46 protein-coding genes, 16 tRNA genes, 1 rRNA gene and 1 other annotated feature (2 of these 64 cut by a window edge) are annotated in these 57671 nt (G+C 34.5%); of the genes, 6 read left to right on the plus strand and 57 right to left on the minus strand.

Features of this window, described 5'->3' with window-relative positions:
• Both OCV48_RS05390 and OCV48_RS05395 read right to left on the minus strand, forming a co-directional pair.
• A protein-coding gene (locus OCV48_RS05390; protein WP_147591341.1) for a hypothetical protein crosses the window boundary here: on the minus strand, nt 1–179 show its 5' end (the start). Its footprint begins 703 nt before the window's first position; only the first 179 of its 882 coding nucleotides appear in the window; it begins with the start codon at nt 177–179; its stop codon lies off the left edge, out of view.
• A gap of 34 nt (nt 180–213) precedes the next feature.
• Entirely contained in the window at nt 214–756 is a 543-nt protein-coding gene (locus OCV48_RS05395) for a DJ-1 family glyoxalase III (protein WP_021983863.1), read from the minus strand.
• A 179-nt stretch (nt 757–935) separates the two neighbouring features.
• Here OCV48_RS05395 and OCV48_RS05400 point away from each other — a divergent pair, with 179 nt between their 5' ends.
• Both OCV48_RS05400 and OCV48_RS05405 read left to right on the plus strand, forming a co-directional pair.
• Nucleotides 936–1400 carry a CYTH domain-containing protein gene (locus OCV48_RS05400; protein ID WP_147591342.1) on the plus strand — a complete coding sequence of 155 codons (465 nt, stop codon included), beginning with the start codon at nt 936–938 and terminating at the stop codon, nt 1398–1400.
• A gap of 159 nt (nt 1401–1559) precedes the next feature.
• Nucleotides 1560–3332 (plus strand): glycoside hydrolase family 13 protein, encoded by a 1773-nt coding sequence (locus tag OCV48_RS05405; RefSeq protein WP_147591343.1) that lies wholly within the window; start codon nt 1560–1562, stop codon nt 3330–3332.
• Here the strand turns inward: OCV48_RS05405 and OCV48_RS05410 are convergent.
• The 10 genes from OCV48_RS05410 to OCV48_RS05455 all read right to left on the minus strand — a co-directional run bounded on the left by OCV48_RS05410 (nt 3325) and on the right by OCV48_RS05455 (nt 15846).
• Nucleotides 3325–4425, minus strand: coding sequence for an HD-GYP domain-containing protein (locus tag OCV48_RS05410; protein WP_021983866.1), 1101 nt, complete (start codon nt 4423–4425; stop codon nt 3325–3327). The two genes, OCV48_RS05405 and OCV48_RS05410, sit on opposite strands and share 8 nt — an antisense overlap.
• A 1-nt stretch (nt 4426) precedes the next feature.
• Complete coding sequence (locus OCV48_RS05415; RefSeq protein WP_262559140.1) at nt 4427–6664, minus strand: bifunctional diguanylate cyclase/phosphodiesterase; 2238 nt, start codon at nt 6662–6664, stop codon at nt 4427–4429.
• A gap of 86 nt (nt 6665–6750) precedes the next feature.
• Nucleotides 6751–7359, minus strand: a complete 609-nt coding sequence (locus tag OCV48_RS05420; protein ID WP_147591345.1) for a pseudouridine synthase — start codon at nt 7357–7359, stop codon at nt 6751–6753.
• A gap of 117 nt (nt 7360–7476) precedes the next feature.
• The gene (locus OCV48_RS05425; protein WP_021983869.1) at nt 7477–8505 is read right to left on the minus strand and encodes a lysylphosphatidylglycerol synthase transmembrane domain-containing protein; all 1029 of its coding nucleotides are present in this window, start codon (nt 8503–8505) and stop codon (nt 7477–7479) included.
• A 31-nt stretch (nt 8506–8536) separates the two neighbouring features.
• Complete coding sequence (locus OCV48_RS05430; RefSeq protein WP_262559144.1) at nt 8537–11173, minus strand: heavy metal translocating P-type ATPase; 2637 nt, start codon at nt 11171–11173, stop codon at nt 8537–8539.
• 174 nt (nt 11174–11347) lie between these two features.
• Nucleotides 11348–11611: a metal-sensing transcriptional repressor gene (locus tag OCV48_RS05435; protein ID WP_021983871.1), complete on the minus strand. Its 264-nt coding sequence runs from the start codon at nt 11609–11611 to the stop codon at nt 11348–11350.
• A 223-nt stretch (nt 11612–11834) separates the two neighbouring features.
• Nucleotides 11835–13268 (minus strand): proline--tRNA ligase, encoded by a 1434-nt coding sequence (proS, locus tag OCV48_RS05440; RefSeq protein ID WP_147591347.1) that lies wholly within the window; start codon nt 13266–13268, stop codon nt 11835–11837.
• Nucleotides 13269–13458: 190 nt separating this feature from the next.
• Nucleotides 13459–13680 (minus strand) — a binding site (T-box leader).
• Between the two features lie 86 nt (nt 13681–13766).
• Nucleotides 13767–14702, minus strand: a complete 936-nt coding sequence (locus OCV48_RS05445; protein ID WP_147591348.1) for a M14 family metallopeptidase — start codon at nt 14700–14702, stop codon at nt 13767–13769.
• A gap of 10 nt (nt 14703–14712) precedes the next feature.
• A complete protein-coding gene (locus OCV48_RS05450) occupies nt 14713–15675 on the minus strand; it encodes a M14 family metallopeptidase (protein WP_021983874.1) in 963 nt (320 codons plus the stop codon).
• A 91-nt stretch (nt 15676–15766) separates the two neighbouring features.
• Nucleotides 15767–15846 (minus strand) — tRNA-Leu (locus OCV48_RS05455).
• A gap of 189 nt (nt 15847–16035) precedes the next feature.
• Between OCV48_RS05455 and OCV48_RS05460 the strand changes: the two genes are divergently transcribed.
• Both OCV48_RS05460 and OCV48_RS05465 read left to right on the plus strand, forming a co-directional pair.
• The gene (locus OCV48_RS05460) at nt 16036–17418 is read left to right on the plus strand and encodes a TrkH family potassium uptake protein (RefSeq protein ID WP_147591350.1); all 1383 of its coding nucleotides are present in this window, start codon (nt 16036–16038) and stop codon (nt 17416–17418) included.
• 39 nt (nt 17419–17457) lie between these two features.
• Entirely contained in the window at nt 17458–18111 is a 654-nt protein-coding gene (locus tag OCV48_RS05465) for a potassium channel family protein (RefSeq protein ID WP_021983876.1), read from the plus strand.
• 131 nt (nt 18112–18242) lie between these two features.
• Here OCV48_RS05465 and OCV48_RS05470 read toward each other — a convergent pair whose 3' ends face one another.
• From OCV48_RS05470 to OCV48_RS05555, 18 genes are all read right to left on the minus strand, one after another.
• Nucleotides 18243–18746, minus strand: a complete 504-nt coding sequence (locus OCV48_RS05470; RefSeq protein WP_147591351.1) for a phosphatase PAP2 family protein — start codon at nt 18744–18746, stop codon at nt 18243–18245.
• A 90-nt stretch (nt 18747–18836) separates the two neighbouring features.
• Nucleotides 18837–19520 carry a PAQR family membrane homeostasis protein TrhA gene (gene trhA, locus OCV48_RS05475; RefSeq protein WP_021983878.1) on the minus strand — a complete coding sequence of 228 codons (684 nt, stop codon included), beginning with the start codon at nt 19518–19520 and terminating at the stop codon, nt 18837–18839.
• A 102-nt stretch (nt 19521–19622) separates the two neighbouring features.
• Nucleotides 19623–21278, minus strand: coding sequence for an HAD-IA family hydrolase (locus tag OCV48_RS05480; RefSeq protein WP_021983879.1), 1656 nt, complete (start codon nt 21276–21278; stop codon nt 19623–19625).
• Nucleotides 21279–21315: 37 nt separating this feature from the next.
• Nucleotides 21316–22695: an efflux RND transporter periplasmic adaptor subunit gene (locus OCV48_RS05485; protein WP_147591352.1), complete on the minus strand. Its 1380-nt coding sequence runs from the start codon at nt 22693–22695 to the stop codon at nt 21316–21318.
• Between the two features lie 77 nt (nt 22696–22772).
• Nucleotides 22773–23666: a carbohydrate ABC transporter permease gene (locus OCV48_RS05490; RefSeq protein ID WP_021983881.1), complete on the minus strand. Its 894-nt coding sequence runs from the start codon at nt 23664–23666 to the stop codon at nt 22773–22775.
• Nucleotides 23666–24571, minus strand: a complete 906-nt coding sequence (locus tag OCV48_RS05495) for a carbohydrate ABC transporter permease (RefSeq protein WP_147591353.1) — start codon at nt 24569–24571, stop codon at nt 23666–23668. Before OCV48_RS05495 ends, OCV48_RS05490 begins: the two co-directional genes overlap by 1 nt.
• A gap of 20 nt (nt 24572–24591) precedes the next feature.
• On the minus strand, nt 24592–26910 hold the full coding sequence (locus OCV48_RS05500) for an ABC transporter substrate-binding protein (RefSeq protein ID WP_147591354.1): 2319 nt from the start codon (nt 26908–26910) through the stop codon (nt 24592–24594).
• 223 nt (nt 26911–27133) lie between these two features.
• Complete coding sequence (locus OCV48_RS05505) at nt 27134–28639, minus strand: aminoacyl-histidine dipeptidase (RefSeq protein ID WP_147591355.1); 1506 nt, start codon at nt 28637–28639, stop codon at nt 27134–27136.
• A 127-nt stretch (nt 28640–28766) separates the two neighbouring features.
• On the minus strand, nt 28767–29069 hold the full coding sequence (locus OCV48_RS05510) for a Dabb family protein (protein WP_021983885.1): 303 nt from the start codon (nt 29067–29069) through the stop codon (nt 28767–28769).
• Nucleotides 29070–29311: 242 nt separating this feature from the next.
• The gene (locus tag OCV48_RS05515; RefSeq protein ID WP_147591356.1) at nt 29312–30730 is read right to left on the minus strand and encodes an ATP-binding protein; all 1419 of its coding nucleotides are present in this window, start codon (nt 30728–30730) and stop codon (nt 29312–29314) included.
• Between the two features lie 258 nt (nt 30731–30988).
• The gene (locus OCV48_RS05520) at nt 30989–31384 is read right to left on the minus strand and encodes a 4Fe-4S dicluster domain-containing protein (protein WP_262559150.1); all 396 of its coding nucleotides are present in this window, start codon (nt 31382–31384) and stop codon (nt 30989–30991) included.
• A gap of 34 nt (nt 31385–31418) precedes the next feature.
• Complete coding sequence (locus tag OCV48_RS05525) at nt 31419–32066, minus strand: sugar O-acetyltransferase (RefSeq protein ID WP_147591357.1); 648 nt, start codon at nt 32064–32066, stop codon at nt 31419–31421.
• 202 nt (nt 32067–32268) lie between these two features.
• Nucleotides 32269–33060 carry a hypothetical protein gene (locus OCV48_RS05530; RefSeq protein WP_147591358.1) on the minus strand — a complete coding sequence of 264 codons (792 nt, stop codon included), beginning with the start codon at nt 33058–33060 and terminating at the stop codon, nt 32269–32271.
• Between the two features lie 93 nt (nt 33061–33153).
• The gene (locus OCV48_RS05535; RefSeq protein ID WP_147591359.1) at nt 33154–40458 is read right to left on the minus strand and encodes a DUF6273 domain-containing protein; all 7305 of its coding nucleotides are present in this window, start codon (nt 40456–40458) and stop codon (nt 33154–33156) included.
• A gap of 77 nt (nt 40459–40535) precedes the next feature.
• Nucleotides 40536–41186: a TetR/AcrR family transcriptional regulator gene (locus tag OCV48_RS05540; RefSeq protein ID WP_021983893.1), complete on the minus strand. Its 651-nt coding sequence runs from the start codon at nt 41184–41186 to the stop codon at nt 40536–40538.
• A 172-nt stretch (nt 41187–41358) separates the two neighbouring features.
• A complete protein-coding gene (rbr, locus tag OCV48_RS05545; RefSeq protein WP_147591361.1) occupies nt 41359–41901 on the minus strand; it encodes a rubrerythrin in 543 nt (180 codons plus the stop codon).
• 23 nt (nt 41902–41924) lie between these two features.
• Nucleotides 41925–42551 carry a flavin reductase gene (locus OCV48_RS05550; protein WP_021983401.1) on the minus strand — a complete coding sequence of 209 codons (627 nt, stop codon included), beginning with the start codon at nt 42549–42551 and terminating at the stop codon, nt 41925–41927.
• On the minus strand, nt 42544–42951 hold the full coding sequence (locus OCV48_RS05555) for a Fur family transcriptional regulator (RefSeq protein WP_147591362.1): 408 nt from the start codon (nt 42949–42951) through the stop codon (nt 42544–42546). The genes OCV48_RS05550 and OCV48_RS05555 overlap by 8 nt, the downstream gene beginning before the upstream one ends.
• A gap of 228 nt (nt 42952–43179) precedes the next feature.
• On the opposite strand from OCV48_RS05555, the gene OCV48_RS05560 reads away from it, so the two are divergent.
• Nucleotides 43180–43252: transfer RNA gene (locus tag OCV48_RS05560), tRNA-Lys, on the plus strand.
• Nucleotides 43253–43469: 217 nt separating this feature from the next.
• On the opposite strand, the gene OCV48_RS05565 is transcribed toward OCV48_RS05560, so the two are convergent.
• The 14 genes from OCV48_RS05565 to OCV48_RS05630 form a co-directional block, all read right to left on the minus strand.
• Nucleotides 43470–43542: transfer RNA gene (locus OCV48_RS05565), tRNA-Gln, on the minus strand.
• Nucleotides 43543–43609: 67 nt separating this feature from the next.
• A tRNA-His gene (locus OCV48_RS05570) sits at nt 43610–43683 on the minus strand.
• 33 nt (nt 43684–43716) lie between these two features.
• Nucleotides 43717–43790: transfer RNA gene (locus OCV48_RS05575), tRNA-Arg, on the minus strand.
• A 39-nt stretch (nt 43791–43829) separates the two neighbouring features.
• Nucleotides 43830–43900 (minus strand) — tRNA-Gly (locus OCV48_RS05580).
• A 7-nt stretch (nt 43901–43907) separates the two neighbouring features.
• Nucleotides 43908–43982 (minus strand) — tRNA-Pro (locus OCV48_RS05585).
• A gap of 107 nt (nt 43983–44089) precedes the next feature.
• On the minus strand, nt 44090–44284 hold the full coding sequence (locus OCV48_RS05590) for a hypothetical protein (protein ID WP_147591363.1): 195 nt from the start codon (nt 44282–44284) through the stop codon (nt 44090–44092).
• 81 nt (nt 44285–44365) lie between these two features.
• On the minus strand, nt 44366–44845 hold the full coding sequence (locus tag OCV48_RS05595; RefSeq protein ID WP_021983403.1) for a metallophosphoesterase family protein: 480 nt from the start codon (nt 44843–44845) through the stop codon (nt 44366–44368).
• A gap of 15 nt (nt 44846–44860) precedes the next feature.
• Nucleotides 44861–45460: an RdgB/HAM1 family non-canonical purine NTP pyrophosphatase gene (gene rdgB / locus OCV48_RS05600; protein ID WP_021983404.1), complete on the minus strand. Its 600-nt coding sequence runs from the start codon at nt 45458–45460 to the stop codon at nt 44861–44863.
• Between the two features lie 106 nt (nt 45461–45566).
• Nucleotides 45567–46625, minus strand: coding sequence for an N-acetylmuramoyl-L-alanine amidase family protein (locus OCV48_RS05605; protein ID WP_147591364.1), 1059 nt, complete (start codon nt 46623–46625; stop codon nt 45567–45569).
• A gap of 114 nt (nt 46626–46739) precedes the next feature.
• Complete coding sequence (locus tag OCV48_RS05610; protein ID WP_262559159.1) at nt 46740–48461, minus strand: lectin like domain-containing protein; 1722 nt, start codon at nt 48459–48461, stop codon at nt 46740–46742.
• A 20-nt stretch (nt 48462–48481) separates the two neighbouring features.
• A complete protein-coding gene (locus tag OCV48_RS05615; protein WP_021983407.1) occupies nt 48482–49636 on the minus strand; it encodes a THUMP domain-containing class I SAM-dependent RNA methyltransferase in 1155 nt (384 codons plus the stop codon).
• Between the two features lie 148 nt (nt 49637–49784).
• A complete protein-coding gene (locus tag OCV48_RS05620; protein ID WP_262559161.1) occupies nt 49785–50111 on the minus strand; it encodes a rhodanese-like domain-containing protein in 327 nt (108 codons plus the stop codon).
• Between the two features lie 267 nt (nt 50112–50378).
• Nucleotides 50379–50771, minus strand: a complete 393-nt coding sequence (locus OCV48_RS05625) for a hypothetical protein (protein WP_021983409.1) — start codon at nt 50769–50771, stop codon at nt 50379–50381.
• 388 nt (nt 50772–51159) lie between these two features.
• Nucleotides 51160–52098: a zinc dependent phospholipase C family protein gene (locus tag OCV48_RS05630; RefSeq protein ID WP_021983410.1), complete on the minus strand. Its 939-nt coding sequence runs from the start codon at nt 52096–52098 to the stop codon at nt 51160–51162.
• Between the two features lie 156 nt (nt 52099–52254).
• Between OCV48_RS05630 and OCV48_RS05635 the strand changes: the two genes are divergently transcribed.
• The gene (locus tag OCV48_RS05635) at nt 52255–52869 is read left to right on the plus strand and encodes a superoxide dismutase (RefSeq protein ID WP_147591366.1); all 615 of its coding nucleotides are present in this window, start codon (nt 52255–52257) and stop codon (nt 52867–52869) included.
• 283 nt (nt 52870–53152) lie between these two features.
• On the opposite strand, the gene OCV48_RS05640 is transcribed toward OCV48_RS05635, so the two are convergent.
• The 13 genes from OCV48_RS05640 to OCV48_RS05700 all read right to left on the minus strand — a co-directional run.
• On the minus strand, nt 53153–53914 hold the full coding sequence (locus OCV48_RS05640) for a zinc ribbon domain-containing protein (protein ID WP_147591367.1): 762 nt from the start codon (nt 53912–53914) through the stop codon (nt 53153–53155).
• A gap of 1 nt (nt 53915) precedes the next feature.
• Nucleotides 53916–54731: a zinc ribbon domain-containing protein gene (locus OCV48_RS05645; RefSeq protein ID WP_262559163.1), complete on the minus strand. Its 816-nt coding sequence runs from the start codon at nt 54729–54731 to the stop codon at nt 53916–53918.
• Between the two features lies 1 nt (nt 54732).
• Nucleotides 54733–55365, minus strand: a complete 633-nt coding sequence (locus OCV48_RS05650; RefSeq protein ID WP_021983414.1) for a zinc ribbon domain-containing protein — start codon at nt 55363–55365, stop codon at nt 54733–54735.
• Nucleotides 55366–55751: 386 nt separating this feature from the next.
• Nucleotides 55752–55822 (minus strand) — tRNA-Trp (locus OCV48_RS05655).
• 36 nt (nt 55823–55858) lie between these two features.
• A tRNA-Arg gene (locus OCV48_RS05660) sits at nt 55859–55932 on the minus strand.
• A 57-nt stretch (nt 55933–55989) separates the two neighbouring features.
• Nucleotides 55990–56075: transfer RNA gene (locus OCV48_RS05665), tRNA-Leu, on the minus strand.
• An 18-nt stretch (nt 56076–56093) separates the two neighbouring features.
• Nucleotides 56094–56166: transfer RNA gene (locus tag OCV48_RS05670), tRNA-Val, on the minus strand.
• 39 nt (nt 56167–56205) lie between these two features.
• Nucleotides 56206–56279, minus strand: a tRNA-Asp gene (locus tag OCV48_RS05675).
• Between the two features lie 27 nt (nt 56280–56306).
• A tRNA-Ile gene (locus tag OCV48_RS05680) sits at nt 56307–56380 on the minus strand.
• Nucleotides 56381–56394: 14 nt separating this feature from the next.
• Nucleotides 56395–56467 (minus strand) — tRNA-Thr (locus OCV48_RS05685).
• 42 nt (nt 56468–56509) lie between these two features.
• Nucleotides 56510–56581, minus strand: a tRNA-Glu gene (locus tag OCV48_RS05690).
• Between the two features lie 3 nt (nt 56582–56584).
• Nucleotides 56585–56656, minus strand: a tRNA-Asn gene (locus OCV48_RS05695).
• Nucleotides 56657–56736: 80 nt separating this feature from the next.
• Nucleotides 56737–57671: ribosomal RNA gene (locus OCV48_RS05700) — 23S ribosomal RNA — on the minus strand; it runs 1953 nt beyond the window's last position.

Genomic DNA, 57671 nt, shown 5'->3' on the forward strand with positions numbered 1-57671 from the left:
TTATCAAGATTAAATTTCACACCACTATCATTAATATCTAACGAGCCAGTAACAACGCCCTCTGTATCTCCGTATGAAATCTTTTTCTTCTTACCACAGGCAGTCATACTTCCGATTACTAATACTAATGCACCGGCAACACATATTATCTTCGTTAATCTTATATTTAATTTCTTCAATATTAATTCGCACCTTTCTAACACGATATATGCATTATACTAACTGTATCTTCTCTGCTATTGAATCAGCCTCATCTTTACTCTTTAATATCGCAACTAATTCAAGTCCCATATCAATAGCAGCACCTAATCCTCTTGCTGTTGTTACATTTCCATCTGTTATGACTTTCTCACGTTTATAGGTTGCACCTTTTAACGAATCTTCATATCCCGGGTAGCAGCTTACTAACTTACCTTCTAAGATTCCGAGTTCTCCTAAGATACTAGGAGCTGCACATATTGCCGCAAGTCTTTTGCCTTTATTATTAAAATCTTTAATATTAGCCACTAATGTCTTGCATGCTGCAAGATTAGGTGTTCCAGGTATTCCTCCTGGCAGGAATATTAATTCTGCTTTATCAAAATCTACATCTTTAATTAAAGCATCTGCCTTAATTACAATGTTATGCGAACTTTTAACTTCATAATTATCTGAGACCGATACAGTAACTGTCTCAATACCAGCTCTTCTTAATATATCAACTACCATTAATGCTTCTACTTCTTCAAAACCATCTGCTAAAAATGCGTATACCATAATTTTTTCTCCTTTTCCATAGACTTAGCCTTATAACACTGACAGTATAACATATTCCTGATATTTTTTCATCATTTTAGATTTTTTTTATTATTTAAATATACATTTTTCAAGGCTTATATGTTAAAATATTCTATATAAAAAATCGTAATACCAAACGGAGGTTGGTGTAAAAAATAATGGAAATAGAAAGAAAGTTTCTAATTACAAGTTTACCTGACAATTTAGAATTATGCAGATTTCATCTTATAGAACAGGCATATCTGTGTACAGAGCCGGTAGTCCGTATCCGTAAAGAAGATGACACCTATTATCTTACTTACAAATCAAAAGGCTTACTATCCCGAGAAGAATATAATCTTCCGCTTACTGCAGATAGTTATTCCCATCTGCTTAAGAAAGCTGATGGGAATATAATTACTAAGAAACGTTACCTGATTCCTTATAATAATTACACAATCGAATTAGATATATTTGAAGGAATATTTAAGGGACTTATAATCGCAGAAGTCGAATTCAGCTCTGAGGATGAGGCTAATTCTTTTAGTGGTCCTGAATGGTTTGGCGAAGATGTAACATTTTCGAGCAAATTCCATAACAGTACCCTTAGTAAATTACAAAATCAAAGTGAACTTGAATTTTAAGAAATGAGGTTAGTGTGAAAAAATAATATTGATACACTTATTTTTCACACTGTTATTTGCTTCAGAGCAAAAGCAAATAGCTTTTATGGCAGAAGAGAAATCGCCTGTGCAAATTTCTCTTCGTCTCTTCACAGCAAGTCGCTCAGAAAAGAGGTAAATATGAATTTAGCAGCTATATATCATCGTTGTACTGATAACTACTGTTATTGTCTCGATGATGACAATATTATTATTTCAATTAAGACAGGATATGACGTTGACAAAATAACACTTTGTTATTGTGATCCTTTTTCTACAGGTATTATGGGTTCTAACAGTCGCTATAAAATTGAAACAATCGAGATGACGGATGTAAAATATCTTGAGCATCACATCTTCTGGAGTATTAAGATTGCACCTAAGTATAAACGTCTTGCATATCATTTTATTATTGAAAATGAAAACGAGAAGTATCATATGTATGAGGACCGTTTCTATACTCCTGCCGAACTTAAGAATTTCAAAGGTCGTGAACAGGTATTTATGTTCCCATGGATGAATCCTTCTGATATTATAAGAACTCCTGACTGGGTAAATGACACTGTCTGGTATCAGATTTTCATTGACCGGTTCTGCAATGGCAATCCTGACATCAATCCTAAAAATGTTAAACCATGGGGTTCTGCCGATAAACCTGTTAAATATAATGACTATTATGGTGGAGATATCAAGGGAATCACAAGCAAACTTGACTATCTTGCCGACCTTGGAATTACAGGTCTTTACTTAACTCCTGTATGTAAGGCTAAAAGTAATCATAAATATGACACTATGAGTTTTACAAAGATTGATCCACACTTTGGTACTGATGAGGATATGATTGAACTCGTTTCTGATGCCCACAACCACGGTATTCGTGTAATGATGGACGGTGTATTTAATCATACTGGTATATTTTTTAAACCTTGGCAGGACATTTTGCAAAATGGTCCTGAGTCTAAATATTATGACTGGTTTATGATTAATTCATGGCCTTTTAAGAATACTGGAAGGTCCTCTGATTCGAAGTCAGGCAACTACTATACTTTCAGCTTCTATGATGGTATGCCTAAGTTAAACACTAATAATCCGCGAGTAATCAGATATATTATCAAGGTTCTTAAAAGCTGGATATTAAAATATGATATTGATGGTATACGTCTTGATGTGGCAGGTGAAATTTCCCATACATTATGCAAAGAGATTCATAGGGAATTAAAGGCTCTCAAATCTGATTTCTATATACTTGGCGAGTTATGGCACGACAGTATGCCTTGGCTTCGTGGTGATGAATACGATTCTGTAATGAATTATCCTTTCGGAGACAGTATTGATGCTTTCTGGCAGGATTCTAAGAAATCTTCTACTGATTTATTATATGCCATAAACAGATGCTTCACTATGTATCCTGAGCAGGTTAACCGCGTATTATTCAACCTTTTAGACTCTCACGATACTATTCGTCTCGCAACTAAATTAAATAATATTCATATATTCTATCAGCAATTAGCAGTATTATTTACAATGCCCGGAACTGTATGTATATATTATGGTACAGAAATAGCTATGGAGGGTAGTTACGACCCTGACTGTCGTCGTTGTATGCCTTGGAATAAAATTAACCGCGGTGAATATCATGACAGAATTTCTCTTATGAAATCACTTATTGCACTTCGTAACGATAATCCTGCGTTTAGAAGTAATCTGTATAAATTTATTAATATACCTGATAATCCGAGAATAATCTGTTATGAAAGATTTACCGATGATGGCAAAAATAAAATAACCGTCGTACTGAATTGCAGTACAAACGATTATTCTATTACATTTCCTAAGAAATCTGTTCTGTTCTCAATAAATTACAAAAATGAACTTCTTCTTCCGAACGGAATATTAGTCTACACAACTAAATAAGTTTAGCAATTTTAATAGATTTGTCCTTGGACAAATCTATTGCTTTGTTATTAGTCGATAATACAACAGGTCTGCCTAGCGAAGTACTATTAATCATTATTATCTTTCCCTCTGTTCCATCAGTAAGAAGAACTGTACTCCCCACATATAACAATGCTATTTTCTGAAGAAATATCATAAGATATCCCGGTTCAAATATATCGATACACATTTCAAAATATTCGATAACATCAAACGGTGACATTCCCTCTCTGTATACACGATTCGCCGTCATTGCATCATATACATCTGCAATCGCCACAATTTTTGCCACATCATCTATCTGGTTTCTCTTTAATCCCTGTGGATATCCCGAACCATCGCATTTCTCATGGTGCATTAATGCAGCATTTCTTATCCTGTTATCAACCGGCTGACTCTTAAGTATCTCATAGCCTAATATCGGATGCATTTTTATAATTCTATATTCCTCATCAGTAAGTCGTGATGGTTTCGCAATAATCTCTTTAGGTATCTTAATTTTACCAATATCGTGCAGAAGTCCTGCTGCCGTTAATAATTCAACATCTTTCGCACCATATCCCAGCCATCCAGCAAATACATTGCATATCAGCGAAACACTCATAGAATGTGCGAATGTTAAATCATCATAACCTCTCATACAGCTCAAGATATCCATAAGATTATATCTGGAACTATTAGAATTAATGACTTTCTTAACGGATTCTAACAATCCATTTATATCGATTTCTTCATTCTTGTATACAACTTCATTTAACTTATTACTAAGTTCGTCAACGGATTCTTCAAAACTATATCTGAATGTCTTAAAATCTTCTGATTGTTTTATCTTCTCGAAATATCCTGATTCCTCACTTCTCTCATAAGCACTGCTTTCCATAAATATATCATCTATATCAGATTTCACAATAATTTTAAGTACAACTACATCATAATTCTCAAGTTTCCTTATTATCTCTTTATCAAGCACTGTACCAAAAGGCGCAATGAGTCTGCCTTTAGTATCATAGACATCCCCCGCAAGTTCCATGCCTTCTTTCGCTTCCGAAATAAGTATTCTCTTAACTGCCATACTACAATGCCCCTTTCGTCATCTTTTTAATATATTCTTCCGATGAAATTGGTCTTGAGAAATAATATCCCTGTATCTCATCACAGAAAATATCTCTTAAGAACTCATACTGTTCTTTAGTCTCAACACCTTCTGCAACTATCTTCATATCAAGTAACTGACCTAATGATACGATAGTTGATACAACTATGTCACCTTTCGAATCACCAATGTCATCTACAAAACTCTTATCTAATTTCAGAATATCTACCGGAATGCTTTTAAGCATATTAAGTGACGAATAACCTGTTCCGAAATCATCCATTAGAATCTTGAATCCTGCTTTATGTAACTTATCAATTGTATCTATTAAAGCATCCGTTTCAGAGAATAATGTTGTTTCTGTCATCTCCAATTGGATATATTCAGCCGGCACATCATATTTCTTAAGTATTGCTGTATATTCTTCTATAAATCTTGAATTATATAACTGTAACTGAGACATATTAACTGATACAGGCACTACATTATAACCTGAATCTAACCATTTTCTTATATCCATACATACATGTTCAAACATATATTCATCTAATTCAACTATGAAACCATTGTTCTCAAATACCGGTATGAATTCATTTGGAAAAAGCATACCACATTCTTCATTATACCATCTTACAAGCGCCTCTGAACCTGTTAATTCACTATTTGATGAATTATATTTTGGTTGATAATACACTTTGAATTCTTCATCTTTAATGGCTTTTTCCATCATATTTTCAATTTCCTGGTCTCTAAGCTCTTTCTGTCTCAATGTATCATCATATATGGCATATACTTTACTATGCTTACCTTTAATAGATTTCTTAGTAAGGTCTGCCCTGTCTATCGCCGTATCAATATTAAAGAATTTTCTATCTACCGGATATATACCAATCGATAGAATTATCTCATAGTTCTTCTCTTTCTGGACTCCACGTTTCTGTACAGTTAACGATAACATTTCCATTCTCTTTATGACATGATCCATATCATTTGCCTTCAGGAACAATACGAACTGGTCCGCTCTGTAATGTGCAAATACTTCTCCCGTCTCCATAATGTTATTAATCTCTCCCCATATAAATCTTATAACATTATTACCTTCTTCATATCCAAAAATGTCGTTAATATATTTGAATTTATCAACATCTAAATCTACTAATGCATACTCATCTGATGCACTCTTAATAAGTTTGTCTACCTCATCTTTAAATTTTGTAAATGATTTGCCACCTGTTACCTCATCTACATATGCAATATGTTCAATCTTCTTTCTATTCTTGTTCTGAATAACTAATACCACAAGCAGGGTTGCACCGTAGATAACTGCAAATATATATACTAACTGATTAAACCTGTCTAATGACTGAGCCATATATTTATTAAACTTATCATGCGATATAATAGTAATTATCTTCCAGTCGTTCACATCCATAGGTTTAACATATGCTATCTTCGCCTTATGATATTTTATCCTTATAAATGCTGGTTCATTAGAACTTACTGCCTTAGATAACTTATCAGTTGTACGTGTTGAATTATCTAATTCTTCTAACTTATCTATAAAATTATGAGTTCTTACCTTCTTATTCTCATTCTCAGGCATCTCCTCGCCTGTTGTATCAAAAATTATAGTTCCATCATGATCTACAACCCATATATCTTTCTCTATCTCCATATCATCTTCATTAATTCCATATTCAATTTCGTCTGTGTATTTTTTGGCATAAAGAACCCCAACCACGTCTTCTTCATGTTTGATTGGTATACTATAAATATTATACTTCTTATTTTCATCAATTATTGTATTAGTAATAACGTATTCATTGTTCATCGAATTAACAAAATATTCTTCTGATGAAATATCATATTTATCCCCATTAATATCACACGCATTACCGTCTTTGTCTGCAATACCAATTAAATAAAATTTTTCACCTGTCCTAACAGACTTGATTTTGTTAACTTCTAAATCACACTTTAATTCAGATGTATCCGAAATATTTTTTGAAAAGTATTTTAGATAATAGAAATTATCAGCAATCTGTTTCTTTATGTTCTTAACTACCTGATCAGTTTCATAATTAATTTCCTTTTTCTGTATGGTGTCATATCGACCTTCCATATAACTTATATATATGCTTCCGATACTTATAACAATCGTCATCATAATAATTACTACAATAATCGAAGAAGATATTCTATTCTTGCCAATTTTCAAAGTACTTCTCTCCTTCTTGCCAAACCACATTTTATATATAAATTATACCTTATCTGGGTTAATTTATCAACAACTTAGTGTAGTATTTATTTGTTTAACAAATGAATTTCTTCTTCTGTAAACTCCCTATATTCACCTGTTTTCAAATTCTCATCAATTGACACTTCTCCTATCTGTGTCCTCTTTAGATATATCACATAACAACCTACTGCCTTCAGCATTCTCTTTACCTGATGCTTCTTACCCTCAGTTATTGTTATTTTACCTGATATAGTCTGTCCGTTTCTCGGGTTTCTTGCTGCTTTTTCAAACTTTGTACCTGCTATAAGGTTTGAAATTTCTTTAATATTGCCCGTTCCGTCAACTTCAATGCTTTCAGCCTTGAATAAATCTTTTTCCCCTATAAGTTCTACACCGCTTTGTAACTTTCTTATCTTCTCATCATCAAGAATTCCCAACGCATGAAAATAATATGTCTTTGGCACATGAAATTCCGGATGCATAAGCCTCTGATTAAATATTCCGTCATTCGTTATGATAAGAAACCCCTCCGTATCCTTATCAAGCCTGCCAACCGGATGCAGAATATGTCTCATATCTTCCGGAAAATAATCCATTACTGTTTTATGTTTCTCATCTGTCCTTGCTGTTATACAACCTTTAGGTTTGTTAAACATATAATACATTTTATCCATTGCCTCTCTTCTGATATAATATAAAAGCTTTCTTTACAAAAGCTTTTACTGTGCAATAAGTGCAATAAAATGAATTGACATAGCAATTCACTTTATCGAATCAGACTAATTTTCTGACTATTTTATCTGCATATCTAATATTTTTTTATATCTTCTTTTATCCATTATCCTTTTGACCAAAATCACAATTCCACCAATCATAAACGGAAATATATATGTAAAACAACGATACATAAGCATTACGGCTACTGCCTCTGCCTTATCTGTTACTGCTAAGAATAACACATAAAACATTGCCTCTGTTGAACCACTTGCCCCGGGTGATGGTATAACCCCTATGAGTGCTGAAGCTAAAGCAGATATACATAAACCTCTTATTATATTACTTATATCCGTATAGCCTAATACAACGCACGGAATCATATACCAACCCAGATATTTAATCATATTAAGCAGGAGAAGTTTTAACATTGTTCCCTTTTCTTTAAGCATTATCCTGCTTTCTTCCCTTAATGACTCTAATTTATTTTCTAGTAATTTTATACGTTCCTTTAGTTCAATATTCTTAATTACTTTTTCAGCTAAAAACAACAAAAAATCATGGATTTTCTTCCAGAGTACCACAGTAAGAAGTGCTATTGCTACAAGTACCGTTACAATTACGCCAAGTAATACATACTCAAAATACTCACTATAGTATTCTTTCATAATTCCATAATTTCCTATAAAGAAGATTAAACACATTAATACAATGGCAATCTTCTGGACTATATAATTAATCGTAATCATTCCAAAACTATTCTGCATCGGAACATTATATTTATGAAGATAATACATTCCGGAAGCAGCCGTACCGCTTCCGAATGTAGTCAGCCTGAAAAATGCACAATAATAAGAACATCCAACTCCCTGATACCATTTGAAATTATCATTATATCTTTTAGCCATTACATAATAGGCAAGTCCATCTGCTGCATTAAAAAATGCACTGCATAAAATTATAATAAATAATGTTGCAAATGTCATTTTACTAATCTGCTCAATTATTTCTTCTGACTGTCCGCCAAATACTTTGCAGATAACGCCTATTATTATCGCTATAAATACAATATTTATTAAAATCTTAGCTCGGTTATTCTTCTTCAATTATATGTTCACCTTTCATCTTTGGTCAGAATTATTTTTCTAATACGGCATCATATCCGGCTTCTTTAACTGCTGCAATCATAGCATCTGCTGAAACATTTTCAGGATTGTCAACTGTTACAAGTTTACTTTCTAAGTCTGCTCTAGCTGATACTCCATTTAATGAATTCAATGCTTTCTCTACGTGTGCCACGCAATTTTTACACATCATACCGTCTACTCTTAATACTATCATATTTTCTTTCTCCTTTTCAACTGTTGTTTTTTTATTTGATATATTGTTTATATTAACTTTATTATCTTTATCATTATTTTCTGAAGTTTTTATTACTTCTATGCCAATAGCATTTTTACTGTCTGTTTCCGGCTCATCTCTATCTTTCTTAAAGAATCTCAGTCTCAAAGCATTTGTAACTACAAATACACTGCTAAGGCTCATTGCTGCTGCACCGAACATCGGGTTTAGCTTCCATCCAAATGTATTATAGTACACACCTGCTGCCAATGGTATTCCTAATATGTTATAGAAAAATGCCCAGAATAAATTCTCTTTTATATTTCTGATTACACTTTTACTTAATCTGATAGCGGTTACAACATCTAATAAATCATTCTTCATCAGAATAATATCAGCGCTTTCAATCGCTACATCCGTTCCATTTGAAATCGCAATTCCGACATCCGCTCTCACAAGTGCAGGTGCATCATTTATTCCATCACCGACCATCGCAACTTTTCTTCCTGTTTTCTTAAGCTCAGAGATAACTGACTCCTTATCCTGTGGTAATACTTCAGCAATAATATCATCTAATTCAAGTGATTTTCCTATTCCATTTGCAGTAACTTTATTATCACCGGTCAGCATTATAACTTTTATTCCCATAGATTTTAGTTTTCTTATTGCTAATGGACTGCTTCCCTTAATAACATCTGCTACTGCTATAATTCCGATTAATTTACTGTCTCTTGCAAATAATAATGGTGTCTTACCCTCATTTGCCAGATTATCTATTGTATTTTTCTCATTTTCACTTAACTTAATACCATTTTCATTAATGAACTTCTCATTTCCTGTGATAAATCTGCTATTCCCTGCAAATGCTTCAACGCCTTTTCCAGATATTGCATTAAATCTTTCAAGCTTATATCTGCCCATATGTTCTTTAGAATATTCAACGATTGCATTTGCTAATGGATGTTCACTCTTCTCTTCTATTGCATATGCGATATCTAAGAGTTCATCTTCGCTCATACCAATTGCACTTATATCTGTTACGACAGGTTTACCAATTGTTATAGTTCCTGTCTTATCGAAAACCACTGTATCAATGCTATGTGCAACCTCTAATGCTTCTCCAGATTTAATAAGTATTCCATTCTCAGCACCTTTTCCCGTACCAACCATAATGGCAACAGGTGTAGCAAGTCCCAATGCACATGGGCATGAAATAACCAATACACATATTGCACACGATAAAGCAAATTCAAATGTCGCACCTGATATAAGCCATACCACAAATGTTATCACTGCGATAGCCATTACTACCGGCACAAATATTCCTGATATCTTATCTGCAATCTTAGCTATCGGTGCTTTGCTTGCGCTTGCCTCGTCTACAAGTTCTATTATCTTAGAAAATGTAGTGTCTGCACCAACTCTTGATGCCTTTACCTTAACAAAACCTGTCTTGTTAATTGTAGCTGCGATAACTTCATCACCTGCTGCTTTTTCTACCGGAATACTCTCTCCTGTAATAGCAGCCTCATCAACACTGGTACTTCCCTCTATAATAATACCATCTACAGGTATATTGCTGCCCGGTTTAACTATTACTATATCAGATACTTTAACTTCATCAACAGACACTTCTTTCTGTTCGCCATTTACCTCGATAATAGCTTTCTTAGGTGCCATATCCATAAGTTTCCTAAGTGCTTCACTCGTCTTCCCCTTAGATTTAGCCTCTAAGAATTTACCTACTGTAATAAGTGATAATATCATAACTGATGATTCAAAATATAAATCATGATGATATCTCATTACTACTTCCATATCGCCTGCACCAAGTGCATAACTCATTCTGTATATTGCAAATATTCCATATATAAGTGCAGCACTTGAACCAACTGCAATCAGGCTGTCCATATTAGGATTCAAATGAAATAATGCTTTAAAGCCTCTCTTAAAATATATCCGGTTAACATATAGAACCGGAATACACAATAGAAACTGTGTAAATGCAAATGAAACTGCATTACTATGACCTGACAGGAACCCTGGAAGCGGCAGACCGACCATATGTCCCATAGAAACATACATTAACGGTATAAGAAATGCAAACGATACTATAAGACGTCTTTTGAAATCTGCATATATTTTCTCATTAGCATCTGCTTCTCCATTAGTTTTAGTTTTATCACCAGCTTTATTAGCAGAACTTTTTCCCGCTTCATTATCTGAGACAACTTTTGCTCCGTATCCCGCCTTCTCTACAGCTTTAATAATATCATCACAACTTAAAATATTTTCATCATAGTCAGCTACCATACTATTAGTCAGAAGATTAACACTTGCAACAGATACTCCATCTAATCCGTTCACAGCTTTCTCAACTCGTGACTGGCAGGCAGCACATGACATCCCGGTTATACTAAACTTGTCTTTCATAATATTCTCCAATCCGCAGGCATATTATGCCGGAGGATTCGCGAGCAAAATTTCAGATTTTGCTCTGCGATTAAGGCTAAATGTGGTGCCTGCAACACATTTAGCTGTGAGAAAAATAATCGTATCAACATTATTTTTCTCGCTATTCTCCATTTCTGAGCGATTTTTGCAATATTATTTCGATATCTTACTTATTATTGCCATCATTTCATCAACTTTTGCATCTCTTTCTTCTTTTGTCTCTGCACAATTAATACAGCTCTTCAAATGTGCCGAAAGCACTTCCTTGTTAGTTGTATTAAGTATTGCTGAAGCCGACATTAATTGTCTGGATATGTCTATACAATATCGGTCCTCTTCAACCATTTTAATAATTCCATCTATCTGCCCTCTTGCTGTTTTAAGAAGTCTCATTACTTTATCTCTGTCTGCCTGCATTTCTTCACCTCGTTTTCTATGCAATATTGTGTAATAATTTGTTTTATTAGCCTTACGATAAATGTTTGTTATGCCCCCGGGGAGGGGTGTGTTATATTATATATAATACATTTTATTTTATTTGTCAATTAACTAAAAGCCTCACAAAGCCAATTGATTCTGACTCTATGAAGCTTTTAATAATATATTTTCTTATACTATTCTTATACCATTCTACTTTATCTTAGTATGCCTTACCCCAGTATACCATTGCTTTTGCAGGTTTACCACAGCATACACATACATCTGATAAATGCTCCTGATTAAATGGCATACATCTTGATGTAGCTGTTGTCTCTTCTTTTATCTTATCTTCACATTCCTGATTACCACACCACATTGCTTTAATAAAGCCTGGCTTATTAGCAACTGCATCTTTAAATTCTTCATAATTTGTAGCTACAAATGTATGGTTATCTCTGTGAACTCTTGCTCTTTCAAGCATTTCTTTCTGCATTGCCTCTAAGATTTCTCCGACTTTATCGTTCAATTCATCAATTGAAACTGTAATCTTTTCGCTTGTATCTCTTCTGACAATTATTGCCTGATTAGCTTCAATATCTCTAGGTCCCATTTCGATTCTTACAGGAATACCTCTCATTTCCTGTTCTGAGAACTTCCAACCAGGACTCTTATCGCTGTCATCTACTTTTACTCTGAAATTAGAAAGCATATTCTTAACTTCGTATGCCTTGTCTAACACGCCCTCTTTTTTCTGCATAATTGGAATAATTGCAACCTGTGTTGGTGCTACCTTTGGTGGAAGTACAAGACCTCTGTTATCGCCATGAACCATTATAACCGCACCGATAAGTCTTGTTGTCATTCCCCATGATGTCTGATGAACATATTTCAATTTATTATCTTTGTCTGTAAACTGTATACCAAATGCTTTAGCAAAGCCATCACCAAAGTTGTGGCTTGTACCTGACTGAAGTGCTTTACCATCATGCATAAGTGCTTCAATTGTATATGTTGCTTCTGCACCTGCGAATTTCTCTTTATCTGTTTTACGTCCTCTTACAACAGGAATCGCTAATACTTCTTCGCAGAAATCTGCATACAAATTAAGCATCTGCTGTGTTCTTTCTTCTGCTTCTTCTGCTGTTGCATGAGCTGTGTGTCCCTCCTGCCATAAGAATTCTCTTGAACGTAAGAATGGTCTTGTCTCTTTCTCCCATCTTACTACTGAACACCATTGATTATATACCTTTGGTAAATCTCTGTATGACTGAATTTCATCTTTATAGAAATCACAGAATAATGTTTCTGATGTTGGACGAACGCAAAGTCTTTCCTGTAACTTATTTAAACCGCCCATTGTTACCCATGCTACTTCAGGTGCAAAACCTTCTACATGGTCTTTTTCTCTCTCTAAAAGACTTTCAGGAATAAACATTGGCATATATACATTTTCTACGCCTGTCTCTTTAAATCTTCTATCTAATTCATGCTGGATATTTTCCCATATTGCATATCCTGCCGGTTTAAAAATCATACATCCCTTAACACTTGAATATCCCATAAGTTCTGCTTTTTTAACTACATCAGTATACCACTGTGCGAAATCATCTTCCATAGCTGTAATTGCTTCTACTAATTTCTTATCGTTTGCCATTTTATCCTCTTTTCTGTTTAATATAGAACCGGTAGTTACACTTATTATTCTTAAATGTCTAAAATTAATTCCTGATAAATGAATATAATTTTGCAATGTTTTGTGATATTTTTTGTGATACTTTTATATCGCTTTATCCGACATTTTCTTATACAATAATAATGCCCCAAGCTAAATATAATAATATCTAGCTTAGGGCGAATAATCATATCCGTGTTACCACCTAAATTCAGTAAACTGCACTCATTATCTTCCTTTTAACGGTGGACCTCCGTTGAAGCCTACTTGCAAATAAATTGTTTTCGGTTCAAAGCTCTGAGACTGGTTCACTATTACTCTGATAAAGACTTGCACCATACGTCTTCTCTCTGAAATCTTCATAATAACTACTATCTCTCTTCATAGCCTTTGCTATATTAATTAATCTCTATAAAGGTATCATAGAGATTGGTTAAAGTCAAGATTTTTCATATCTAATTACATAATTAATCAGGTGATTTATTCATGTATTCTTCTGACAATTCTATATACTATATCCGATTCATTTATTAACGGCTCTCGCTGTGCAAAGAATATAATTCCATCTGTAGGTGCCTTAATCTGTTCTTTGACTTCTCCCTCAAATGGATCTATAATTTCCGCTACGACTTCCCCATAATGAACTTCCTTGCCGATTTTCTTTAATTTTCTTAAGAAGCCACCACTTCCCGAATAAATATTTGTAAGTGAATCTTCATCTATAACATGGCTTATATACCCGCTAAGGCTGTCGTATCTGATTATTCCCATTCTTGTAAGAAAACGAAGAACCGCTGATACTGATTGTTTAGCCTTTTCTTCATTAATTGACTCATTGTATCCTGAATATACTGAAAATGCTGCTGTCATCTCATTCTGCCAGTTATAATTCAAAGTTGTAGTATCAATTGGCTGTGGTTTTCTTACAACCACAAATGGTAATCCGAACAGATTAGCAAGTGAGGTATTCTGATAACCTGTCTCCATCATTCTTATATGTGGTATAAATTCGCCGTCCGCATAAAATGACGGAAACTGTATTCCAAATGTATAATTCTTCACATATTCCATAATATGTCTGGCAATTCTCTCATTTGTCTTACCAAATTCTCTGCCCGGATATGATCTGTTAATGTCCTCGTCCTCCACGCCCCAGAATTTTCTTCCAGTATTTAACGCATATGGATTAACTGTTGGTATAACAAGCACTGATTTATTTGCACAGATATTTCCGTTATGCTCAAGTCCTTTTAATGTTTTCACAATCTGCGAACATATATAAGTCTGCTGAATCTCTGTACCTCGCATTGAACCGATAATACATGCTGATTCTTCACCTTTTCCAAATAAATATCCATTAACTACCATATCATCTCTGTATGGCGATTTTATTCTGCATATTTCTACCTTATTCATTGTAATCCTCCTAATCCCCACATATAAGTATTCGTGCCAGCAAAGCACCCTCATACACCATCGGAAATTCTCTTATGGTAAATAAGATTCCATCATGATTAGCCCTGACTTCCTGAAGCACTTCATTTTTCATAACATCGACTATTCTACCTATAAGCTGTCCCTCTTTCAATTCTGCAAAGTCACTGATTTCCGAAATAAATAATCCAGACTTATCAGCTCTTATGAATTCCACACCATCATCATTGCAGACCGGAGCCTCTGATACATTGTATTTTTCTCCACTCCAGATTTCAAATTCCGACATCACATTGAATATTCCCTCGACGATCTTATCTCCATCAGCTTTATTGATTGAGTTACCTATGCCACATTCTACTGCAAATGCAGGAACCCCCATACAATTTAAGCTATGTGTAAGTGTCGAATCTGACACAGTGGGATTTGGATTAATCCATATTACATTTGCATTTATAAGTCTTGCATATGGTAAAACTTTATCCGCAAAATCCTCATTTAATCGGACCTGCAAGCTTTCTCTTGAGAAGATGTCACTTCCATGGACATCGATACATATTGAAGAACCCAGGACATTTTCCGTTAATGCAAATGCAATTCTCTCCATCATTCTTCCGTTTGCCGAACCTGGAAATATATGGTTCATATCAAGCCGCTCTTTTGGTATTGTATGGATTGCATTGTCTAAACCTAACATATTTACAGCCGGGTAAATGTCTACTATCCCTTTAAGACAATCTCTATTCTCCTCTATTCTCTTAATGAGTTCATAGCAGATATACTGTCCCTCCATCTCATCTCCATGAATTCCTGTTACAATGGAAATTCTTTTTAGATTCTTCTTCTCTAATTCATTATTACTTAACTCTTTATATTCTTCAGGCACTAATCTATTTCTTACAAGCTTTAATCTCTCTCCTACCGGTAATTCCAGACTAAATATATTCTCATACATATCTATCATTCTCTTTCTAAATCAAACTAATCTACCACAAAAAAGGAAAGCCTATTCTCCATCCCGTGGAGCATACTAAGCTTTCCTGTAGTGCGGATGACAGGAATCGAACCTGCACGGTCTCCCACTAGATCCTAAGTCTAGCGCGTCTGCCAGTTCCGCCACATCCGCATTTCACGTTTAACGCGCTTTAATATGATACCATTCATATATTATTTTGTCAATCAGATTTTATTCTCATTTATTTATCTCGCATTTATTTATCTCACATTTATTTATCTCACATTTATTTATTATTGCAAAATATATTTTTACCTTTATAATATACATATATTAATGTTTTAAGAAATGAGGTTTAAAATGAGCTTATCTAATCCTAAGCATAAATTGCAGCTTTCAACCACACAAATGATTGCCCTCGGATTTCTGCTTACAGTTGTCGGAGGTTCTTTATTACTAATGCTGCCGGTTTCATCAGCTGACGGCACCTACACACCTTTTGTCGATGCACTTTTTACATCTACCACATCAGTATGTGTGACTGGTCTGGTCGTTGTAAATACATTCGAACACTGGAGTCTTTTTGGACAAATTGTTATATTATTTCTTATACAATGCGGCGGACTCGGCATCATTACATTTACAACTTCTCTTATGTTGCTTTTACACAAAAAGGTAACTTTAAAGGGTCGTATGCTGCTGCAGGATGCATTTAACCTGGATTCGCTATCAGGACTTGTCAGATTTACACACAAAGTTCTTATCGGAACATTTACAATTGAATTTATTGGAGCATTTTTCTATTCATTTACATTTATTCCTGATTTCGGACTGGCTAAAGGCATATGGATATCTGTATTTACCTCAATTTCTGCATTCTGTAATGCAGGTATTGACTTAATCGGACCATCCAGTCTTGCTGGATATGCAACAAATGTTAACGTAAATCTTACGACAATGTTTCTTATTACAATGGGAGGACTTGGTTTTATCGTGTGGTTTGACATCTTAAAGAATATACGTGCCATAAGAAATAAAGAAATGCCACATACTGCCTTCTTTAACAGACTGTGTCTGCATACTAAAATAGTTCTGACAGTCAGTATTTCGCTTATTATAATCGGTGCAGTTATTGTATTTGCTTTCGAATATAATAATCCTGCTACCATAGGAAATATGTCTGTTCCTCATAAAATTCTTGCATCATTTTTCCAGTCCGTTACCACAAGAACGGCAGGGTTCTTTACATTTTCACAGAAAGGTATGCGTGATGCAACTACATTGTTCTGTCTGATTCTTATGTTTATCGGTGGTTCTCCGGTTGGAACGGCAGGTGGTGTCAAGACTACTACGCTTGCGCTTATCATTATTGCTGCAATGTCGGCTGTAAAAGGCAGCGAATACGGAACAGCCTATGGCAGACGTATCCCAAACAGAACTATGAGAAAGGCTCTGGCTGTTGTCTTAGCAAGTTTATGTTTCTTATTTACGAGTATAATAATATTATCGACTTATACAGGTGGCGATTTACTTGACATTGTGTTTGAATCGACAAGCGCAATTGGAACCGTAGGACTTACAAGAGATTATACTGCCACACTTGATTTATCAGGTAAAGTCATTATAATCATATGTATGTATGCTGGCAGACTCGGTCCAATGACTCTGCCTATCATATTCAGTTCAAGAAAAAGTAAATATGGTCTGGCAATGTTCCCTCGTGAGGATATTACTGTTGGATAATTATATAAAATAAATGAATGTAGAGAAATGAGGATTAATATGAAAAAGAAAACTTTTGCAGTATTTGGCTTAGGAAAATTTGGAGAAAGTGTTGCACGTGAGCTTGCACAAATCGGTGCTGAAGTCCTTGCTATTGATGTAGACGAAGAAAAAGTTCATGAAATTGCACCATATGTTACACGTGCAATGAAGGTTGATGTATGTGATAAGGAGACTATGGAGTCTCTTGGTCTTTCTAATATGGACGGTGTAATTATCTCTATTACAGGTAATCTTGATGCAAGTATTATGGCAACAATTCTTTGTAAAGAGGCCGGTGTTCCTTATATTATGGCAAAATCCGGTGAGGAAATTCACTCAACAATACTCAAAAAAGTCGGTGCTGATAAGGTGATTATTCCCGAAAAGGAATCAGGACTTCGTGTTGCAAGAAGCCTTATTTCCGGTAATTTCAAGGAATTTATTGAATTATCAAGTACGATACGAATGATAGAAATTGCAGCAAGAGAGGACTGGGTAGGCAAAACTTTACGAGAACTTAATCTCCGTAAACGCTTAAATATCAATGTTATAGGTATTCGTGACAAGAACGAGATTGTTATGAATCTAGACCCTGATATTCCAATTAAAAAAGAATATTCATTTATAGTTGTATTAGACAAACGTGATTTACCAAGACTTATGAAATCGTAATTTTACTATAAACTTATCTACTGTGCAGAAGTTATGCAGATATCTTTTTCGTTATTAATTATTTTGGTTCATTAATGTCATACACTCCGATTTCTATATATTTAGCCATACACTCAGACCGGCGTGTATGGCTAAAATACATAGAATCCCATAACCCCACACACAATTCCAATTATCAAGCCCCCGATTACATCACGTATATAGTGAACACCTGCTACCGGTCTTATAACCGCAATAGCAACACTTATTAACATCATAATAATACCAAGCCGCACATTAACATACATTGATGCCATTGCAATAATAGTTGCTGTTAATACATGTCTGCTTGGAAATGATTGTCCTTTTTTATCTTTCTTTATTAATGGTGTAATATTCATTGCCTCATAAGGTCGTTTTTCATTAACTACTTTACGTGCAGCTGTACATATTCCAAAGGTAATTAATGGAACAATAATTACTCTGATTATTTCTTCCATTTTACCTTTACCCTGAAATATTTCAAATATTACCAGGACTGCATATTCAACCATTGTAACTGTTGGCAGACCTTTATATAATATGTTCAATATTTTCATTCTCTTTTCGTTGTCACGAAACCAATTGCTTATTTTAGCATATCTTTCTTCATTCAATTCTATTACCTCGGCGAAAACTTTTTACATAATTACAAATACTTTCTCATCATTATATCACAGGTAAATAAAACTTTAAAGAAATTGCTTTTACAGTACATACATATATATGCATAAGAAATGAAGTATACTTCCGCCCAATACAAAGAAGTGCCAGATTGAATGCATATATTTCACTTTACTTCCAATTCCGTATATAACTGCACCGATTGTATATGAGATTCCACCTGCAACTAATAATTCAATACCTTTACCAGGAACTGCTCTTATAAGTGGCTTAAACGCAAATATAATTGCCCAACCCATTGCAAGATAACATATCATCGATATTACCTTGAACTTCTCCATATCAATAGCATTAAGAATGATACCGATTACGGCTGCTGCCCATATAACTCCGAATAATATCCAGCCAACACTATCTCTTAATGATACAAGTGTAAATGGTGTATATGTTCCTGCTATTAATAAGAAAATCGTACAATGGTCGAATATTCTCATTACTCTCTTAGCGTTATTAGGCTTTAATGCATGGTAAATACATGACATACTATATAAAATAATCAATGATATTCCGAATACCCAGCTGCTTGCCACGCCCCACATATTCTGGTGTCTATATGCCAATGAGACACACAGGCATAATGCTACAATTCCTAGTCCTGCACCTACTCCATGGGAAATAGAGCTTATCAATTCTTCACCTAATGTATACTTAGGTATAGCAATCTTCTGTTCCAGATAACTTTTCTTTTTAGTAATTCCACAATCCATGTGTAACCCTCCATTCTATTTTTAAACACAAATAACTGTATAATGTAGTTTTCATAACTACATTATACAGTTATTGCACTCATTGTCAAGAGGTTTATATTACTAAATTGTATTTCTTTTGTTAATTAATTCTACTATTTCCCTGCTTGCCTCATCATATGAGTTAAAATATATTCCATTTAATCCGTTGTTTGCTGCTGCTTTGATATTTGCCTGTCTGTCATCAACAAATATACATGCATCAGGCTCTAAATTATATTTATTAATAAGCTTTTTATAAATCTCTGAATCAGGCTTAGAACATTTTTCTTCGAAAGACAGAATTCCTCCGTCCATATCAGATATGAAATTAAGTTCTTCCTCACAGTCATTATATAAAGTCTTACTAATATTTGATAAGTACAAAACTCTGATATTTTGCTCTTTCAGACTCTCTATCCATTCATCGGTATATTCAAATCGTCTTACGATACCTTTCATATCAGAGAATACTTTTCTGACTGCATCTTCTAACTCCGGATATCTTTCTATATATTTATTTATGACTTCAGTTTCTGTCATAATTCCTTTATCATATTCATTCCAGATATCATTTTCTATAATGGCATTGAATATTTCATCTCTTTCTTCTCCATCATACCCGATAGATTTAAGATATTGCATAGGAACAAATTCAGCTAATACATTACCAATATCAAATATAACCGTATTAATTTCAGATCTTTCGACTTCTTTTTTTCGGCTTAATTTATATTTAACAGCTTCTAATACTTTACTAAACAATTTCTTTATATTCTCAGAATTTCTTTTTAATAATTTAATCAATTTGATAACAACATATACTATACATATGACAGCAATAATTATTTCTGTAAGTAATGCATATACACACATGTCTTCTCGGCCTCTTGCAACATTTTCCCAATACGGATATATAACTCCGTTCGTTTTCATTGAACGTTTTCCATAATTTTTCAATAATTTGACAAGAGATGTTACCGAATATCTGTCATCTGTCTTGACAATATCTCTATTATCTGCTGATAAATTAATTCCTTTTTTAACAATCTTATATGCATAATTCTTAGTCAAATCAGGTAATATAACTTCATAATCCGTTATATAAGGTCCTTCTTCGCCTGTATTAAGCAAATGATATGAAACATATACAGTAGGCTTATTATTACCGGCTTCCTTATTAAGTCTGCCTTCATCTCTTTTAATTACGCCTGAAATTATATATTCTTTGCCATTAATCTCTACAGTCATACCTTGTATGTCCGTACTTCCAAATAATCGCCATGCCGTATCTTCGTCAAGCACTATCAAATCATCCATAAGATTATCAGGTGTAAAGTATGAACCGTTAACTAATTCTAATGGATGAAAGAAGAAGAAATCTCCTCCCACTCCAATAGCCGATACTTCAACATTAACATCATCTCTGCTTATGGTTAACTGTCCTTTGGCACTGTAACTGTCAATCCATGTATTATAACCTGATTTATTAGTAAGTGCATTACTCTCTGTAAGGGTATTCTTCATATTTTCTTCGAACTCCATTACATTATTAAGAGTGAACTTTGCATCTTCTGACATAAATACACTTATATGTGCAGATTTGCCTGAACTGTCCCATCTGAGTGCAGCATTATGCGATACATCATTATTTTTCTGATAATTAATAATAAGGACCGGAATTATTAGAAGTATAACAGCAACTGCATATTTTATTATTCTTTTAATAAAATCTTTCATAATCAGTCTCCATTTCAAGGTCGCTTATGCGCCTGGGTTAGTCTGCCAGTCTTATAAGATCACCTGCTTTAATTAATTTGCTTGAGGTTGTAATAACATATTCTCCACCCTCTAAAGCACCCTTTACGGCAGATTTAGAATCATCAGTCACTAATACTTCTACATTTATACGTTTTGCAACATATCTGTTTCCTAATGGACTGCTTTTCTCTTTAACAACTAAGATAAATTTACCGTTATTATCTTCTCTTATTGAACTGTTAGGTACTACATAATCATATGTCGCACTCTTATCACCTAATGAAACTGTCATGGTTGAACCGGCTTCCACATCTCCCTCTATATTCAGAACTAATAACTTCTGTTTACCCGGTGCTGCCGGGTCGTTCTTTATAGTTGTAAGTGTTGCCTTAACATCTCCATAATACCATGAATTAGATATTGTAGCCTCATCACCTATTTTAACCTTTTTAACCTGGTCTTTTGTTACTGAAATAGTTAATGAATAGCCATTATCTTTATTCTGAATTGTAATAAATGGTGTATCAGGAGAAATTGTATCTCCATTCTTAATATCAACTGTAAGAATTGTTCCATCTACTGTTGACTTGATTTCATTTCCTACAGAATTCTGTTTTAACTTCTCAATATTCTGTTCTGCTGTCTTAATAGCTTCATACTGTGAACGTAAATCATTAACTGTATTAATGTCTGCTAAATAATTCGTATGCTCTTTTGTAACAGTTTCTAATTCTTTCTGTGCTGCCTCCAGGCTCTGATTGAGCTTGTCAATTTCAGGATTAGATGAATTATTAGAATTATCATCCATACCCATGTCATCTGCTCCATCACCTGCTGCATTATCTGCGCTTGTCTGACCACTTGTGGCATTTAACTTATTTATCTGTTCCTGTATATTGTTAACTTTATCCTGTGCTGCTTTTACTTTAGCTGATATTGCAGCAAGTGTGGCTCTGTTCTCCTCATAATAATCCTTACCACTTTCAGCCTTATTTACTAAAGACTGATCTGTTTCATTAACTAAAATGCTGTTTCTATATGCTGTTTTAAGATTATCTAATTCAGCCTGTGCTGTAGTTATCTCTGAACTGTCGCCGCCTTTTAACTTCACTAACACATCATCTTTCTTAACAGTGTCGCCTGCCTTGACAAGTACTTCTTCAACTTCCCTGCTCTCACTAATAGCTACTTCTTTTGCCTCACCGGATTCAATTGTTCCGGTTCCTCTTATCTTTGATGATACTGAATCTGACTCAATTGCCTGAGTTGCTACCTGAGGAAGTGAATGATTCATAATTGTATTTGAAAAGAAAGTAAGTAATAATAGAACTACAAAGAAAACTATCGCAAATCTTTTTACCCACTTTTTTCTTGCTATGTGTTGTTTTTCTTCCATTTCTACCTCCACGTTTACCTATATAGCGATTTAATAACCAATCTTTGTACTTATTCTTGTTCTACCTGAATTTCGCACTAACCTTTAATACCACTTTGCGATGTTATACCATCTACGAGATATTCCTCACCATATAAGAATACCAGCAGACTTGGTATCATATAAATTACCGCTACCGCAAATGCAAGACCGATTTCACCAGAATTGATTCTTGACAGGAATATGGATAATGGATATTTGTCCTGACTTTTTAACAAAATAAGTGGTTGTTCCACCATATTCCAATAATCTATAAATACAAGTATTCCAACTGAAAATAATGCACTTTTACATAATGGCATACATATTCGCCTGAATATCTGCCATTCTCCTGCTCCATCCATCTTAGCAGCTTCGATAATTGCCGGTGAAATTCGTCTCATATATTTAGTCAGCAGGTATACGCTGAATGGTGAGAAAAATCCCGGCAGCAGAATTGCCCATTTGGTATAAAGTATATGTAACCATTTCGATACCAGGAAATTCGGTACTAATGTGACCTGATATGGCATAAGCATCATAATAACATATACAAAGAATACAATTTCTTTCTTCTTACCTCTGAAACGTGTAAAACCATATGCTGTCAAAGATGCAATTAACAATTGTACAATAACTATCGGTACAACATATAATACTGAATTCCAGAATTTAATCAGATAATCCGGACTCTTGAATAATACCGTTATATACTGGCTGAATGATACTTTATCAGGTATAAATTTCAGATTAACCTTTTCTGATATAAACTTATGTGAACCATTATTGCTTGTATCGAATACCTTCCCATAATTAGCTGTAATCTCAGTTTCATTCATAAATGAATTACATATGGTAAGTACAATCGGAATTACGAAAAAGATTACAAATATTAATGCGACTAATGTCTTTGTTCCAATCTTAGTAATTCTTTTAATCGATTTTTTCTTCATTATTCTTCCACATCCTTTCCGTATCTATTTTCTACTACAAAAAGAATGCCTATGATAATTACCATTACATCAAACATAATAACTGCCGCTGCCGATAATTTCTGGTAATCTAATGAAGCAAACGTATTGTTCATAAAATGCTGAAGCATATACAGACTCTCATACGGATAATCACCCGTCAGAAGATAGACTTCCCTGAACACCTTAAACGAATTGATTACTGATAGAACTGTTACGAACATTATCGTTGGTGATAAATATCTTAATTTAACTTTCCAGAACAACTGCCAGTTTGATGAACTGTCTAATCTTGCAACCTCCATAATCTCTTTAGGAATACTTGAGTATGCCGCCATAAACAATATCATATTATATCCGAGATTCTTCCATAGAAATAATATGACTATTACAACCGGAGCATATTTTGATTTGAACCAGTCTATTTTATCTACGCCAAATATTCTGATAAAATCATTTACAACACCATTATAATGGAATAATACCTGAAAAATAAGCACTACAGATGCCACTGGAACCATTAACGGTGTTAAAAATAATGTTCTGAACTGACTTTTAAATGGTATATTTTCCATCATCAGCGACGCCAGCAGCATCGATAAGATGACTGCTAACGGCACTGCTATAAATGTGAATCTCATCGTATTAAATGCGGCTTTTTTGAAAGCCTCATTCTCCAAAACATTAATGAAATTATCAAAAAATACAAATTTTTTACTAACAATATTATCTATCATTGAATAATAGATAACTACAAAAAATGGTACAACGAAAAATGTTAATACGCCCAGTATACTTGGAAGCATAAATAAATTAGATTTTATTCTGCTCTTCTTATCCCAGCCAGACTTTTTATGTCCTTTATTTTTCTTAGTGATTTTAACCATTTTACCTAAGCCTTCCTAAGCTATTTGTTCTCTTTTACATACATTGATATACGGCTCTGAATAATATCTGCAACTTCTTTTGCTGTCTTCTGACCTTTAAAGAATGCTTCTGCCTCTTCTGTAATCATTTCACCAATCTTTATATCATATGAATTTCTTCCATCAATTGAATTAATAATGTCTTTAATAGCCTTGATATCATCATCACTTGCTACTCCTACTTTGACTTCAACATCACCAATTGTCCATACATTTTCTGATACCTGTTCATTTCCATTTTCATCTGTATAAGTATCCGGTGTCTTTGCATCTTCTAATTTTTTATCTAATTCTGACTGTATTATTGGGAAGCCAAATGCATAAGAAGAAAATTTACCTTCTTCTGAATCTTCCGGAATATAGAACTGTTTAATGAATTCCCATGCAACATCTTTATTCTTAGATTTTGATGAAATAGCTAATAAGCTTCCACTGCCTGATACTATTACACCATTTCCATCATCTACAGGCGCACCCTTGAATGATATATCTTTACCAAAGATTGCTTTTGCGACCATATAATCATCTACGCCAGTTAAAAATGCGTTCTGTAAAATTAATTTGTTCTGTCTGATTAATGTTGACTCATCTACATATTCGCTGTCATCATAATTTTTATAAAATTCATCTGAACTCTTATAATTTCCACTAAATTCTAATAATTTAACAAATTCATCTGAATTAAATCTGCAGTCACCTGTTTCCCAGTTGATATATCTGTCTAATTGCGTTGTACACATACTAAGCAGACTGTCACTTGTTAAATCTTTTATCATTTCAACACCATCAGGTAAACTCTTTGTTAAATTAATGAAATCATCTAATGTCCAATGAATGTCTTTACCAACTGTATCAGTTGCTCCAAACCAGCCTGATAAAGTAAAGCACTGTGGTAATACATATAATTTGCCATTAATCTTGTATGCATTTACAACGCTCTGTACTAATTTATCTAACTTAATATCTTCTTCCTTATTGAAATAAGGTGTTAAATCTTCAAGTAATCCCTTTTCATCATATCTTTCAAGATATCCTTCCATTGAACTGAAATCAATGATATCAGGACAATTTCCGGAAGCTATATCTGAATTAAATCTTGAAATTACATTTGAGTAATCTTCTTCTTTATCATCATAATACTCAACAGTTACAATTCTGTATTTATCATTTGTTTTGTTGAATTTAATGACTCTTTCCTGAAGATCTGAATCAAGATATAATACACCTAACTTAATCTCTGTTTTGCCTGATTTATTAGAATCCTGTTTCTCAAATGTATAAATTCCTGTAGTATCTGAATCTTCTGAAACAATACAGCCGATTGTGCCATCTGATAATTCATACACAGCCTGAACACTATCAGGATTAATATCACTATCTAATAATTTAATAATCTTAGTTGATTTATTATCTTTATAATTTATTCTGTATACATATCCCTCAGCAGCACATATAAGTGTATTATCTTTACCTTCACTATATTGATTTGCATCATATCCCGGCATATCGAAAACCTTTTCTCCTACCTTAAGATTCTCTAAATCAATCTTATAGAATGCATCTTTGTCTTCACCCCATGTTGATACTAACATTTCACCATCTGGCAACTTAAGAAGTGCCTCAAATGACTGGTCACCATCACTTTCAATCTTTCCTTTTTCATTACCTTCTTTATCTGTAATTTTCAGATAATATTCACTCTTCTCTGCTGATACACATAACTCGACTAATTCTCCGTCATCTGTATACTCCTGTGCTACAGATGAATCCTCTCCTCCATCATCATTAATATTCACAGTAACCATATCACCTTTAACTTTATCTATGAGATTAAAGTCTTTATCATATTTATAAGTAACATCATAATATGAATATGTGTCAGATTTTTCACCATTATCATTGTATTCAGAATCTGTATCAATAGACACAGAACCTTTGGCTATGTAATTGCCATCGTTATCTTTGAGAACTGTATTCATATATACATCTTCATCTGCTTTAACTTCTTTTGTCTCTTTTGTCTCAAGGTTATATCTTATAAGACCTGTATTACTTCCCTCAGCTCCCGGTCCATCTGCTGAAGTATCTAAATCATAATATGAACCATATAATTCTCCATCTTCTACTCTGATAGCTGATAGGGTATGATTAATCTCACCCTGTGAGACAACACTATATTGATCAATCTTCTCCTTTTTCTTCTTACTGTCACTTTTTCCACAGCCTGTCATCTGAAAACACATCATACCTGCAAGTGCCAGAGCTACGATTCTTTTAGTTCTAAACATTTTATTGCTCATTAGCTTCCTCCTTTTATTTTAAACCTGTTTTCATTATATAGGAATAATAAAAGCCGGTCAATTAAACCGGCTTCATATTTACATTAAATTTACAACTTAATAAATATTCAATTACATCTTAATCTTATCTTAAGTTTCTGTTAATCTTATTGTAAATTTAAAAATATTTTCTATTAATTACAAATCATTATCAGATGCTTTGTGAATACTATCTTAACACTTACTATCTTAATCTCTTAAGTATCTCCAATATATATTTCCATGTTCTCTCCACACTGCTTATAGACATTCTCTCTGATGTAGTATGAATATCTAATATATCAGGACCAAATGATACACAGTCTAAATCTTTAATCTTGCCAGCGAACAATCCACATTCCACACCTGCGTGAATAGCTTCCACAATCGGTTCTTCACCATATTGTTCCTTATAAATATCTATCATAAGGTTACGAAGTGTTGAATCTTTCTTATATTCCCAGGCAGGATATTCACCCACGCAGGTTACACTTCCTCCAAGCACTCTTATAAGGCAGTCCATACGATCTATTAATTCCTGTTTTTCACTTCCAATGCTGCTTCGTACTGAGAAACTCATACTTACTTCACTATTATCTTTCACAGTCTTTAATATTCCCATATTGAGTGAGGTCTGGACAAGTCCTTTTATATCTGTACTCATTCTCTGTATTCCTCCCGGAAGATTAACAAGTGCAACTATAACCTTTTTAGTGCTGTCTGTATCCATTACTTCTACATTATTACCAGAATTATCAGAATCATTAATTGATTTAATATTTGAATCATTATTGGTTTTAAATAATACAGTGATATCCTTATCCGTATTCTTATATTCATTCTTCAAAATGTCGTTATATTCTGCTACTAAGCTGTCTATTTTATCAAAATCTTTATCCGAAATAACGATTTCTGCTACACATTCTCTTGGAATTGCGTTGTCTTTCAGACCACCTGCAGCTGATATTATTCTGCAGCCATATTTAACATTTATGGCATCTAATACCCTGCCCATAATTCTGTTAGCATTTGCTCTTTCCTTATCTATCTCTACACCTGAATGTCCACCATTTAATCCTGTTATAGTTAACTTCATAATCTTATTTACATTAACATCACTGACTGTTTCGTATCTGACAGGTACGTGACAGGTTGCTGTTGCTCCACCTGCGCAGCTTACTAACAGATGTCCCTCATCTTCTGAGTCTAAGTTGAGCATTATATTTCCCTTTAACTCCGAACAATCAATGTCTGCCGCACCTAACATACCTATCTCTTCGTCCACTGTAAATACGGCTTCTATCGGAGGGTGAGGTATGTCTGTCGAATCAAGTATAGCAAGGGCATAAGCTATCGCAATACCATCATCACCGCCTAATGTAGTCTTAACTGCCTTTAACATGTCTCCATCAACTATGAGTTCTAAGCCCTCTTTCTCCATATCAATCAGGCAGTCATTTTCTTTCTCACATACCATATCTAAATGTCCCTGAATGATTACAGGCTGTGAATTCTCATATCCCGTTGTTCCATCTTTGAATATGATAACATTGTTAGATTTATCCTGAATATATCTTAAATTGTGCTCCTTTGCAAATTCAACGCAATAATCACTTATCATCTTAGTATTTGATGAACCATGCGGAATCTCACATATTTTTTCAAAATATTTCCATACTTCTGCTGGTTTGAATTCTTTTAAAACTGACATATTTTCTCCAATCTGATATGCATATAACTGTAATCCAGACTATAATTTAGCCATGCAATACCTAAGTTCATAATTCAACATAATTTTTTAAACAGCCTGTCATTTATATTATATGCTATATTTTATGTTAAATTTCGTAATCAATGCACATTCTTACTTCCATATAAGGTCTTACATTATTATCTGCAACTTTTACATGGTCTTTATGAACTGCATATCCTTTAAGTGATTCTTCATCTTCAAATGTCGAATCTAACATTACATCTGCATTTGATGAACTTAATCTTTCTGTCTGCACCTTTATGTCAATAAGTCCAGGTATCCTGCCTTTGAGTCCCTCTAGACCTGCTTTAACGCCTGCTCTTATCTGCTCTTTTTCTTCTTCTGTCTTATCATCTTTAATCTTCCATAAAATAATATGTTTTACCATTTTTTATACCTCTTTCCTATAAATATGATTTTTTACGCTTTATATTTTCTATAAATAAGATTTCTTACGCTTCGTATCTGTTACAAGATTTGGATTACCATCATTCTTCATTGCATTTATTTTGACATCATTTAAAGCTGAAATCATATAAAATAAAATCATATATAAATAATAAATTATATCCATTAATATATCAATAAAAAGAGGGTAAATTCTTTCAGATTTCATAAAAAACTGTTTCATCATTCATAAAGCGAATCCAGTGTTAGCAACAAAACATCTTCATCTTTCAGATTTTCTACCCATTCTGTGTAACCAGATAATGAAAAGAATATATATTTTGAAACTTTATATTTTGCAGCGATAACTTTTCCTCTTCTGACCAAAGTTTCGTAAATACCTTTATCAATCTTTTCATTCTTAAATTTGCACTCTCCAATAACCGCTTTTTTATCGATATCCGATATGCCGACAACATCTATATCTGCGGACTGCGTTCTTACATTACCACTCTTGTCGGTAATATTTTCCACGCCCCACCAACAGCCTACCGAAGTAAGAAAACAACCATATTCGCCTGTTATTCCTTTCTTCAAAGTATAGTATCTGCACATTTCTTCAAATACAGTGCCCATAAAAGAATGCAAAATCGGCTTAACTGCTTTCTGATAATAAAGTTCTCCCTGCCCCATTTCAATTACACTTGTGCCCTTTGGAATAAACTCATACCAGAATTTAAACATATAGTCTTTTAAAACATATTGTGTTTTCTTTTTATTCTTTTCGTCTGTGATACATTTTTTCTTCTCAACCAGTCCAACATTGAGCAGTTTATCCAAGGAATATAATACGGTCTGTTCTTTTTCGCAAATTTTCCCTGCGATCGTATTAAGCGTGTTTTCTCCTGATGCAATCTGCTCTACAATATTATTTACAATTGATATATCTGCAAATTCCTGTGTCAACAAATTTCTGGTCTCATCATACAAATATCCATCTGTCCGAAAAAAAAGCCTTACAATATTTTCATCAATACTTTTTGTCGCATCGATCATTGACAAATACTTTGCGACACCGCCAGTAACACCATAACAGATTGCTTTATCCTCATTTGAATAGCTCGGTACAAATTTAGCCGCATCCAGATAATCAAATGCCTCCAACTTAATCTGAGAATCTCTTCTTCCAAAAAGAGGACTCTTTTCACTAAGAACTTTCTTTTCCATAAAACTTAGTGCCGAACCGCATAAAATGATTTTTAGATTTTTATCCTTCCAAGTTGTATCAATATATTTCTGTATGATTGATAAAAGAGCCTCATCCTTTTCTGCCCAATATGGCAACTCATCAATCACAAGCACCAGCTTATCACTGCCAATGTTTTTATCAATAAAATCAAAGACTGCTTCCGTTGTATGGAAGCTTATATCTCCCATCCCCGGCATCATCAAATCTATTACCTGTTGGGAAAACAATTCTAAATTTCGATTTTTTCCAACTTTTGTCGCTGTATAAAATATAGTTTTTTTATCTTTGACAAATTCTGCAATAAGTGTAGACTTTCCTATACGTCTACGGCCATATATCACGGTCATTCCTATCCCGTCTTTGTCATAAAACTCTTGTAGATATGCTAACTCTCTTTCTCTACCAATAAACATATAAAGTGCCTCCATTTATTCAAATCATTTTTGTTAAAATCGATTTTTATTAAATATAATTTAGCATACTATTTTATATATGGCAATTATTTTTTCTTCATTATTTTTTGCATATACCTCTACAAGGTCAACATCCACAAGACTTATTTTTGTGTGTTTGCACATTTTTATACAGTGGATTACCATAAAAAAAACAACGCATAACCGATTTATTGATTTGCGTTGTCTATATTTAATAATTTTATATACAATTCTCTGTTACATTCTCTCAATAGCTTTAACCTTACAATTCTCATAGCAACTGCCACAATGCAGACAATTATTCTGTCTGATTACAAATGGCGTTCCTTTGTCTATACACTTCTGCTGACATTTAGCCATACATCTTCCACATTCGATACATCTGTCAGTTATGTAATATCCCTTTGCCTTAGCCACTGCATTTCCCATAGTATAAACCTCTCTGAATATCGGCTTCACACCAAGGTTAAAATACTCGACTTCTGCCTCATCAATACAGAAAATAATCCCTATATCTCTTGTATCACCCGGATACACATTAGCAAGATATGGCTGTTCTTCGGAGATTTTATCTCTCCACAATATCTGTTCTTCATCATTTACAGCATATGCCTTGCCTGAAAGCCTAATCATCTCTTAGGTCAGTCACTTAAGCCAATACTTGATTCTATGGTAGAATGGGGTAATGCATATAAGAATATGTAAATAATTCAGGATGATTTTCTAAATCATCCTCTTTTGTTATCGGTCTTATAACCTTACATGGAACACCTGCTGCTAATACTCCGTCAGGAATATCCCTTGTAACAACACTTCCTGCACCGATTACGCAGCCATTTCCGATTGTAACGCCTCCGCATACAGTTACGTTTCCTGCTAACCAGCAATTATCTCCTATGGTTATAGGTTTAGCGTATTCTTTATCAGCATATACACCATCATCACGTTTATATATATTTCTATCCTGAAACCTCAATGGATGTACTGGTGTAAGCAATGATACATTTGGTCCCATAAATACGTTACTTCCTATTTTCACCGGACAGCAATCAAGACATGTAAAATTGAAATTCGCATAGCTGTTATCACCTATTTTCGTAAAACAACCATAGTCAAACTGGACCGGTCCCTGAAGATATACATTACTGCCTTTATCAGGTATGAGTTCATCTAGAATTTTATCTCTGTCTGAGTCCGTTTCGAAACAATCATTATACTTCTTACTGAGTATATGCGCTTTTTGTCTAAGTTCAAGAAGCTCCTTATCCGATGGGTCGTATATTAATCCCGAAATCATTTTCTCTTTTTCATTCATTTCTTCTGACCTCTCCTTTTGCAAATCTTGTTTAATACATTTATAAAATTATTTCTTAATGTCGATATTTTACAATATGCACATTATTATAACACATAGCTATAAATGTCCACATTATATAAATATATCATTACAAAAATTATAATCCTATAAATATACCATCACAAATATATACAATTCTATAGATTATTTTAATCCTTATTTAGCCTTCGTCAGAGTTTGATTCTTCAAATTCTTTTATTTCCTGTTCATAGGCGGGCTGCACATCAGGAAGTGGTAATGCCTGTCCCATCTCTGCATAGAATTTCAGACTATCGTGAAGCTGTGTCTGTACTGTCCAGATACTTACCGGATAAATTGCATTTTTAACTTCTTTTTCTCTATCTTCTGTCGTATTTTCTCCTATTACATTTTCTTCTGCAGCATTATTTTCTGTGACATTATCTACTATATCTTTATATTCTATGTTTTTTTCTTCTATATTTTTATTTGCTTCCGGAACTTCTTTTATAGGAAAATCAGGTTCAGTTATATGTTTAGAAATCAGACCATCTAAACCAGAATACCCAAGATATCCCACGATGCCACTGTCATTTAACCAGAAATACAGATATTCGCCCTCACTGTTCGGTCCCCAGATGAGTGCTTGCTGCTTCATCGTTGTAATCTTGCCCAGATAACAAGAACCAAGCGGTGTCTCTATCTTACGATATGCTTCATAGATGTCCTCAATCTTCTTCGGTTCTTCCATGGTAATCATAATAACTCCATTGTCACCAGGATTATAGTCACCGGGACTTCCTAACATCCAGATTGCAACTCCAATAATCAGTACCACTGTAGCAAAGCTAACCGGAATATCTTCCCAATGACCTGCTATACATATCTTAATACTTATCAATATGACAATTATGCTTACAATTCGATAACTCCACTTACGCCTTGTTAATGCTCTTTTTGTTGCTTCTTTTTCGTTATTCTCGTTTTCTGACATATGCCTCTCCTTTATCTTCGTTATATTTAATCAGGCTCTACCAACATCATTATGTCAGCAGAGCCTATATTAATTCATACTGAAAAGCTTATTTTACTTACAATTTTTCTTTTTTCTTCTTGTAAATATTCCTGTAATTCCAGCGATTGAAGCCATAAGAAGTGTAATCCAAAGTGTTAAATTCGTACTATCTCCTGTCTTAGCAGGTGTTGTACTTTGATGGTTACCCTTTGTATCTGACAAATCATTCTTCTTATTGCCTGGCAAACCAGCCTGATTTGTATTCGAATTCGCATTGTTATTCTTATTATCACCAGCATTAGTGCTGCTATTATTGTTATTATCGTTACCGTTATTATTGTTGTCATTGTCATCATTATTGTTATCGTTATTACCATTATTATGGTCATTATCAGATGTTTTCTTCACTACATTAAAATTAGTAAATGCCATTCCATCTTCCCATACGATTTCAAATGAATGACTTCCGACAGAAAGCGTCTTAAGATAATCAGCTTTCAATGTGATTATTGTAGAGCCCTCTGTGGCTATATAATTTGTTGAATCTATAAGCTCTCCATCCACTTTTACACCTGTGAACTTAGCCAATTCACCATTTCCACTGATTACGATACTACTCTCTGAGTTTTCAACCCACTTACTGTCAGTACCATTAATAATCTCGTATGCTACCTGCTCAAGTTTCTCAATCTCTTCTACTTCAAGAGTTTCTCCACAAACTATACACTCTTTATGTCTGCTTCCACTTTCTTTAATTGTTGCAGGCTTATCTAATATCCAGTCACTTGATATATGTCCTGTTGCAGGGGCTGTTTCTACATTTTCCATAGTCTGCTCTGCAAAATGAGGATTAGTAAATACTGCTTTATATGTTGTAAGTTCAGGTCTTGTACAGTTCTTACTCTGTGTTACTGTAGCAGTTGTATCAACTGTCTCTGATTCTTTATTCTGGCATACCTGACATATTCTTTCGGCTGTACATTCAGTGTTGTCAACGTTAAATGTATATGTTGGTTCACTATAGCTATGTTCACCATTTACTGTTACATTAACTACTGTGCTGTTTCCTGCTTTATCAGACACCGTAATCTTATGTATTCCTGCTGATAAAGTATACACACCGTCAATTGCTGTAAGTGTTGTTGTAGCTAAAGCCGTTGTATCTGTTACCTTATTGATGTTCTCATCGGATACTGTAAACTTGGCATTTATACAATAAGTGTTACCCTCTGTAATTCCATCAACTACAGGTGATATTGTGTCCACAATCATTCCATCTGTTGAAATATATGTAGCATTTCCTGCGAAATCCTCAATTCTTGCGAAGACAACATATCTATCATCTGCCGCAATGTTAAATGATGATGCGTATTCTTTGAATTTGCCTTCTGCATATTTTTGTGCAAGTTCATCTGTTGTATATGCTTTAGCATCTATGCCACTTACAAGTAAATATGAAATCTTAACAGCATTTTTTGAGGAATCATATCCTTCTGAATTATAGCTGTCATCATTTCCTGTGATTGTTACTTTCTGTGTTTCCTTAAAGAAATGACCAAAAGTAATTGTATTTAGCAATGAATTCCACCTGTTATTGCTGACTGTTATCTCTCCTGTCGGATTAGTGATATCTGTTATGAGACTTCCGTACTCTGCACCACACTCGTCACATATTGCTTTCTTGAAATAGCTGGCTGTTCCACCAACGCAATCTCCGTCTTCTCTATAGGTACAATCCGGATTCTTACACTTCTTACTATGCGTATCATCTCCATTTGATATCCATTCTGACATATTATGTCCTGTTGCAGAAGCTGTCATAACATCTGTCCTTACCTGCTCTTTAAAGTCATTATTATGTGCATTTTTAAATGTTGCTGTATATTTAGTAAGTTCAGGTCTTGTACAGTTCTTACTCTGTGTTACTGTAGCAGTTGTATCAACTGTCTCTGAATCAGTATACTCACATATTTCGCATTTTCTTGTAGCTGTACATTTCTTATTATCGCCTGACCAGATATATGTGTGTATATAAGTATGAGCTGTCTCATCTATTCTATATCCATCACTCTTATCGCAATGTGCTATCGTACACTCTTTCCAATGATTTATACCATCGCTCTTCCAAATCGCCCCATCGAATTTATGAACATGAACGACATTGATTATAATATCGCAGGTCTTTGTTCCGCCATTCTTAGTATATGAAACCGTTAATGTCTTATTGCCTGCTATGTTCATATCTATATCAGAAGCATTTGTAGTAAATTCTGTAACATTCTCACTATAACCATCTGCATAATTAGCTGTTACAATGATATCATCAACATTTAATATATCACCCTCTTTGTAACTCTGCTTTGTCTTTATAGCATTTATACCTGTAGGTGCAAGGGTTGTATCATGTGTAATCTCAAGCCTTCCGTTTACCACTAAAATATTGTAGCTGTGTGTCACATCTTTACGATTTCCAATCTTGACATTACTTACTGTAATTATTCCGTTGTCAGTAAGCGCTGATGTACTTGGTGTAAGTGTAATATCTGTAATACTATCTCCGCCTGCTAAACCACTCACTTTATATTTAGTCTGGTCAATGTTATGATTCCATACAACCGACTGATTGCCTGCTGTAATTGTGACATCTTTCCTGCTGATATTTACTGTCTTAGAACCTTTGATTGTATCATAGTTTGCTTTCTCAATCTTATAGTAAACTGTATACTCTCCTGCATCAGTATACTTTGGATTCTCTTCGCTGTAATTAATTCCATCTTCACCGTAAGTTATCTTAGTACCAGCTGGATTAGTAACACTCACATCTATGCTATGTGCCTGTCCGTCATATGTTCCACTATAATCAGAAGCTGTATAATCCTGAATTGTTCCATTTGATATTGTAAGTGTAATAGTTGCCTCACCTGCTGCATAATTTCCTTTAGCAGATGTGGTAAGTTTCACTTTAATTGTTCCTGTCTTAGTAACAGTAAGTGTACTTCCATCCAGATTACCCTTACCTGTAACAGAACCATCCTCTGTATGTGATATAATTGAATATGTAGGTGTTCCTGCATTCTCATCAATTGTAAAATACTGTGATACATCAATGTCTGAGCCGTTAAAACTAATACTTGAATCTGTTCCTGTGATTGTAACCGTTGTAGCTGCTTTATTCTTAATCTTTACTGTACCTGAAGTTTTGCAGCTACTGTCTACTTCATAATTGCTCAAATCGTCAAAATTTTTCCAGATAAAAGTATTCTCTGCTCCCGGTGTTTCATCATATGTTCCGTCAATATACCAGATAACACGCAAAGAATGCTCGAACCCAAGCGGTGCTCCTTCAGACAGAAAGCCCGCATATTCACCAAGTTCATCATTGAATACTTCATTATTACTGAATATAATACTATCAGCAGTATAGTACCCTGCAAATGTATTATCACTTGGAACTGTAGGTGGTATTACCTTAATAATCTTATCTTTAGTTGACACATAATCCTTTGTAACAGTAATTGTTCCATCAGCATTGACCGTCTTATTATCTGATAAAGTACTCTCATTTACAATAATCTCTGTAGCATCAGTTACTATATATCCTGCAACCGGAGTAAATGTCATATGTGCCTTATACGTATATGGATAATAACTGGCTATATCTCCATAATCATCTATCCAATTAAGTGATGCCCCGGCAATATTTGCTGTATTGCAAGTTATCTGAGTACTAAGATATTCTCCTCCCTTAGGAAGATTAATAGTTGCCTCAATTCTATCTATAATCTGATTCACATTAATGATAGAACCTTTCTGTATGCTATAGTCCTGTAATGTTTTATCATTTTCAAGAATTGTATCTTCATATTTTAATTGATATTTATCTGTATCAATTCCTGTAACATTGTATATTATCTGATTTAATTCTGCTATAGTCATATCTTTGTTATATTCAATACCAAATATATGCTCTACATCAGCATCATGATAACATATGTTTACCTCATTAGCTGACTCTGCCTGTACCGCACGTATCAAATTATCTTCAGTTGTCTCTATCCAGATAGCACAAGTGGATAAATCAATATCTGATGTTAAGTTAAGTGCTGTCTTAATATCTGAACTCTTTACCGTAACTGTATCTGAACCTGTAATCTGCTTACTGTAATACCAGTCATCGGTTCCATCATTACCCTGTATAACAAGTGCTACATTGCCTGACGCATTTCCCTTTACTGCTTTAACCTCACCGGATACTGCATTAAAGGTTACTGACCCAACGTCATCAGGATTGCCACCAAATCGTAATGTCATAGCTGTATCAGAAGCTATTATACCTGATATCGCATCTTCTGATGTTGCTACTGTTGCAGCAGATGCAAAGATAACTTCTGACAGATTCAGATTAGCAGCCGGACGTACTTCATACTCATCTGAAATATGTATACTTCCAACACAATATCCCGGACACGCAATAAGTTCATCATTTTTTGAAATAGTGTTAGGTGTTCGAAGCCAGAAATATTCTCCATTATTCCAATAAGTAGTCATCGCAAGTTTTTTATCATTACTACTTCCTGCCCATATATATTGATTATCATTCTTATCCCCTGTCAATGCATATAATTTATCAGTTGTTGTATAAGTTGTACTCTGTCGTGGTACATTTGTTGTAACTGTAGTGTTATTCATCATATGCTGCTCTGCATAAGAAAAGTAATTATTATTATTACTACTTGCCATATCCTGCAACACATTTCGAAGCTGGCTGCTTTCATAATAATTCAAATCCTGCCCATCCTCATTCCATAAATCCCATTCATTAAATACCTGTCCCGTCTTAATCGGACTTGCCGCAAATATAACGGTATTATCTCCTGTTACACCATCATCTTTACCTAAGATATACCATTCCTGTGAGTTTCCTGCACTATTCTTACCGAATGAAAGCTTACCTATATTGGCTGCCTTTCCATCACTATATGGTGTAAATGAATTCATTAACTGTTCTTTTGTAACATATGTGGTATTGATTTTCTCAATCTCTTTTTCAGCCTGTACTGCGTATATAACATTGTCTTCTGTAGTCTCTAACCAGATTTTACAAACTGATAAGTCAATATCAGATGTCATATTAAGCGCTGAACTTATATCAGAAGCTTTTACTGTAACTGTATCTGAGCCTGTAATCTGCTTACTGTAATAGCAGTCATTTGCTCCATCATCTCCCTGTACCACGAGTGACACATTGCCATCGTTACTTCCTCTTGAAACCTTGATTTCTCCTGTAGCTGCATTATAGATTGCAGTACCTATATTCTTGCGGCTTCCGTCTAACCTTAATGTCATAGCTGCATCAGAAGCTATTCTATCTGCTACTTCTGTATCTGATGATGCACTTTTAGCGGCAGATGCAAATAAGACATCTGACAGGTTAAGATTAGAGACTGGACGTATTCCAAGATATCTCTCTTTATAATTAACATAAGTTCTACCAACACTATTATATGATGTATACGCATAATATTCCACATTTCCAGAGTCCTCGTCTGGTGAGCGTAACCAGAACCAATTTCCATCATTCCAATATGTATCTGCAAACAACTCCTTGCCATCATCACTTCCTACTCTTATATTTTTACCAGTAAAACCTTCCGAAGTTGATGATGGTACATATAACTTATCTGATGTAGTATAATTGCAGCCATTCATTGTGTCATTTGTTATAACTGTAGTTATATTCATTAAATTCTGCTCTGTTTCTGAAAAGTAAGTATTATTACCACTTTTTACCATATCCTGAAGTGTACTTCGAAGCTCACTTGCTCCGTAATGATTTACATATACCTGTATAGAACCAGCACCATCCCCATAACCGGTCCCGCCTTCATAACTATATGTCTGTATATAGTCCCCTGTATTATAATTAAACCTATGTTCTGTTCTAATAGTACTTGATGCAAATATAACGGTATTGTCTCCACTTACTCCATTATCCTTACCTAAAATATACCATTCCTGTGCATCTCCATCACTATTCTTACCGAATATAAGCTTACCTATATTTTCAGCAGTTCCATCACTGTTAGGTGTAAACGAATTCATTAACTGCTCTTTTGTCATATATGAGATATTGATTTTCTCTGCCGGCACCGCATATGCCATATTATTCTCAGTCGTTTGTAACCAGATTTTACAAACTGATAAGTCAATATCAGATGTCAGGTTAAGTTCTGTCATTATATCCGAAGCTTTTACTGTAACTGTATCTGAGCCTGTAATCTGCTTACTATAATACCAGTCATTTGTTCCATCATTTCCCTGTATTACAAGTGCCACATTTTCTGCACTTCCCTTAGATACCTTAATGTTTCCTGATGTATCATTATAGAATACTGAACCTATATTCTTACTGTTTCCATCTAATCTTAATGTCATAGCTGTATCTGAAGCTATTATGCCCGATACTGCTGTCTCTGATGTTGCACTTTTAGCAGCTGATGCAAATAAGACATCTGATAAGTTAAGATTAGAAGCCGGACGTATTCCAAAATACCCCGGATAGCTCGGATAACTACCACCAATCGAAATATGATTATATGTAGTATCCGCATACCACACACTAGATGAATAACATGGTTTGCGCAGCCAGAACCACACGTTGCTACTATAATAATCCCAATATGTGGCTGTATTTAATTTCTTGTCATCATTACTTCCTACTGTTATATTTTTTTCAGCACCAGTAGTACCTGCTGTTGATGGTGCATATAACTTATCTGATGTAGTATAATTGTTGTTATTTTTTGAATCATATGTTGTAACTGTAGTTACGTTCATTAAATTCTGTTCTGTTTCTGAAAAGTAGGTATTATTACCACTTTTTACCATATCCTGATGTACGCTTCTAAGTTCACTTGCACCATAATGATTTACATCTACCTGAATAGAGCCAGCACTGTCTCCGTAACCTGTCCCTGCTTCATAATTGTATGTCTTTGTATAATCTGAAGTATCATAACTAAATATCTGTCCTGATTTAATAATGGGACTTGATGCAAATATAACGGTATTGTCTCCACTTACTCCGCTATCTTTGCCTAAGATATACCATTCCTGTGCATCTCCATCACTATTCTTACCGAATATAAGCTTACCTATATTCACTGCCGTTCCATTACTGTCGGGTGTAAATGAATTCATTAACTGCTCTTTTGCAGCATAGGCTGTTACACTAGGTAAACCTGCTTTTGTACTATTGTTATCATCTGCAAGTATACCGTCTAGATTACCCGGTAACACCATAAGCACTGCCATCAGCACTGCCATCAGCACTGCAAGTATTCTCTTCGTTACCCGCTTCCTTTCTTCTTTTTTCATAATCTTCCTCCTTGTTCTAATGTCTTTTATGACTTATTCTAAGCCATAACTAGTACATTTTAATTTATATATCTAAACTATACGGATATTTTCACATAGTTCAATATCATTTGTTTTAGCATCAATAGTTCAGGTGTATAATCCTTGTTCTCTTCTGAACCCCAGATGAACCCGCCTGCATAATATGCACAGGCTGCCATCATCGTATGAACGGTTGCACGCATAAATTCTTCTTTTGGAATATCAGTTCGGAATGTTTTATCTTCCTTCGCTTTCTCATACATCCAGTCCAATCTGGTATTTACAGAATATAAAGACCTATGAAATTCCTTTAATTTCTCTTTATCTACACCCTCATGGGTAACATAGTGATTAAAATTATCATTATAAAGTAATAATTCCTTATAATTCTGATACATCCATATATAGCTGTCCAATGTAAATATGAATCTGTCGATTGCCGGTATATTTTCAATTGATGAAAGTGGACGTACCTCATCTAATTTATCCAGATATGCTTTCCATTTTGCCGCACAGACTGCAATTACTAATTCTGTCTTATTAGCATAACATCTGAATAATGTCGCTCGTCCAATTCCAACCGCATCTGCGATTTCGCCCATACTGACCGGTTCTATTTTTCTTTCCACAAATATCTGAAACGCTGTATCAATTATCTTCTGATTGCGTGCGTTTTCTTTTTCCATTTGTTTTTCTGATTTGCTCATAGCATTCCTCTTTTTTGATACATACTGTCTCAACTATTTTATATTATATATATACTGATGTCAATATTTTGATAAATAAAGACAATTTCTATATTCAACAATAGTAAAAGCTGCCATTCTCTAAAGAATAGCAGCTTTTCTTACTATATCAGTCTTTTTTGTAAATAATTTCTTAATAATTCTCTTCGTGTACTTCAAAATAACTCTGTGGATGATTACATACCGGACATACCTCCGGAGCCTTTGTTCCTACCACAATATGTCCACAGTTACGACATTCCCATACCTTAACTTCACTCTTTTCAAATACTTGTGCAGTTTCAATATTCTTAAGAAGTGCACGATATCTCTCTTCGTGATGCTTCTCAATCTCTCCTACTGCTCTGAATTTTGCTGCAAGTTCAGGGAAACCTTCTTCCTCAGCTGTTTTAGCGAAGCCTTCATACATATCTGTCCATTCATAATTTTCGCCTTCTGCAGCTGCTGCTAAGTTTTCCTTTGTATCACCGATTCCTGCTAATTCCTTGAACCACATCTTTGCATGTTCTTTTTCGTTATCTGCGGTCTTTAAAAATAACGCTGACATCTGCTCGTAGCCTTCCTTTTTCGCTACAGATGCAAAATAAGTATACTTATTTCTTGCCTGTGACTCTCCTGCAAATGCCTCATGTAAATTTTTTTCTGTCTGTGTTCCTGCGTATTTGTTTGCTGCCATTTCTTCTACCTCCATTTTCTCTACTATTTCTTTACTACTTTTTCAAAATCTGATGCCGGATGCTTACATAAAGGACATATAAAATCATCTGGCAATTCTTCACCTACATATTCATATCCGCAGATTCTACAACGCCATATTGTCTGACCATCCTCCGTTTTCCCAACTTCTTCCGGTTTAGGCTTAATGTTATTCTGATAATAATCATATGTGACAGAAGGTATATCACTTAACACTTCCATATCGGTTATCTCACCAATAAACATCGTATGTGAGCCTAAATCTTCTGTTTTATTAACTGTTACAGAAATGTATGCATTTGTACCTTCTGTAATATAATAAATACCATTTGCACCTCTGACACACTTTTCAAATGTTTCAAACTTATTAACATCTCTTCCTGATTGAAAGCCAAAATGTTTGAACAATTCAAACTGTGCCTTCTGACTTAAGACTGATACTGTAAATTTTCCTGTTCTTTGAATCATATCATGCGTATAATTCGCTTTATTAACGCAGATACTTAACTGATTTGGTTCCGAAGCTGCCTGAATCGCTGTGTTAATGATACAGCCATTATCTTTTTCATCTTCTCTGGCAGTCAGTACAAACAGTCCATAACTCAACTTATACATTGCTTTCCTATCCATGTTTTTCCTCCTTTACCTTCTCCATACATTTCGGGCAAATGCCTTTAAATGAAATATCATAATCCAAAAATTCAATTCCATGTGTGTTATGAATTCTTTCTAGCAAGTCCGGTATTTCATCCATGTCCACATCTGAAACCTCACCGCACTTTACACACCTGACGTGGTAGTGATTTTTCAATGTAAAATCAAACCGATTCGGTCCATCTGGGACTTCAACCTTTCTTAAAGCACCTTCTTCTACTAATATATCAAGGTTTCTATATACAGTTCCTTTCCCAATTGTAGGATATGCTTCTTTTATAAATTCATACACTTCATTTACTGTAACATGTCTTTTCATCTCATATACAGCATTTCTTACCAAATTTTTCTGAATAGTGTTTCTTCTATTTGTCATTTGTCCTCCTTATTAAGATTTATTCTTAATAAGGATTATATATCAATATTTTCTTTCTATCAAGAAAAATAATAATTCATGAATCGTGTCAGAAAGTGCAGGCTGAGATACAAACATTTTACTAATAATAAAATATTAAATATTAAATATAATAAAAATTTGTAAAAAATACTTGATTTTTGCAGCATTGTATGATAACATTTCTTTGTTGCGTTAAAAAATGCAAATGGGATATTAGCTCAGGTGGTAGAGCACTTGACTTTTAATCAAGTTGTCCGGGGTTCGAATCCCCGATGTCTCATTATTTATTAATAGGCGATAGACTTTAATTTAAAGTTTATCGCTTATTTTATGTCAGAAAGCAAATAGAAACTGTGGTGGGTTGCGATAGCAACATTTTCTGCTCCGCCGCAGTGTGATCCTCGCAGAGCGTTTTTGCTTACTAGGACAATTTCAACGAAATTTCCTAGTAAGCAAAAAAAATAGAAGTACATTAACAAATGCACTTCTACCTTAAGCTGGGCTAGTTGGATTCGAACCAACGTAATGCAGGAGTCAAAGTCCTGTGCCTTACCGCTTGGCGATAGCCCAATATTTTCCTATAAAATAAAAAAGTTAGCAACCACTACCTTTTACTCGTAGCACTTCCTAACCAAAGGGTGGATACAGGGATTCGAACCCTGGGCCTCCAGAGCCACAATCTGGCGCGCTAACCAACTGCGCTATACCCACCATAGCTCTTCCAGGATTTATCCCAGAAAAAAATGTGCCCAAAGGGATTCGAACCCCCGACCCACGGCTTAGAAGGCCGTTGCTCTATCCAGCTGAGCTATGGACACATATATCTTATATATTACATTGGAATTTTCCAATGCAAAAGCGGGTGATGGGAATCGAACCCACGTATCTAGCTTGGAAGGCTAGTGTTCTACCATTGAACTACACCCGCATACGAGTCGGGGTGACAGGATTCGAACCTGCGACCTCTTGATCCCAAATCAAGCGCTCTAGCCAAGCTGAGCCACACCCCGTTGTTGTATTTGTTTTTCTTGTCTCTCAACAACGCAAGAGTAATTATACTAGCCATGTGCTATTTTGTCAACACCTTTTTTTCAATTTTTTTTATTAATTTTTTTTATCAATTTATGAAAGCATTTTTTCCTATTTTAATTTCTTTATACTTCTCTGTTGCCGCATGTTGTACCCTGCTATCTACAACCGACTTTTCCTCTCCTGTTACTTTCATTGCAGAATTCTTAACATAACCTAATCCTATGCTGGCAATAATAGTACACATAAGTATTATAGCTATCTTCTTCCAATTCCTTTTCATAACACATATACTCCATTAATTTTTTTACTGCACATCTATAGATTTTTAAACGAATATTTTTCATCATTTTCTATTACATATCTACAGATATTTTATTTCAAATGACACCTCTCCATTATCATCGACCAGCATTATTATATAGCTAGGTCTCTTTCCTTCCTGTCTTGGATAAGAAAGGCTTCCTGGATTAACAATCGTCACCTCATCAAGCACCTCCACTACCGGTCTGTGTGTATGTCCAAACATCACAATATCAATTCCCTGGGCTATTGCCTCCGACTCTATAGTTTCATAGCCTAATGATACATAATAATTATGTCCATGTGTCAACAGTACCTTATAATTTCCTATCTCCATTATAATTTCCCTGTCTAACATACTGAAATAATCATTATTTCCTGCTACCATATAACATGGACATCCTGCTATTGCCCTGATATAATCCTCCGATCCCTCAACATCACCTAAATGTATCAATTCGTCGATATTCTTTTCTTTTTCCAGTACAATTTCAAGATTTTCATCATGTCTGTGTGTATCGCTGACAATCAATATCTTCATGTTTACCTCCGTAATCTAATTAAGTTCTGCTTTTAATATCTCTCTCATCTTATTAAGTGCTTTTCCTCTATGGCTTATACTGTTCTTGAATTCAGGCTCCATTTCTCCTGTTGTCATACCATATTCAGGTACATACAGAATAGGATCATATCCAAAACCATTCTTTCCTTTTTCTTCATATCCTATCTCGCCTTCAATAGTTCCTATTGTAGTAAATGTTCTTCCATCCGGGAAACATGCTGCTATCGCACATACGAATCTGGCACTTCTCTCACTTCCCTTTGCATCTGCAAGTCTGTCTATCAATGACTTATTCTTTATCTCATATGGTGTATCTTCTCCCATATATCTTGCTGAATATACTCCCGGTTCTTTATTAATATAATCAATCTCTAAGCCTGAATCGTCAGCAAGTGTAAGACAACCTGTCATCTTCATAATCGTTTTAGCCTTTATAATCGCATTCTCTTCAAATGTCTTACCGTCTTCTACGATATCTGCTTTAATTCCTGCCTCTTTTAATGACACAATTGGAATACTGCAATCCGACATAATCATTCTTATTTCGTCCATTTTCCCCTGATTTGTTGTTGCAAATATAATCTTGTCTATCATAAATCTGTCCTCTTTCTTCTTTTATTTTCTTAGTTTCTTAATTTTGCTTTTGCTTATTTTTCTAACTATTTTTTAGTATTTATTATTACCTTAACGTTATTAGTATCTAATATTTTCCTAGTTCTGTCAATGACCGAATTATTCCATTATAAATACCATTTGCCAGCTTAATCTGTCCCGCATTACCTGTCAGTAAACTGAAATCTTCCTCATTCGACATAAATCCCATTTCTATAAGAGCAACCGGTACTTTTGAATTTCTCACAATATGGATATCATGACCATCGACAACACCTCTGTCATTCGTGTTACAGGTTTTTATGACCTCCTGACACATAATATTACTAAGCCATTCTGAGCCAAATTCACTGGAATCTTTTACATTATATAACACACTCGTTCCTGATATATCACTATGTTCATACCAATTTGAATGTATACTTATGAACAAATCAGGCATCAGCTCATTTACAAAGTCTATTCTTTCCTCCACTGATGGATAGGTGTCATCTTCTCTTGTATAATACACAAGAATTTTATCATCATTATCCAGTATCTCTTTTAATCTTTCACATACTGTCAGATTTATATTTTTCTCGTAAGTTCCTCTTTCTATTGCTCCGACATCATCTCCGCCATGACCTGCATCAACCACTATAACAGGCATATCTACATTTATGGGATTAAAAAAATCAAGTCTGATCTTGCCATCACTAAACTCCACATTACAATCTCTGATTGAATTAAGACTTATTTCTACTTTAACCATTACATCAGAAATATTTATATCTATATTTTTAACTGCTGCATAAGTATTTACTATATTATCTTGTTCATATCCTGATATGCCCTTTGGAAATGCAATTACTATCTTCTTATGAAATATATCCTTTTGAATACTGCAATTTTCCTTTTGTACACCACCAGGCAGATTACATTCGACACTACCCTCAATCTCTGCATTTACTGTCTTAATGTCATTTGTAAACACATTATTTCCATCTTGTATTATATTAAGATTATCTTGATTCTTACTTTTTTTACTTTCAAATATATTGTCAAAATTAAACTTCACACCTGTATAAATGCACATAATTACAACTAAAAATATTGTATTTATTAAAATTCCGATTTTTAACAATATACTTTCATTGTACTTGTCCAATTCTTCCTCCGTAAAATACCATGTTTCAACTTTATTTTAATCATATATGTTTAACAATTTTACTTATACATTTTCCAGACTAATAGGTCTATTCCCATTTTAACCTATTTTATTCTATTGATTAGCTGTAAGCTTATCTGTATACACTTTAAGGCATACGTTACAACCATTCTTCTCTTCAGTATTTTCCCATGTAATACCTTTAAGACTTACATAGCCTTCGCCATCATCTAAGATAACAGAAGACGTCTGTTCGTTATAAGCATATTCAACTGCCACTGGTCTTCCAGAATTAGGTGTTTTTATCCTTATGATTACTGCATATTTCTGCCCTTCCTTCACTGTAACACTATTATCTAAATCAACAGTATAGAAGCCACTGTTTTTGACTTTACCTGTCATTACTGGTTCAGAACGTTTACTAAGTGATGAAATGTCTTGAAAATTCTCACAAATATATACACTATATTCTGTATCTATACCTGTCGCATAGAATCCAACTGCCATAATCTTCTCATCTTCCTTGGCTGTATATGCATTTGCAAAATATGCTGATTCCTCACCATATCCTAATTGTCCGACATATCCGCATAAATCTGTCTGATAAATTCTATCGTAATTTTCGTTATCGTCAACTCTTGTATATACAACGTTATGAACCCCTATATTAGTATCATAATATGAAATATAGAAGTCTCCATTATTACCAAAATCTGAACCCCAGCTGTTTCTACAGATAAATGCGCCATCACCCTCTATATCTGCATTGAAATTTTCCATAGGATAATTATCGTCCCATCCTATTATCACAATATCATGGTTTGGTTTCTGATTACCGATATAACAATATGAATTTGTCTGTGCATTGTAATATTTAGTATTACCTGTGTGACTGTTTAATGATGAGGCATAGAACGAACTCTGGACCCCACCATATTTGAATATCATTTTCTTAATTGTTTCAAAATCCTTAGATTCGATTATCTGTATCTCCTGAACATGTTTAACAGCTTCTAAGCCATCCGTTGTCACTCCATCTCCGTACGGATCATCTTTTTCTAATACCGGTCCCTGCCATGCAAGCAGATAAGCCATGGACATGGCATAATCTCCACCTGACTCCTGACCTAGATTAAATGAATTGGCTAATGACATATGATCAACCGAAAAACTATATGGTTCCTCAGGCATTAACGACGATTCTAACGCCGTAAGCGATGCAAATGCCCAACATGTACCAAGACTTCCCTGATTGCTGACAGTTGGTACACGTCCCTCGTCTTCGTAATTATATTTATATGGTATACTTCTGGCTTCAAGATTATCACTAATAATACTTGCCTGATTTAATTTCATGTCAAAATTATATTGATATCCAAATGTCTGACATATAACATCAACCGGCACATAAGTTGTTCCATTTAATTCTTCTACGTTCGTTATTGCTTCCCTTATCTCGCCATTAATTTCACACTTTCTTGCCTGTGTATATAATTTTATTTTATTACTTCCCTTTTCTATCAGAATAAAATCATCATTATACTCTCTTACTGAACAGTCAAATGTATCTCTTATCTGTCTGATTGGAATCATTAACGTTAATGTATCAGACATAAAGATACCATTAGTAGTTGATTTCAACTGCTTAGAATCGATATTTGCTACAATTGTAGCTTGATTTATAACTGACGAAATTGTTCCATTCCACTCACTTGTATATACCTGTGCCTTTTTATTCTTCTGTATGTGCCCTTTAGGTACTACTGCGTGATATGTAACAATAAAACCAATTATTAACAATATTAAAGATGTATATATAAGAACATTCTTTTTCAATTTTTACTCCATTCTTAATCTTAAACAGGCTTATTTCTCCTTGGTGGCTTTGGCCCCATAAACTGGTAGAAATAGGTTTTCATCATTCCATTGTAAATCTTTCTATTTTTATCTGCTTTAATTCCCATATCTGCTTCTGCATTCTCATATGAAGTAATTATATATGCTGACCAGCTATCAAGATTCCTGTATCTTTCGCCTAACTGTCTATATAATTCCGGCAGATTCTTCTTCTCTTCAATTCTTTCTCCATATGGGGGATTAGTTATAATAAAACCATATTTCTTCGCATGGCTTATTTCACTAAGCGGTCTCCTCTGGAAATGTATTAAGTGGTCAACACCTGCTTCCATTGCATTCTTTTTTGCAGCTTTTACAATATCTCCATCAATATCACTGCCCTGAATATCCACCTTAATATCATCATTTACCAAATCATTAGCCTCATTTATGGCCTCATACCAATTCTTCTTAGGTATAATATTTGTCCAGCTTTCAGCCATAAATTCTCTGTTCATTCCGGGTGCAATATTAGCTGCCATCATAGCCGCTTCAATTGGAAATGTTCCACTTCCACAAAATGGGTCTAACAGAATTCTGTCCTTATTCCATGGTGTCAGCATAATAAGTGCTGCTGCTAATGTCTCTGTAATAGGTGCCTTAGATGTAAGCTTTCTATATCCGCGCTTATGCAAAGATTCCCCTGAAGTATCCAATGCAATCGTTACTTCATCTTTATTAAGAAAAACCCTGATAGGATATTCGTTTCCACTTTCATTGAACCATTCTACACTATATTTAGCCTTTAATCTGTCAACTATCGCTTTCTTTACAAGTCTCTGTATATCAGATGTGCTGAATAATTTACTCTTTATTGAACTTGCTTTGGTTACCCAGAATTTACCGTCCTCCGGTATAAATCTTTCCCATTCTAAAGCCTTGGTCTTTTCAAATAATTCATCAAATGTATATGCTTTGAATTTGCCAACCTTTATCATTATTCTTTCAGTTGTCCTTAAGAAAACATTTGCACGACATATAGCTTCTTCATCACCTTCAAATGTTACTCTTCCATCCTCAACCTGCTGAATCTCGTAACCTAAATCTATTATCTCTTTCTTCAATACAGCCTCTAAGCCAAAATGACATGGTGCTATTAATTCATATCTGGTCATATAATCCTCATTTCCGGGTATCCTGATGTTTTATTATTCGAATATTTCCATTAAAAATATACCTATATCTTATATATTTAAGTGTATTATGTCAATGGATTAACTATTAATAATTCTTTAATTTTATATTTGTCCTTCCTATAGTTTATCAGCTATATTTCTCATATTCCGTCATTCCTCCTATAAGGCTCTTTACACTATATCCTTTATCTCTCAGACGATATGCTGCATATATGCTGCTGCCACCTCTCACACAATATACAATAACTGTTTTTCTTCCTGTTAAAACCCTGGAATAATCATTAATTTTCATAAATTCATCAAATGGTATATTTTTAGCTTCCCTGATATGTCGTCTCTTATATTCTTCTCTTTCCCTTAAATCTATTACTTCATAGTCATTTATTTTACCATTATTTACAATTTGTTTTAACTCATTTACACTTATCCATTCAACACCATTGTTATCTCTCATAATATTCCTCATTTCTGAGCGACTTGCCTAGAAGAGGCGATGAGAAATTCGCATAGGCGATTTCTCACCTGCCATAAAAGCTATTTGCCTTCGCTCCAAAGCAAATAGCCTTGTGAAAACTAATTGCATCAGCATCATTTTCACACTATTCTCCATACTTACTTCTTTGCTATATTATATGAAGAAAACCCATATGGTTTCCAAACCATATGGGTTATTTCAGCATTATTTTTATATTGCTTCTTACCTGAATCTACTGTTACGTTTCTATTTATCCTTGTTATCGTAAGAATTACTATAGCTGTTACTATATGAGTTTTTGCCTGAATTTTTGCTTGCATTGCTATAGCTGTTATTATATGAGTTTTTGCCTGAATTCTTGTTTGCATTGCTATAGCTGTTATTATATGAGTTTTTGCCTGAATTCTCGCTTGCATTGCTATAGCTGTTATTATGGCAATTGCTATAAGCATTATCACCTGAGTTTTTATCTACATTGCTATAGCTGTTACTGTAGCTGTTACTATAGCTATTACTGTATGAATTGCCACTTGAATTCTTACCTGAATTGTTGTAACTGTTGCTATAAGAATTACTGTAACCGTTTTTCATCTTTTCCTTTACATCATTTTTTGAATTGCCAGCATAATTATTTGCCATCTCTAATTACCTCCATATAATTTATTAGGAAACACCTACTCTATTAGTATCTACATTTTGCGTTAGATTATGTTTAAAACAGCTCATTGCAAATATACAATATATGGATATAATGTATGGTAATATGCGTTGTTTGATAACGAACTAAATATATCAACTAAAGCAAATTCAAACCTTTTACCTCATGAATAAATTTTCAAAATATTAAAACATATTTTTTAAAAAGTGCTTGCTTTTTTCGACAATTTATATTATTATATGTGTGTGGAAAGGAATAACCCTTCAAATGTTCCTTTCCCTTATAACCCCTTATTAATTATTTATACTCCCCTCAAAACAGCTAATGGCTCCCCCATTAGCTGTTTTACGTTTTATAGATATATTATTTTTACAAGCTTTTATTATAATCACTATCTAGCTCCAACCCATTAAGAAATGATTTATTTCCCAATTCTTTAGCGAATTCTGTCGGATTTCCCAATGAATTAATTAATCTCTGATATCTATTGGAAGCCTTTTCCATAAGCTCTGTAAAACTATCATCACTTACAATTTCTTCTTTCCATGGATTAAACCATTCACACTTATTATTATTCAATGGGTCATCATTTTTAATTCTGTAATCATCACGAATAAATAATGGTGTAAAATACTCAAACCCCATTAGCTTTCTCTCAGTCTTTCCTATGAACCTGGTCTTATTTCCACATTTATCCTTGATCTGGTTAATGACCACACCAAAATTAAATAAGGCAGCATATGCCAATTCATAATTAAACCTGATATAGTTAAAAGTATTATTTAATGCCTGACTTAACAATCCTGCAATAACATCTAACTCATTTCTATTAAGTCTGACTAACTCACCATATGGAAATTTGCTGACTTCCCTTTTATAGAACTTTTTGCACATTATATAATCAATATCAGTTTCTAAGGTTACATGCTTTGCGTGGTAATCCTTTGTCTTATGCATTCTGTCTGTTTTCCAATAAATATACGGATGACACGTTCTGTCCAACGAATAATGTCCCAGAAATCCTACAAAATAAGCCAATGCTATTTCCCTATCTTTTTCTTCATCTAATCCATTGATATACTCAAGCATTTTATTAATATATTCGCCTGTTCTTCTGGTATGCATAATTGAACCTAAATTCTTCTTATTAATCATAAAACTTGCAGGAAAATAGAAAAATATATCTGGTCCCTGCAGCCCAATATTGAAGGCATTTCTGTTATTTCGAATTGCTGACCTGACATCCTCCGATTTCATCTTTTTAAATTCTTCTCTTCCAAAAATGTTATGTGTTATATATCCTGGCATAGTACCACTTATAATCTTTTTCCTTAATATTAAGGTAAATGATTATTCTCCTTTCCCATAAATTTATTCTCTTACAGTTATAAATATAATTTATTATATCATTAATATTATATTTTTTTCATATAATATAATAATTATTTTTAATTGGAGTTAATTATGCATTATCCGTTTATTCCTATAGATTTACCATATTCATTAAATTCCCTTGAACCCTATATTTCATCTGAAATTTTGTACTATCATTATAATAAACACTATAAATCTTATGTTCATTCACTCAATGAAAAATTAGCAAAATTCCCCTCCTTACATAATCTTACCCTTGAAGAATTAATGGTCTATATATCCAAATCTAATATCTCTTTCAAATGCGAACTTCTTAATTCTGCCGGTGGCGTATATAATCATCAGTTATATTTCAAATGTATGTCACCCGACAAATGTTCCTATCCTGAAGATGAAATATTATATGCCATAAAATACAATTTTGGTTCATATACAAACTTCGTAGATTGGTTCACTAAAAAAGCCACTTCACTGATTGGTTCAGGATATGTCTGGCTTGTATACAGCGATTATAAATTAGATATTGTCTGTGGAGCTAACCAGAATACACCCTTGTCGTATCCCGCTACACCAATATTAAATATTGATATCTGGGAACATGCTTATTATTTACAATACAAAAATGAACGTGCAAATTATATTACTAACTGGTTCAATGTAATTAATTGGGAATATGTAAATAAGCGTTTTTCAACTATTTCTTAATTACGTCTATTTTTTAGTGGCATCTATTTTCTTAGGCTGCCTATCCTAGAATAAAGAATGTCGCTTGCGATATTCTCCGCCTGCGGCGGGTTGCGATAGCAACATTTTCCGTTCCTCCGCAGTGCGATCCTCGCGGAGCATTTTTACTTGCTAGGACAATTTAGACGAAATTTCCTAGTAAGTAAAAAAATACCAATCCTTTAAATTGCATTATTCACTTTCAAAATTAATATTGCAATTTAAAGAGATTGATATCTTTTTTAATATATGTAAGCATATATTTTTATTCATAAATTCCACTTAAATCATTAAGTTCATATCCATCTAAAGGAAAATCATTAGTATAATAATCTTCGCCATTCAGCATATCTATTTGTCTATCGGTAATAAGATTACTTACAATACCATTTACATTTTTGATATATTGATAAATTATTTCATGATCCATATGTGCATATACCGCATATATTCCATTACCATCAGGTGCAACATAGTATTCATATACACCTTGCTCAACTCTTGTCGACTTTACATGATTATCTTCTATATATAATATTATATTTTGCAAATCTGAACTACAGGTTCCGTATTCCAGAATTACTTCGTTAATTCCATCATTATCTATATCATATACATAATAATAACCATATACGCCATACTCACTTGTTGCATAGTGTTTTATCATATCTGCATACATTCCATAATCAATATTTGTTACAATACCATTATTCTCTGTATTATCACTAGCTATTGTATCATTATTTTCATATGTTTTATTTTCGTACATATTGTTCTTCGATTCTGCAATAGTATTATTTATAACCTTTTTACCATTATTATTATGTTCCTTAGACATTCCATTGTATTTATATATGGCAAATAAAATAATTATACTTATAGCTAATCCAAATATTCCACCACATATAAACGATATTATTTTACATACATCTATTAACTCAATCTTTTTCTTTTCTATTCCATTACCACAATAACCACAAAACTTTGCATGGTCATCTAACTCTGCTCCACATTTTGTACACTTCATTTTATATTTCTCCCATTAATCCATGCTGTATATAATATGCTATATATCCCATAGCTTCAATTTCCTGTATATAATACTTCTTATGTTGTAAATATAAAAGCCTGTATGGTGTCAGAAAATATTTTTTATTAACCCAAAATGGATCAATTCTAAAATATTTTCTCTTATTATCAATATAAATATCGTATCTAATTTCATCTCTGATTACCCTTACAATGCCATTTTTCATTTGTTCGACTTTCATTGAGTCATGGCTGCATAGTCTTAACATTAATTCAAATATCTCGTTGTTATCTGACTCTCTTGGCAGGTAAAATCTCTTTATATCAAGATCTTTTAATTTGATAACACCTCTTTCAAACCATATGCTAAATCCAACAACTATTCCGAACATAACCATCAATATAACCGTTCCTATTCCCTGGTCACTTGCTAAAACTCCGAAGAACAGGCCAAAAATTCCACCTATTAATATAGACATAGCACTACTCTTTGGCAATTCATTTGCAATCGGCTCTTTGCGCTGCATATATATTCCTTGCAACGGACTTATATTTAATAATTCACTTTGCATTTGATTTTGCGGTTGGCTTGTCGCCTGACTTTGTGATTGCCCCTGTGGTTGGCTTATCGCCTGGCTTTGTGATTGCCCCTGTGGTTGGCTTATCGCCTGGCTTTGTGATTGCCCCTGTGGTTGACTTGACGCTTGTCTTTGTGATTGACTTTGCGATTGACCTGACGCTTGAAGCATATTGCCACAATTTATGCAAAACTTTACATCATTATTATTTTTATATCCACATTTCGTACAAAACATACTAAAATCCTCCATATAATACTTCATCAAAAATTGTGCTTAAAATATCATCTATTTCATACTCGTCAAATATCTCGCTTTCATCGATATCATCATAATTAAATTCCATATATACAACTTTGCTCTTAGAGTCAGTTACTTCAAATTGTATCAATATTGTACCTGATAAACCATCATATGAGCCATATCCCGTAAATTCCACTATATCAGTATCATAAGAACTTTCAAAATAACGCCATTTTGGATATAGAAAATAATCATCAAGTGCTTCTCCAAATGTAATGCCACTATATTCTGATATATCAGGTGATGACTCTTTAACTGTATCAATATATATATCACCACTGTTTTCATAATAATAGTATGCACTTCCACATATTACTATAAATAGTAACCAGCAGGTCCCAATAATGGTTAAAACAATCCTTCCTGCTTTAGAAAATTTTTCTTTTCTCCACATTAAGACTAATCCTACTGGAAATATAATAAAAAGCATCAATATAACAAACCAAGATCTATCAGTTAATCCAGGTCTTCTTGCATTTTCTATAATATTGTTCTTTGATGGTGTTCCACATGTTGGACAAAACTTTCCTTCAAACTTAGTTCCACATTTGCTACAAAATTCTTCCATACTTTTTTCCTCCTGTACGTAAGCCAATTCTGATTACTAAGATTTTGCAAACTAATCCATTATAATCTTTATATTCTATTGCCTCCTTTAAATTATTTTTATAATTTGCAATCTCTTATTTCTATATCATTTAAAACTTTCATATAGCAAATATATCAAATGTACTCTACAATTTTGTAATTGTGATTTATAAAAAGCAGAATAAAGAATGTCGCTTGCGACATTCTCCGCCTTCGGCGGGTTGCTATAGCAACATTTTCTGCTCCGCCACAGTGCGATCCTCGCGGAGCGTTTTTTACTTACCAGGACAATTTCAACGAAATTTCCCGATAAACAAAAAAAATGTCGAAATCTTTATCTAATAAAAATTTCAACATTCTTAATTACAGGGGATGAGAGAATCGAACTCCCGCCAAAGGTTTTGGAGACCCCTATCATACCATTAGACCAATCCCCTATGGATTGAATTATAGTCCATAGTAACAACTATGAACGTGCGCTAGAGGATTCGAACCCCCGACCTTCTGGTCCGTAGCCAGACGCTCTATCCAGCTGAGCTAAGCGCACATTGTATGTTTACATTATATAAACATTTTAAAAGAGTACATTTGTACTCTTTTAAAATGCCGGCGACCGGAATCGAACCGGTACGGGAGGTTAGTCCCGCAGGATTTTAAGTCCTGTGCGTCTGCCAGTTCCGCCACGCCGGCATAAACCTTTCGGTTTAATGGGACCTACAGGGCTCGAACCTGTGACCCTCTGCTTGTAAGGCAGATGCTCTCCCAGCTGAGCTAAGATCCCATGGGATATTTAATTGTTAAATAATAATTAATATCTTAACGACCCGAATGGGGTTCGAACCCACGACCTCCGCCGTGACAGGGCGGCGCTCTAACCAGCTGAGCCATCGGGCCATAATTTAATTTTAACTAAGTTTTTAGTGGACCTTCGGGGACTCGAACCCAGGACCGACCGGTTATGAGCCGGTTGCTCTAACCAACTGAGCTAAAGGTCCATTTATAAAACAAAAGCCGATGATCGGACTCGAACCGATAACCTGCTGATTACAAATCAGCTGCTCTGCCAATTGAGCCACATCGGCATAAACTTAGTAAAAATTAAAGCCACAAAAAGTGGCATTCAGTGACTCCAAGGGGATTTGAACCCCTGTTACCGCCGTGAAAGGGCGGTGTCTTAACCGCTTGACCATGGAGCCATACTCCCCGAGTTGGGCTCGAACCAACAACCCCACGGTTAACAGCCGTGTGCTCTACCATTGAGCTATCGAGGAAAATTTGAAGGATGTACCTTCAAAACTACACATTAACTTATCTTCCAATTCTTAACTTCCGTCCTCTTTCCTAAACCGTTTTGGTTAAGCTTTCGACCTATTAGTATTAGTCAGCTGCATGCATTACTGCACTTCCACCTCTAACCTATCAACCTTGTCGTCTTCAAGGGGTCTTATTACTTGCGTATGGGATATCTCATCTTGAGGGGGGCTTCACGCTTAGATGCCTTCAGCGTTTATCCCGTCCCGACTTGGCTACTCTGCCATGCCTTTGGTAAGACAACAGATACACCAGAGGTCAGTCCATCCCGGTCCTCTCGTACTAAGGACAGCTCCTCTCAAATATCCTACGCCCACGCCGGATAGGGACCGAACTGTCTCACGACGTTCTGAACCCAGCTCGCGTACCGCTTTAATGGGCGAACAGCCCAACCCTTGGGACCTACTACAGCCCCAGGATGCGATGAGCCGACATCGAGGTGCCAAACCACTCCGTCGATGTGAACTCTTGGGAGTGATAAGCCTGTTATCCCCAGGGTAGCTTTTATCCGTTGAGCGATGGCAATCCCACTTTATACCACCGGATCACTAAGTCCTACTTTCGTACCTGTTCCACCCGTCGGTGTCACAGTCAAGCTCCCTTCTGCCTTTGCACTCTTCGAATGGTTTCCAACCATTCTGAGGGAACCTTTGAGCGCCTCCGATACTCTTTCGGAGGCGACCGCCCCAGTCAAACTCCCCACCTGACATTGTCCCCCCGCCGGTTTACGGCGGCAGGTTAGAAATCCAATACTGCAAGGGTGGTATCCCAACAGCGGCTCACTCACAACTGGCGTCATGAGTTCTCAGCCTCCCACCTATCCTGTACATACAATATCGAATCCCAGTATCAAGCTAGAGTAAAGCTCCATGGGGTCTTTCCGTCCTGGCGCAGGTAACCAGCATCTTCACTGGTACTTCAATTTCACCGGATGTATTGTCGAGACAGCGTCCAAATCATTACGCCTTTCGTGCG

The organism is Bovifimicola ammoniilytica (assembly GCF_025567085.1).
GTDB lineage: Bacteria > Bacillota > Clostridia > Lachnospirales > Lachnospiraceae > Bovifimicola > Bovifimicola ammoniilytica.

Coding starts and splice junctions, on each gene's coding strand:
- OCV48_RS05510 (WP_021983885.1), bottom strand. CDS start 29,069: ATGGTAAAACATATTATTTTATGGAAGATTAAAGATGATAAGACAGAA.
- OCV48_RS05490 (WP_021983881.1), bottom strand. CDS start 23,666: ATGAAGAAAAAATCGATTAAAAGAATTACTAAGATTGGAACAAAGACA.
- OCV48_RS05450 (WP_021983874.1), bottom strand. CDS start 15,675: ATGTATGAGAATATATTTAGTCTGGAATTACCGGTAGGAGAGAGATTA.
- OCV48_RS05410 (WP_021983866.1), bottom strand. CDS start 4,425: ATGGCAGTTAAGAGAATACTTATTTCGGAAGCGAAAGAAGGCATGGAA.
- OCV48_RS05465 (WP_021983876.1), top strand. CDS start 17,458: ATGAAAAAGAAAACTTTTGCAGTATTTGGCTTAGGAAAATTTGGAGAA.
- OCV48_RS05640 (WP_147591367.1), bottom strand. CDS start 53,914: ATGAAGTGTACAAAATGTGGAGCAGAGTTAGATGACCATGCAAAGTTT.
- OCV48_RS05445 (WP_147591348.1), bottom strand. CDS start 14,702: ATGAATAAGGTAGAAATATGCAGAATAAAATCGCCATACAGAGATGAT.
- OCV48_RS05395 (WP_021983863.1), bottom strand. CDS start 756: ATGGTATACGCATTTTTAGCAGATGGTTTTGAAGAAGTAGAAGCATTA.
- OCV48_RS05650 (WP_021983414.1), bottom strand. CDS start 55,365: ATGGAAGAATTTTGTAGCAAATGTGGAACTAAGTTTGAAGGAAAGTTT.
- OCV48_RS05480 (WP_021983879.1), bottom strand. CDS start 21,278: ATGAAAGATTTTATTAAAAGAATAATAAAATATGCAGTTGCTGTTATA.
- trhA (WP_021983878.1), bottom strand. CDS start 19,520: ATGGATTGTGGAATTACTAAAAAGAAAAGTTATCTGGAACAGAAGATT.
- OCV48_RS05430 (WP_262559144.1), bottom strand. CDS start 11,173: ATGAAAGACAAGTTTAGTATAACCGGGATGTCATGTGCTGCCTGCCAG.
- rdgB (WP_021983404.1), bottom strand. CDS start 45,460: ATGATAGACAAGATTATATTTGCAACAACAAATCAGGGGAAAATGGAC.
- OCV48_RS05420 (WP_147591345.1), bottom strand. CDS start 7,359: ATGGATAAAATGTATTATATGTTTAACAAACCTAAAGGTTGTATAACA.
- OCV48_RS05595 (WP_021983403.1), bottom strand. CDS start 44,845: ATGAAGATATTGATTGTCAGCGATACACACAGACATGATGAAAATCTT.
- OCV48_RS05550 (WP_021983401.1), bottom strand. CDS start 42,551: ATGGATAGGAAAGCAATGTATAAGTTGAGTTATGGACTGTTTGTACTG.
- OCV48_RS05500 (WP_147591354.1), bottom strand. CDS start 26,910: ATGAGCAATAAAATGTTTAGAACTAAAAGAATCGTAGCTCTGGCACTT.
- rbr (WP_147591361.1), bottom strand. CDS start 41,901: ATGGCAGCAAACAAATACGCAGGAACACAGACAGAAAAAAATTTACAT.
- OCV48_RS05435 (WP_021983871.1), bottom strand. CDS start 11,611: ATGCAGGCAGACAGAGATAAAGTAATGAGACTTCTTAAAACAGCAAGA.
- OCV48_RS05535 (WP_147591359.1), bottom strand. CDS start 40,458: ATGAAAAAAGAAGAAAGGAAGCGGGTAACGAAGAGAATACTTGCAGTG.
- OCV48_RS05520 (WP_262559150.1), bottom strand. CDS start 31,384: ATGATTAGGCTTTCAGGCAAGGCATATGCTGTAAATGATGAAGAACAG.
- OCV48_RS05525 (WP_147591357.1), bottom strand. CDS start 32,066: ATGAATGAAAAAGAGAAAATGATTTCGGGATTAATATACGACCCATCG.
- OCV48_RS05555 (WP_147591362.1), bottom strand. CDS start 42,951: ATGACAAATAGAAGAAACACTATTCAGAAAAATTTGGTAAGAAATGCT.
- OCV48_RS05540 (WP_021983893.1), bottom strand. CDS start 41,186: ATGAGCAAATCAGAAAAACAAATGGAAAAAGAAAACGCACGCAATCAG.
- OCV48_RS05485 (WP_147591352.1), bottom strand. CDS start 22,695: ATGGAAGAAAAACAACACATAGCAAGAAAAAAGTGGGTAAAAAGATTT.
- OCV48_RS05505 (WP_147591355.1), bottom strand. CDS start 28,639: ATGTCAGTTTTAAAAGAATTCAAACCAGCAGAAGTATGGAAATATTTT.
- OCV48_RS05515 (WP_147591356.1), bottom strand. CDS start 30,730: ATGTTTATTGGTAGAGAAAGAGAGTTAGCATATCTACAAGAGTTTTAT.
- OCV48_RS05495 (WP_147591353.1), bottom strand. CDS start 24,571: ATGGTTAAAATCACTAAGAAAAATAAAGGACATAAAAAGTCTGGCTGG.
- OCV48_RS05625 (WP_021983409.1), bottom strand. CDS start 50,771: ATGGCAAATAATTATGCTGGCAATTCAAAAAATGATGTAAAGGAAAAG.
- OCV48_RS05620 (WP_262559161.1), bottom strand. CDS start 50,111: ATGAGAGATAACAATGGTGTTGAATGGATAAGTGTAAATGAGTTAAAA.
- OCV48_RS05405 (WP_147591343.1), top strand. CDS start 1,560: ATGAATTTAGCAGCTATATATCATCGTTGTACTGATAACTACTGTTAT.
- OCV48_RS05630 (WP_021983410.1), bottom strand. CDS start 52,098: ATGCCAGGATATATAACACATAACATTTTTGGAAGAGAAGAATTTAAA.
- OCV48_RS05460 (WP_147591350.1), top strand. CDS start 16,036: ATGAGCTTATCTAATCCTAAGCATAAATTGCAGCTTTCAACCACACAA.
- OCV48_RS05590 (WP_147591363.1), bottom strand. CDS start 44,284: ATGAAAAGGAATTGGAAGAAGATAGCTATAATACTTATGTGTACTATT.
- OCV48_RS05635 (WP_147591366.1), top strand. CDS start 52,255: ATGCATTATCCGTTTATTCCTATAGATTTACCATATTCATTAAATTCC.
- proS (WP_147591347.1), bottom strand. CDS start 13,268: ATGGCAAACGATAAGAAATTAGTAGAAGCAATTACAGCTATGGAAGAT.
- OCV48_RS05645 (WP_262559163.1), bottom strand. CDS start 54,731: ATGTTTTGTACGAAATGTGGATATAAAAATAATAATGATGTAAAGTTT.
- OCV48_RS05530 (WP_147591358.1), bottom strand. CDS start 33,060: ATGTCAGAAAACGAGAATAACGAAAAAGAAGCAACAAAAAGAGCATTA.
- OCV48_RS05615 (WP_021983407.1), bottom strand. CDS start 49,636: ATGACCAGATATGAATTAATAGCACCATGTCATTTTGGCTTAGAGGCT.
- OCV48_RS05400 (WP_147591342.1), top strand. CDS start 936: ATGGAAATAGAAAGAAAGTTTCTAATTACAAGTTTACCTGACAATTTA.